Source organism: Paenibacillus sp. cl130, from assembly GCF_900116035.1.
GTDB classification, from domain to species: Bacteria; Bacillota; Bacilli; order Paenibacillales; family Paenibacillaceae; genus Paenibacillus; species Paenibacillus polymyxa_B.
On the sequence record NZ_FOYG01000002.1, the window covers coordinates 115,344 to 173,014 of the forward strand.

Here is a 57,671-nt window from a genome sequence, read left to right on the forward strand (position 1 = left end):
ATTAACGGCCTATACCACGGGGCATCCATAATCACAAATGGATCATCCCATAAATAGTTAGCCAAAAATGGTGAGAAGCCTACACCAAACACCATAAGTACCCCGATAATACTCAAAAATCCTTTCATCCTCCAAAACCCCTTTTTCAATCATCTGTTCAAATTATATGTCAGCAAGAAAGGTGAAACGACCTGCTCATTTACACTGTCACCAGACCCATATAAATCAGCTCCGATGGATTTACCGGATTGCTCCCCAGACCCACCGTATCTCCAGGTCGCGGAATTTGCAGCTTGGATACGAGCGTTTCCAACGTTTTTGGATATCGATTACCGTTTACTTCTGTCACATCTAGCATTAGCACCACAATCGGATCAAAATTCACGAGCTTCCCGGTATCTGTTACCGAAATAACAACCGCAGTCGCTGCCATCGCCAAACCACCGTTAGCCGCCGATTGAGCTTGTCTTGCCGAGTTTAGGCTTTGGTTAATCTGTTCCCGATGCTCTTTGGGTACCAAACCTTTCATAAATAATCCTGACAGGCCTTTATTCATCAGTTGATCTGCTTGTTCTATCGCATCCTGCTGTTTTTTCTTTTTCCCGAATAAGTTCATCATGTGGTTGCACCTCGTATTTTGTATTGTCGTTCCTTATGAATTCAGTATAAAAGAGGGTATATGGCATCACAATACGTTTTGGCGCATACAAAAAAACCGAAAAAACAGGAGCTTTAACCTGTACTTTTCCGGTTTATTTTGAACTCTGGGACGGTTTACACAAAATTTTGCACACTTTGGAGTATTCTTTCGCACGATCATCCGATAGTTTTGTGAAAAACGAGTGAATTCAGGCTATTTTTTACGCAAAAGATAGACCAATTTGCGATAATACGCCGATGATTCTTTATAACGACGACTGTCCTCGGACACAACTGCCAGCGTTTCATATAACTGTTCAAGCCGCGCTGGATGCTGGAGAGCTTCAAAATAAGGCAAGCATTGCAAGGCATGCATCCAAAAGGCGTCCTGATTCCCTTGGGCAAGCGCCAGTTGGCTTTCATAAAAATCAAGCCCCATTTGCTGATCTGTTGTCAGATTTGTTTTACGCAGTTGATCCAAATGCTGTGAGAGAAGCCCCCAATTTTTTCGCGCAAACGCAATCTCACAGCGATAAATTAGCGTAACGGGCAGCATCATCTGCTGCATTTCCTCCCGCTCCCGGCTCACCAGCGCTTCAAAACGCGCTACTTCCTCCAAAGCCTTATCCAGCTCGCCAATCGATGTCAGCATAATAATCCGGTTGTTCAGAATGGTCGTGAGCATATCTGCCGCATTTTCTAAATAGACCAAATTGGCCTCAGCCATAGAGAGCGTTAACAGTGCTTCCTGCACAGAACCCATGGCAAAACAATATCCGCTGTAAGCCACATACAGACCCGTCAAACGGTGAAAAAGCCGATCATCATACACCCTGCGCATCGTCTGCTCGAATACCTGCTTCGCCTGATCAAATTGCTTGACCTGAATACAGGCCTCCATCATAATGTTTTGCGCATTCAGCCAGTTTTCCGTCCCCTCTTCCACTAGACGGCTTAGCTGCGTAACGTTATTCAGCACATCATAATAATGATTTTTCGAGCGAAAATACTGGATTTTATAAAATAAAATTGCTTTTTTTAGCGGTGCGGGCAGCTCCACCTCATCCGAACGACCAAACTTCTCCAAATAAAAATTCAAATAGGTTTGATGTAAATATTCATAGGCCGTTGGGTCATTTAATTGCTGATAATAAACGGCCTTCATCAAATAAGTCGTCATTTCCACCACAAGCGAATCGTTGCGATCCTCCAGTAGATCCACATAGCTTTCCGTGGCAGGATTAGCCAGCTTGGACAGCTCTGTGAAAATCTTATCCGCTGTAGCCAGCGTCTCCTCATCCTCTGCCGCTGCACGCAAGAGGTAGGATGGGTTTACACCTAAACGCCCAGCAATTTGCTCGGCCAAATCCTCTGCCAACGGATAACGGTCAGCCAGTATATTTGCGAAATGTGCTGGTGTCACCAGCCCGTCTACCAGCTCTTTACGGGACAGATTTTTCTTTTTACACAAAAATTCAATGCGTTCCTTAAGCATGGAGTATTCCTTTCTACACTGATTATCGGTCATACAGTGAGGGACGCCGATCTTCAAACACCGGAATACGACCACGTACGTCCTGCACTAAGGCAGACTCAATCGTTCCTGTGATGATCCCCTCCTGCTCTCCGCCCTCAGCAATGATTTCTCCCCATGGATCAATAATAAGCGAATGCCCGAAGAAATCAGTATCTTCACTGCGACCTACCCGGTTACAAGCAATAACATACATTTGATTTTCTATAGCACGTGCGGTTAGCAAGGTACGCCAGTGATGAAGCCGGGGATGAGGCCATTCTGCGGGTACGATCAGCAAATTTGCGCCCGACAGGGCCAAACTACGGGCTAGTTCAGGAAAACGAATATCATAGCAGATCGACGCACCTGCCCGAATCCCGCCATCCAGTGCGAATAAAACCTTTTCTTCGCCAGGCTGCAAATATTTTTCTTCATCCATAAGTCGGAATAGATGAATCTTGGAATACGAAGCAACCTCTCTGCCTGTTCGGTCAAAAACGAGCATCGTATTATACACATGACCGTCGCTTTTTTTCTCTGCGATCGACCCAGCTACTACGTTCACTTCATGGGTGGCAGCGAATGCTGCTATCCATGCCCGAGTCTCCGTCCCTTCCTTGTCCGCCAGCTCATGAATGCGATCTAAGGCATAGCCTGTGTTCCACATTTCCGGCAGGACAATCAGATCCGGCTTCAGTTCGACTTTCATCGCTTGTTCCATTAAAGCTCGGATATGACTGCGGTTTTCCGGGGGATTTCCTATCTCTATGTGAGCTTGTATGAGTGCAACACTGAACGGCTGAGCTTCCTGATACGTCAAAATCCTTCATCCTCCTTGTGAGCCAGAGCTTCCCGCGACCCATTGTCCGGTATTTTCTCCCATCATAGCCCGATCAGTCTGGATTACGCAACCATGCAAGCTTAATTCCTCCTATACAACTCGGTAAAATCGTGATAGATTATTTCTTAAACTATTCCAAAAGGTCGTGTGAATTGATGACTCATTTTTCTATTCCCTCCGCTGACGTCATGAAACAGTTACCCACTCAATTTTTTGCCACACTTGTACAAAATGTAAACCGTGAAATCGCGGCGGGGCATGATGTCATTAATCTTGGACAGGGGAACCCCGACACTCCCACTCCTTCTCATATTGTAAAAGCTTTGCAGGAATCAGCGGATAATCCGCTATATCATAAATATTCGCCATTTCGTGGTTACAGCTTTCTCAAGGAAGCCGTTGCCCAGCGCTATCAGGAGGATTACGGTGTGACGCTCAACCCTGAAACCGAGGTCGCCATCCTGTTTGGCGGAAAAACGGGTTTGGTTCAGCTGCCGCAAGTCTTACTCAATCCCGGGGATGTGTGTCTCGTCCCTGATCCCGGCTACCCGGACTACTGGTCTGGTGTAGCCTTGGCTAAAGCGGAAATGTCTTTTCTCCCATTAAAAGAAGAGAACCGTTTTCTGCCCGATTATGAAGCCATTTCCGAAGAAGACCGCCGCCGCGCCAAGTTAATGTTCCTTAACTATCCGAATAATCCAACCTCGGCAACGGCTCCACTTTCCTTTTACGAGGATACAGTTGAATTCGCGCAACGTAACGGTATTGTAGTTGCCAGTGATTTCGCCTATGGCGCTATTGGATTTGATGGCGAACGTCCGGTAAGCTTCCTACAGGCTGAGGGTGCTAAAGAGGTGGGGATTGAGTTCTATACCTTGTCCAAAACGTACAATATGGCGGGCTGGCGTGTTGGTTTCGCGCTCGGTAATGCCGAAATCATCTCGATGATTAATCTGCTGCAGGATCATATTTATGTAAGCTTGTTTGGCGGCATTCAGGCAGCGGCGGCGACAGCCTTGACGGCCTCGCAAAACTGCGTAGGCGAGCTGGTAGCCCGCTATGAATCACGCCGTAACGCTTTTTATGATGCACTTGGGCAAATAGGCTGGAAGGCGACGCGCCCAAGCGGCTCCTTTTTCAGTTGGTTGCCTGTGCCGCAGGGCTATACTTCCACTTCTTTTGCCGGTCTGTTGTTGCGGGAAGCCAAGGTGGCTGTCGCTCCAGGGATTGGCTTCGGGAGTGGCGGCGAAGGATATGTGCGAGCGGGACTACTGAGCTCAGAAGCTCGACTGACCGAGGCGGCTGATCGAATTGGCAAGCTAAACCTGTTTGGTTAAGCCGTATTTTCCAGCTACAACTTCTTTGCCAAACCTGGTCTTTTCGTGGTATTCTGTATCCAATATCATTTAGCGCGTTGAAGGGACTATTAAGAGAGACTCGGTCCTGTTCAGAGAGTAAATTCCGATAGGCTGCAAGAATTTACCTGGACTCTCTCCCAACTCCTATCCCCGAGCGCCCTGCGCAATCAGGCGGTCCCTGCCGTTAACAGGTTTCAAGTGGGATGATCATGAATCATCAATGAAGGTGGTACCGCGGAAGCACAAACTTTCGTCCTTTGCATACAAAGGATGGAAGTTTTTTTGCATTAAAAAGAGTAAAATTAAGGAAGTGGACGTCTTGTCAACACGAATCGTCATAAAAATCGGAAGCAGCTCTCTAACTGGAGTGGAAGGTGGCTTGAATCGGGAAGCCATCGCTTATTTTGCCCGGGAAATCAGCTTGCTACGTGCAAAAGGTCATGAAGTGCTGCTGGTTACATCAGGTGCAGTAGCCGCCGGATTCAGAGAGATTGGGTACCCGTTTCGCCCTAAGCTACTGCATGAAAAGCAAGCGGCAGCGGCTGTTGGCCAAGCTCTTCTCATGCAGGCCTATGAGCAGGCTTTTAAAGATTTTGACCTAGTGATCGCGCAGGTTCTACTGACCCGTAGTGACTTTTTGAGCCGCAAACGGATGAATAATGCCGGAATGACCGTAGAAGAATTGCTGCGCCAGCAGGTTATCCCGATCTTTAACGAAAATGATACTGTATCGATTGACGAATTGAAATTCGGCGATAATGATATGCTGTCCGCGCTGGTTGCCAATCTGGTCAAAGCTCAGCATCTGATTATCATTACGGACACCGATGGCGTATATACGGCAGATCCGCGCAAGCATCCGAATGCCGTACGTTTTGAACGTATCGAAGAAATTACAGAGGAGATTTATGCATTAGCTGGAGGTTCTGGATCGTCTGTAGGTACTGGCGGCATGCGATCCAAGATCGAAGCTGCCAAAGTCGCTACACGCGGCGGTGTGCCTGTATATGTGGGACGTGTAAGCGCGAATGGCGATCTAAACGCAGCCGTCGAAGGACACGGACCGGGAACTTATTTTGACACTCACCTCTCTTCACTTCCGATGAAAAAACAGTGGCTTGGATTTATGTCCACCCCTCTGGGCGCGGTGCATGTAGACGAAGGGGCCGAGGAAGCGTTGGTTCACGGAGGACACAGTCTACTTCCGGTTGGCGTACGACGTGTCGAAGGCAGCTTTCATGCCGGAGATGTCGTTGAGGTGCTCGGACCGGAAAATAAAGTTTTAGGACGCGGCATCGTCAATTATGACGATGAACAGCTACGAATTGTACAAGGATTATCCAGCGGCGAGGTTGTGGGCAAAATCGGTCCCATTCACCGGCTTGAGGTGATCCACAGGGATGAATGGATTACATTATGTATGTAGGGAGGCCGTAACATGAGTGATTTAACGACTAACACAGCTACAACCGAGGAGAATCAGTTTAGCGAAGTACGAACCAAAGCCAATCTTGCCAAAAAAAGTGCCGGGGTCATGAACCGCCTGACTACAGCACAGAAAAACGAAGCATTGCTTGCTATGGCTGAAGCTCTAGTAAATCATACTGAAGAGCTGATTGCAGCAAACCATAATGACCTGAAACATGGACGGGAACAGGGAACATCCGAGTCGCTGCTCGACCGCCTCAAGCTGACCGAGGACCGAATCGGAGCTATTGCCGAAGGATTACGCCAAATTGTGGCACTGCCTGACCCGGTCGGCGACACCCTTGAGCAAATTGAACGTCCAAACGGTCTGAGAATTGAGAAGATACGTGTGCCGCTGGGTGTCATCGGCATCATATACGAAGCGCGTCCAAATGTAACCGTGGATGCCGCGGGCCTGTGCTTGAAAACAGGCAATCCGGTTGTGCTACGCGGTGGTTCAGCCGCCCTCTTCTCCAACCGCAAGATTATCGAAGTACTCCAGCAGGCACTAGACGCAACAGCTGTGCCACGCGAGGCGCTTCAACTTATTGAAGATTCAGACCGTGCCTCGGTCAACGAAATGCTCACCTTGAACGGCTTGCTGGATGTAATTATTCCACGCGGCGGGCGTTCACTCATTCAAAATGTTGTTCAGAACGCTACCGTACCTGTCATCGAAACCGGAGCTGGTGTATGCCATACCTTTTTGGACGCTACAGCGGATGCAGCAATGGCCGAAGCGATTACACTGAATGCCAAGGTGCAAAGACCGTCCGTGTGTAACTCGATGGAAACATTGCTCGTACACTCGGATTATGCAAAAGCACACTTAACAGGATTGGCAGAACGCTTTCGTGATGCGGGGGTTGAGCTACGCGGCTGTGCACGCACACGAGAATTGGCCCCTTGGGCTATTCCTGTTACAGAAGAGGATTACGGCACCGAGTATAATGATTACATTATGAACATCAAGGTCGTAAACAATTTGGACGAAGTACTGGAGCATATTGCCCGTTACGGTACGATGCATTCTGAGTGTATTGTCACCGAGGACAAAGCCCATGTCGAGCGTTTTCTGCAAGAAGTGGACGCGGCAGCCGTGTATCACAATGCATCCACTCGCTTCACGGATGGCTTCGAGTTTGGGTTTGGTGCCGAGATCGGAATCAGCACACAAAAATTACATGCCCGCGGCCCAATGGGATTGCCTGCCTTGACTTCAACCAAATATCGCGTGTACGGTACTGGACAAATCAGGGAATAATAACATAAATCAATCTGTATCCTTGGAGGTTATGAATCTATGTGTGAATCACAAACAAAGGTTTTAATTAATGAGCAAATTACATTTTTCGGGGCAGGATCAATGGCAGAGGCTATTATTCGCGGAATGACGGCTCGTTCTGTCGTCAAACCTAGTGGTATTACCGTCATCAACCGCAGTAATCAGGCTCGCCTTGAGGAACTTCAAAAGCAATATGGAGTCTTGTTCCAAACTGAGGATGCCGCCAAAACCGAGCTTCTGCGTCGTTCTCCGGTCATTGTGCTTGCCATGAAGCCCAAGGATGCTGCACAAGCACTTGGGCAGCTCGGCCCACTTCTGTCTGATGAGCAGCTGATTATTTCGGTAATCGCAGGATTGTCCATTCGTACGATGCAAACGTTGCTGGGTCGCAAGCAGCCGATCGCACGGACGATGCCCAATACATCCAGCTCAATTGGGCTGGGAGCCACAGGCATTAGCTTTTCCAAGGAGATCAGCGAAAACCAGCGTAAAAACGTGCTTACGATGTTCGAATCTGTAGGTACGGTAACGGTTATAGAAGAAGAGAAAATGGATGTTTTGACCGGGATATCTGGAAGCGGCCCTGCTTATGTCTACTACCTGATGGAAGCCATGATTGCCGGGGGAATCCGTGGTGGCTTGACCCCTGAGCAAGCGCACGAACTAACGGTGCAAACCGCGCTTGGAGCGGCACGCATGGTGCAGCAAACCGGAGAGGAGCCTTCTGCCCTTCGCCACAAAATCATGTCTCCTAATGGCTCTACGGTAGCTGCATTGGAAATGCTGGACAAAGGTGACTTCTACGAAACGGTGATTGCGGCGGTGCAGCGGTGCGCTGAACGATCCCGCGAGATGGGAGCTGTACTTAAGGAGGGAATTGAATGAGCTATTGCTTGGCGACCTACCGGGTATACGATGACAAAGCCGATTTTAACCAAAAGGCCCAATCTATTGCCATCGGCATGACGGTGGGCAGCTGGACTGAGCTCCCGCAAGCCAAACGGGACGCGATGCAAAAGCATCTTGGCTCGGTTCATTCTGTGGATATTTACGATGGAGGTCCCGGTGAACGGTACGCGGACCTGACCATCGCTTACCCGGATGTCAACTTCAGCCAAGACATTCCCGCTCTGCTGGTCACAGTCTTCGGCAAAATTTCGATGGACGGCCGAATTAAGCTAACGAAGCTGGGTTTCTCGGAAGCATTCCGCTCTGCTTTTCCAGGACCGAAATTCGGTATCAGCGGCTTGCGCGAACAGCTTGGCGTGTATGATCGTCCCCTGCTCATGAGCATTTTCAAATCTGTAATTGGCCTCAATTTGGACGAACTTCGTGAACAGTTTACCCGGCAGGCTCTCGGTGGCGTTGATCTGATCAAGGACGACGAGATCTTGTTTGAAAACGCGCTGACGCCGATTGAAAAACGTGTCGAAGCCTGCATCAAAGCCGCCGAAGCGGCTGAGCGTGAAACCGGTAAAAAGCTGCTGTATGCCGCTAATTTAACGGGGCCGACCTCGCAGCTTAAGACGCAAGCTCTCAAGGCCATTGATGCGGGTGCCAACGCGTTACTGTTTAACGTGTTGGCCTACGGTTACGATGTGCTACATGAACTTAGTAGCGATCCTGCCGTCTCGGTGCCGATTGCAGCCCATCCTTCGTTGGCGGGAGCTGCTTATCCATCGCCGCATTATGGTATTTCGGCGTCCGTCCTACTCGGTCAGCTTATGCGGCTGGCTGGCGCTGACCTCGTCCTCTTCCCTTCTCCCTACGGCTCAGTGACGATGCCGCGTGAGGAAAACATGGCGATCCGCGATGAGCTGATCACCCCTGATCTACCGCTGAAGGCCAGTATGCCGGTCCCTTCCGCAGGGATTCACCCGGGCCTCGTGCCGTTAATTGTACGTGACTTTGGTACTGACGTTGTTGTCAACGCTGGGGGCGGGATTCACGGTCATCCGCTGGGTACAGAAGCTGGTGGGCGCGCCTTTGTGCAGGCGATTGAAGCGGTACAGCAAAATGTCCCTCTGGCAGAATACGCCCGTACTCACCCCGAGCTGCAATCTGCGCTCGACACATGGGGAGGTGAACGATGAGCACAGCGAAGAAGCCTGTCATTTTTTGCGATTTTGACGGGACAATTACGAACAGCGACAATATTGTCGCCATTATGAAGCATTTTCAACCTACAGGCTGTGAGCCCATCATGCATCAGATCGTAAATGGGCATACATCCATTCGTGAAGGCGTAGGTGCGATGTTTGCCCTCATGCCTTCGGAGCAAAAGGACGAAATTATCTCATATGTACTTGGACAAGCTGGTATACGCGAGGGCTTTGCACGCTTTTTGGGCTATGTACGAGAGCAGCAGATTCAATTTTTCGTCACCAGTGGCGGCATTGATTTTTTTATTGATCCATTGCTAAAACCCTTCGATATTCCACACGACCACGTCTATTGCAACGGAGCGGATTTTTCCGGGGATCGCATCCAGATTACTTGGCCGCATCCATGTGAGGAACCGTGTACAAATGATTGTGGCATGTGTAAAACGACTGTGATTCGTCAATACCCTTCCGAACAATACGAACGGATTTTGATCGGCGACAGCCTGACCGATTTTGAAGGAGCTAAAATTGCCGATCTTGTGTACTCCCGTTCGCATCTGACTTTAAAGTGTCAAGAGCTTGGCGTACCACATGTACCCTTTGAAACATTTGATGACATTATCGAGGATTTAAAGCAAAAACAGGAGCAAGGGGTGCTGTAAATGAGTTTTAACTTGGCAGACATTTCATTGGAAGAAAAACGCCGCGCACTGGAAGAACTCGCTGATGTCAAAAAACTATTCGCATCTCGCAACTGGTTCCCAGGCACGAGCGGTAATTTGTCGATCCAAATTGGTGACTTTCATCCCGAACAATTTTATTTTGCAGTCACCGCCAGCGGCAAGGATAAAACCAAGCGTACTCCGGAAGATTTTCTATTCGTAGACCAGTACGGAAAAGCGGCAGAAGCGACAAACCTCAAGCCAAGCGCAGAGACGCTTATACATTGTGAAATTTACCGCCTAACAGGCTGCGGAGCCGTTTTTCATGTGCATACCGTGTTTAACAATCTGATTTCCGAATATTACGGTGAGCAAGGCGCTGTACCTATCCAAGGTATTGAGCTGATCAAGGCTTTTAACATTTGGGAAGAAAATGCTGCCATTGATATTCCTGTGCTGCCTAATTACGCGGATATTGCCTCGATTGCCAAGCTGGTACCTGGTGTGCTGAATGATCAGGTGCCTGGAATTTTATTGCGTAACCACGGCATTTATGCGTGGGGCCGTGATGTATTTGAGGCTAAAAAGCATTTGGAGGCGTTTGAATTTTTGTTTGAAACGACCTATCGCTCCCTGCTGCTGAAAACTTTGAAGTAAATAAACTCATAAATATCAAAGATGCGTATCCTTATTTGTAAAAGTGGTCATTGAATATCGAGAACGGAGCCTAAGCGATAGCACAGGAACGTTCTCTTTTTTTATAATAAGGGTATTTCTATTCTACTAGCGACATAAAAGGAAATATGATGAATAAGAATCCTCCTGATATAATTTGGATATGCTGTAAAAAAACGCCCCCTATTGGGGACGCTCCAGCGTGAATTGCTCTCCTAGCTTCGCATAGTTGTTCCCAGCCAAACGACTTACTGGACGCAACTCCTTAGCAATCACATACGTATTTTGATACGCTTCCTCGGACAAATGATACTGCACTACGCGTCCGATTAACAGATCACAGGCAGGTGTGTCCTCCTGACCTCCCAACGGTATAACCTGTTCCAGAATACATTCCATACGTATTTTCGCTTCTGCCACACCGGGAACTTCGATTTTTGTACTTTTGACCGGGGTAAGGCCTGCCAGTGTAACCTCACTCTCCTGCGGCAACAGACGGGAAGCCGTCACATTCACCGCTCCCACATTGTCCTCGTCTGTGATATGTACGACAAAAGCCTTATGCTCCATCGCATTACGTGCTGTATCTTTGGGTACTCCATCAACACGTTGTACGGATACAGACAGCAGTGGCGGTTCAGAAGCTACGATGGAAAAATAACTGAACGGCGCACCATTCAGCACCCCTTCGCTGCTCAAAGTCGTTACAAAGGCTACCGGCCTTGGGATGATACTTCCGGTCAACAGCTTATAATTTTCACGCCCTGTAAGCGTGTCAGGATTCAACGAAATCATTTTTCTCCCTCATTTCCGATTACAATCGCTATTCGACTGCACATCATCAAGTTTCGCCTGATAAGCAAATGCACCATTAGTTAGCGACATGGATGACATCTCAGGCTTCCCTTTCAGTATCGCGTGAATGATACGAAATGTAAAGTTGGAGCCGGAAGATCTCCCTATTTTTCAATTATATTTCCTCGGCTATCGCGCACAGTAACCGTAATTCCCTCAGGTACAGCAATCGTAACATCAAGCTGCTGCTGAGTCTGCATAAACCGTGTCGGAATTTGACCCAGTAATACATACAAGGTATCGCCGATTTGCTTGGTCTGATATAAATCTTGCCCCTTTATTTCGTCCTCTTTGCCTGTGTATACATAACTCCCGAACACATGCACCTCCGGTGAGGTGGTTGCATCAATTTTGACCGCATAAGGATCTTCTCCCTGTACAATCACCTTGGTCACTCCGGCAGGCAGTTTTTCATGCCAGTCTGGGAGAAGCCTTGTTTCCTGAACCGAACTCATTATTTCTCTGACTTGCGGAGTGATCCCCAATGAACTGACCAAGGCAAATCCGATACAGCAAAAAACCAATACCGCCGTAATAAACATACTGAATAAATCATAACGAATGCGCTCACGCGTCCCTTTCCAAGCAGTATACATTAAAATTTCCAACCCCAGCAAAACAAAAACGACAGGCCACCAGGTCAAAGCCTGGTCCAGTATGCCCGCTCCCCAAAACTTGGAGGCAAACGTTATGCCCCCCAGCAGGACGAGGAAAAGTCCCATTGACAGCCTTCCGACTTTCCACACCCCTGCCGGAGCGTTTGACGCTTTAGAGGAACTATTTTTGTTAGACGATGTACCAAATATACCTGTGGAGCCTCCTCCATCGCCATGAGGATGATGGGCTCCCTTAAAGGGAGCCTCACTCTTTGAAAACTCAGTATCCATTCTATTGCTTCTCCTTTACTCGTTTAGATTTGGAATTCCCGATCATCATCCAAATACCACCGCCAATCAACAATAAGGATACGATAATCGTCCGTAGATACATGTCAACCAAATTATAAATCTCTCCATTCGGAAACAGACGATCCAGAGTAGGAACTAGTACGTTGATTAAGATGTAATAGGCGCCCAGCAATAGCAACCCCAAGCCCACCCAGCGGTGATATTGTGCAAACATACCGATCACAGGCTTGTCGATCAGCGGCTCCCGTCCATAACGGCTTACTTGCTGCAACGCATCAAAAAAGCTGTAAAACCAAACCACCGGAATCAGGAACAAAAAGAGTGAAAGATGTAGCACGTCCAGTACATAGATGCCTCCTAAAAACAGAAGCATAAGCTGGAGTCCACGCTTTTGCAAACCGATATACATATGTCCAGCACCGGGAAATACCGATAAAATGGTAGCCAGCATTTTACTCCGCCGTCCCTCGACTCTTCCATGCTCCAGTTCCTCAAACAAAGTCCGGTCCTGAAGCATTTCTCCCGCTTGTTTGCGATGTACATGCTGCACCGCATCAAACATGCAATACAGCCAAATGATCGGCAGCACGCCCGCAAACGCCAAAAATCCGGATTCGTTTGTAATGCTGGTAATAAAAACGAGGATCGCTCCAAAGCCAAAGAAAGATAGCAGAAAAGACAAACCACGCTGCATCAGCCCCAAATGAAGGTGTCCCAATCCAGGAATGAACGACAGCAAAATCGTAAAAAAGCGTTCATTCTCCGATCCTTTTTGAAAAGCAGGTGATCCTGCCATACCATAGTGTCCTTGTTGATAATGGTTATAGCCCGGGCCATATCCCATTCCTGCTCCCGGTGCATCCGCGTCTGTTGCCCCCTCCGGTACCTCTCCCGTTGAACCTGCATGTCCATAAGGCCCACTTTGCGAGTAATAACCATATGGATTGGGTCCTGCATGTGGGGGATATGGAACAGCAGCTGCACGAGAATCATAACGCAACAAGCTAATAATGATATGCAGCATACTCAGCCCCCAAAAAAGAGCGGCAACAAACATACTGGCCAATAAAGGTAATTCGTCTCTTGAAACCACTGAAAAAAATAATCCTCCCGCCAGACATCCGAAAAACAAAATGGTGTATACAAACGCATTGGCTTTTCTGGTCCAGTAATAGTGACCCACACCGGGAATGATGTTCAATAGAAATGCCAAGAGCTTGCTTCTTTCCGTATAAGGCATCGCTACACTTCCTTTCTATTTATGGGATTTAATAAAGTCCCCATTTGAAGGTTGTTGTTTGAGTTTTTTCATCTCAGCCTTTATCCGATGATTTAGGGCTTTAATTTATCGAGCCAGGTTGTTGTAGCTCGCATGACCTCTTCACTGTAAGAAACGCGTTCTTTTGGAGGAATCGGCTTTCCATCTGTTTGCGGCATCATTTTGTCAAAGGCTCCACTGGACAACAAGATCAACGTTAGGCTTGCGGCGACAACGTAGTGAAACACAGGTTTTTCAAACCAGCGGCGTTTTTTAAACAGAACTTGATTCGGTTCAGCTTCTATCTCGGGAAGAACGGCCATTACCTGATCTGTGAAGCGCTCCGTATCCATCCAGGCAGAATAATCTTTCATAGTTGACTCCAGTTGCTCCAGTGCGACAAGATATAGCATCAGCGCCTGTTCGTCTTCCAGCAGGAGCTTTTCCAGCCGGGCAGACTCCTCTATCGTGCAAGTTCCTGCAATGTAAGCATGCCAGTCATTCGATTTCCCTTCAATCCACGGTTTATCCTGTTGGTCAGTCATTGCCATTCCTCCTCCTTCCAGTGGTTTCGAATCCATAGACGCGCCCGATAGAGCCTCGACTCTACTGTTTTTAAAGCTACCTGCGTCTCTTCTGCAATTTGGTCGTAGGTTTTGCCCTGCATATAATAGGCTTGAATAATATCCCGATGTTGCTGGGGCAACTGGGCGATTTTTTGCGATAGTTCTTCAATTTGCTCCTCGCGAATGAGACGAGCCAGCACATCCTCATCCCGGGAAGGGAGCTGTACAAGGGATTGTGCGACGTCTATAAGCTCTGCGGGTCGTCTGTCCTGTTTGCGCTTAATATCCAGCGCTTTGTGGAGCGCAATTCGGCTCAACCACGTTTTAAATCCTTCGTTCCGGTACTGGGGGAGAGACTTGTACACCTGAACGAATGCCTCCTGCGCGGCATCTTCTGCTTCCTTGCTGTCATGCAGTACCGAATAGGCGACATGAAATACATGCTTGCTGTACAGCTCTACGATCTCACGGAACGCCTGCCGGTCACCGGACCGTATTCGTTCAATGATTCTCTCTATATCAATGACGCTCTCCCCCTTCCCAATACTATAGACGCCAGGAAATTTCCTTCCCCTGCATATTTCGAAAAAAATATTTAAAAAGGACACACCCTCCTGACGGAATGGTGTGTCCTCTATCATTAAAGCCTATTACTCGCTTTCATTTCGGCTTAGTTCACGCGCACAGGCGATATTCCAGATTGTTCTCATTGCACATTAGCCAATTTGCAGTGACAACCTCGATACATAAGTCTACTGCTTAGCCTAAAAGGCTTAGACCGATATATCAATTGCGTCCGCCACCACGGAATCGCTGGGCGTATTCTTTGGCATCCTGTGCATTACGAACACGGTTTCGGCTCCACTCCAGCAAAATACGGTCTATATACCGGAAATGAACCTTCCCTGCAAATACCGCTTCCTTCAAAGCCAGCAAAATCAGCTCCTCGGGATACCGATCCTGATCCACCCAGCTGGTGATCGTCTCGTATTCCATCGGTGATAATGGCCGCCCGAATTCTTTCTCAAAAATCGTAAACAAATTCCGTTCTTCTGTAAGCGGGGATTCTGATATTCCATTCAGTAAATCCGGCTTTCCGGCAAACAAAATGTCATCTTCATCATGCTGCTCGTTACGCTCGGCGATCATACATTCTGCCAACTTACGATACAGCCCCGTCAAATTGTAACGTTCGAATTGTACGGATGAACTGCGGTCTTCTACGGAATCGATTCTCAAAAATCCTTCTTTCATGAGCTTACTGAAATAGAGTGCGATTTCGTTCGCAGTACATCCGATACGGGTCTGCAATTGTTCCCATGTCGGAAATTCATTACGTTCCGCTTGTTTAAAGGCAAGCAACTGCATCAGTAGCAGCATTTCACCATCTGTCAGCCGAAGTGTCCGATAATGCTTGAGCAGGGCATAGGGAATCTGGACCATTCCGGCTTCCATAGCAAAGGCTACTCCCTCCGCCCATTCTGCCGCTGATGTCTTGTCGAATGATCCGGTCATCGGTTACGGATACAAACGATACAGCATACGTGGGAACGGAATCGTTTCACGTACATGATCGAGTCCACAAATCCATGCTACTGTACGCTCCAGGCCCAGTCCAAAGCCGGAATGCGGAACGGTACCATAGGTGCGTAGATCCATATACCATTGGTAGGCTTCACGAGCCAAGTTATGCTCGTTAAAACGTTCTTCCATCAATGCTGGATCATCAATCCGTTGGGAACCCCCGATAATTTCGCCATAGCCTTCAGGAGCGATCATATCGGCACACAGAACAACCTCTGGACGGGTTGGGTCTGGTTTCATATAGAATGCCTTAATGTGAGTTGGCCAATGTGTAATGAACACAGGTTTGTTATATCTTTCAGCAATCGCCGTTTCATGAGGAGCACCAAAGTCTTCGCCCCATGGGATATCGAAACCTTCACCTTGAAGGAAGGCAATCGCCTCATCATACGTAATACGTGGAAATTCGCCTTGAATTTGCTCCAGCTTCGAAACATCGCGTCCGATTGTTTCAAGCTCCTTCGCACAGTTTTTCAGGACAGATTGCACGATATGGCTTACAAACTGCTCCTGAACGCGCAAGGATTCTTCATGATCCACAAAAGCCATCTCAGGCTCGATCATCCAGAACTCAATCAGGTGACGACGTGTTTTGGACTTTTCCGCACGGAAAGTTGGACCAAAGGAATACACTTTGCCCAGCGCCATTGCCGCGGCTTCCATATACAACTGTCCGCTTTGTGTCAAATACGCATCTTCATCAAAATATTTAATGTGGAACAACTCTGTTGTACCTTCTGCAGAGGAAGGAGTCAAAATAGGTGGGTCCACCTTCGTAAAGCCGTTGCCGTTAAAGAATTCCTGTACAGCACGGATAATTTCCGCCCGTACGATCAGAACAGCACGTTGCTTGGCGGAACGCAGCCACAAGTGACGATGATCCATCAGGAAATCTACACCATGCTCTTTGGGTGTAATCGGGTAGTTTTCGGTCAAATGAATAATTTCAATGCCTGTAACCGTTAATTCAAAGCCCGATTGGCTACGCGGTTCTTCACGCACCACTCCAGTAACGTAAAGGGAGCTCTCTTGAGTCAAGGATTTGGCGTCATTCCAAATATCCTCGGACACTTCGCTTTTCACGATAACCCCTTGAATATACCCGCTACCATCGCGCAGTTGCAGGAACTGAATTTTACCACTAGATCGTTTATTGTTTACCCAAGCGCCGATTGTAACCGTTTCCCCTACATGGCGGCCCACTTGGGCAATCGTACTTTTATTCGTCATGACCGTCTCTCTCCTCTTAACCGAAAATCAAACAGCCCTTCCCCCTGGGTCAGGCTGTTTGCTCTCGCTGTTTGGTGCATGCGGAACTCAAACAATAGTCCGCATGCATAAAGTTTACACTTTCGAACCGAACTACTGAACCAAACGGAACGTGTCGCGGGCAATAACCAGTTCTTCGTTCGTTGGAATGATCAGTACTTCTACCTTTGAATTTGCAGTTGTAATCCGACGAGGCTCGCCAGAACGAATAGCATTCAACGATTCATCCAGCTCGATACCGAGGAATGTCAATTGCTCCAACACTCTCTTACGCAGAACGATGGAGTTCTCGCCTACACCTGCTGTAAATGCAATTACGTCTACCCCGTTCATTGCGGCAGCATACGATCCAATGTATTTGCGCAGACGGTATTCATACATTTCGAATGCCAATGTAGAATTAGCTTCGCCTTTTTCCATACCTTCTGTGATTTCCCGCATGTCACTGCTGATACCAGAGATAGCTAAAAGTCCACTATGCTTGTTCAACATGGAATTGACTTCATTGACAGTCAATTCTTCTTTGTTCATGACATAAGGTACGATTGCTGGGTCCAAATCACCACTACGAGTACCCATCATAAGACCTTCCAATGGAGTCATACCCATGGAAGTATCAACAGACAAACCGCCTTGAACTGCTGTTACACTACCACCATTACCGATATGACAAGTGATAATCTTCAGGTCTTCCAAAGGACGACCAAGGAATTTGGCGGCTTCCTTACTTACAAAATCATGGGAAGTGCCGTGGGCACCGTAACGACGAACCTTATACTTATTGTACAACACTCTTGGAATGGCGTACATATAAGCTTTTTCAGGCATAGTTTGATGGAACGAGGTATCAAATACCACAACCTGTGGTACATCTGGCATATTCAATTCAGCCGCTTTAATCCCCATCATGGAAGCAGGGTTATGCAGTGGCGCCAGGTCAAACAAGCGACGGATTTCACTCTTCGCTTCAGGCGTTACAACTGCTGACTGTTTGAAGATTTCGCCTCCATGAACCACACGATGGCCCACAGCCTGAATTTCACTAGTACTGGAGATTACACCATGTTCAGCATCTGTGAGTACGTTCAGCACTTTACGGATGGCTGTAGTATGTTCCAAAATCTCGCTAACTTCAGTGTATTCTTCTTTATTGGTTGGCTTATGCGTCAGAATGGAGGAATCCATACCGATGCGCTCTACCAATCCTTTTGCCAGAACGGACTCGTCCGTCATATCATACAATTGGTATTTCAGGGAAGAACTCCCTGCATTGATTACGAGAATTTTCATATCCGGTCACCATCCTTGTCGTACTTAAAGAAGCCTTCGCCCGATTTCACGCCCAGATTACCTGCACGCACCATTTTCTTCAGTACGATGGACGGACGATATTTCAATTCGCCGAATTCACGGAACATACGCTCCAGAGCAGCCAAAACGGAATCCAGACCAAAGCGGTCAGCCATTTCCAAAGGGCCGCTTTGGAAGTTATATCCGATTCGCATAGCGTCATCGATATCATCAGCGGAAGCCACGCCTTCTTGAAGTACATGGGCCGCTTCGTTAATCAGCAGACAGATAATCCGGCTTGTTACGAATCCAGGAGATTCATAAATCATGACTCCTTTTTTCTCCACTATCTCTTCCACGAACATTTTAGTGTTTTCAAATGTATCGTCCGAAGTTTTCAAACCACGAATAATTTCTACAAGATCAATACGGGATACTGGATAAATAAAGTGCATACCAATAACACGCTCAGGATACTTGGTCGAGCTAGCAAGCTCGGTCAGGCTCAGCGTGGATGTATTACTTGCAAGAATAATATTGCTTGGACACACATGGTCTAGCTCTTGGAACACTGCTTTCTTCTCGTCCAGATTCTCTGTAATAGTCTCAATGACCATATCACAGCTGCCGAGCTCCGCCAAATGAATTACTTTTTGAATACGGGATAAGATCAATTTTTTCTCAGCTTGAGTAATTGCCCACTTTTCCAGTTGTTTGTCCAGACTCGTTTCAATCATATTGTAGGCGTAGTCTAGTTTCTCTGGTGTCTGCTCTACCAGCAGCACATCGATTCCTTTGGACGCGAGCATTTCAGAAATCCCCTGTCCCATGGTGCCGCCGCCGATGACGCCGATTTTTTTAAATTGCATGATTCTTTACTCCACCCTTTCCTGGTCACTCTCATATATTGTATCCTTCTTTGTCGAAAAATACATGTTTATGTCCCAATAGATAATAATATCTTAGCACGGACTAAAAGTAAAAAAAAATAACCAGCATAAAAAATTATGCTGGTAATAAAGCATTTTCACTAAATTGACATCTAAATTGGTCTCCAGACAGAGTTTCTTCCTTCATCAGGATGTCAAGTGAGTTGTCGAACACAGGACGATGCTTTTCCAGCAGCTCCGAAGTTCGGGTATGCAGGTCAGCCATTATCTCGCCATTTTCCCGCATGAGTTCTTCTTTGGTTACCATTTCCATGTTAATAATGCCAAGTGAAGTCAAACCGGAAGTCATCATCGTATGGACGATGTTCAGCGCCTGCTCAAAATCATTACTTGAGCCGGTACTGCGACCGCCATAGTACATTTCTTCCGCCGTAGCCCCTGCGAGCGAGATCATAATTTGCTCCTCCAGGAACTGCTTGGTGTATAAATAATGCTCTTGCTGTGGATTGTGGCGCACATAGCCAAGCGCTTTCCCACGAGGGCTAAGTGCTACCTGGCTTACGCTACCGGGACGAACAATTTCGGCCATAATAGCATGTCCTAGTTCATGAATCGCTACACGTTTTTTCTCTTCCAAGGTCGATTCTCGGTCTGTCTTTTCACCCATCATCACTTTGTCAATCGCCATCGACAGATGCTTCTGCGCAATCATTTTCTGATCCTGTCTCATCGCATAGATTGCCGCTTCATTCATCACGCTCTCCAGCTGTGCGCCGGAAAACCCGTAAGATTCCTCAGCAATTTTGTCCAGATTTGCATCTTCCTGAATCGGTTTGTTTTTGGCATGAATTTTTAGAATATGAAGACGGCCCTTCTTGTCAGGCAGATCCACTTGAATATGACGATCAAAACGCCCTGGACGCGTTAAGGCGCTGTCCAGCATTTCTTTACGGTTTGTTGCCGCAATGATCAAAATCCGCGGTGTATCTGCGGAATAAATACCATCCATTTCTGTCAGTAACTGATTCAAAGTCTGATCATATTCTCGTTGCTGTCCACCCTCACGTTTACCACCAATTACATCGATTTCGTCAATAAAAATAATTGCATTTTCCTTCTTTTCCTTGGCTGCACGAGTACGCGCCTCCCGAAACAACTCACGGACACGACCCGCTCCAACACCAACGTACATTTCAACAAATTCACTACCTGAGGCTGCAACAAATACAGAATTAGTGTAGTGTGCCGCTGCCTTCGCCATCAGCGTTTTTCCTGTTCCCGGAGGACCAGTGAGCAAAACGCCTTTTAATGGACGGATACCAAACTTGGAAATTTCATCATGTCGATTCAAAAAATCCAGGGCCTCGCGCAGTTCCTGCTTAGCGCTTTCTTGCCCACCGATTTCCTCAAAAGTCAGCTTGTCCGGACCATTTTTTTTACGTTTACGCTCTTGCCCAGCACCTACGGCCAAACCGCCACGCGCATGCATAAGCATTAACAAGCCGCTGAGCATCACGCCAGCAACCAGAAGAGGGATAATATTTACCCCAATAAAAACGAGAAATATAATGGTTACCGGCACAATGCCGATTAATATTTCCTTAATCCATCTAGGCATTAGGCCATACCCCCATTTGCTGAGATTGACGTGGCAAAACGATAAACTTGGTCGCTTTACCTTCGCTGAGTCGGATATAGACATTGTTCGAATCCATGTCGGTATCAGCTTTGATACCCGTCTTTTTCTTTTTCATCTGCTCAACTGTAGATGAAATTTGAGTATACTTTTTATTTTCCATCGCTTCGGCCACAGGAAACATAGCCTCAGACCACCATTGATTCAGTGCTGAATTGGAACGATCTGCGATATCCAACTTAATGGTGCGGCTGCCAATGATGGATTGTCCTTTTTGCTTAACCACATCGACCAATCTGGCCACATCCGCCTGCGGTTTGAGATCTAGTTTCAATACAACCTGATCCTGTTTAATATCTATTTGAGCGCTTGTCACGCCTGGATATTGAGATACCAGTTTTTCCAGAGGACTTTGCATTGTAACCTGACGGTAAATGAACCATCCCCCAAATAGCAGCAAAGCTGCCAAAACTGCCGCCACAACGATAGGAACTGCACGCAATTTCAAACAACATCCTCCTCTCAAAATGTAAAACCCAGAAGAAACGGGACGAATGTCAACAAACAACCAAATTGCATGATCTTATAGTGATCAGCAATTCTTTTTTCTATCATTTTTGTCTATCACTTATAAAATATAGTATATCATAACGTATATCTAATATCGAAGGCAATGTGTGGAGGAGTTGTGATGAGGCAAAATCTTTGGTTATGGTGGAGGCGAGACGCTGCGTGTAGGATTTGATCTTACGATCACTGTTGCCCGCCACAAAGATGAATTTGACCTAGGAGAGAAGATGGATAGGTAAAGATGCTTCACTGGCTTTCAGCCAGCTTTACGGCATAGCAAAACTAAAAGACGTAAATACGAATTTTTTCGTATTTACGTCTTTTTCTTGAGCTTTTAATCATTTACTAGTCATTCATTCCACATTTGCCAATCCTCACACCAGCTCAGTTATTGGGCAAAGTATATTTCACACCCGTCGCTACCCCATCTGAGAAACGATAAAAGGTGTAGTAATGATGACTTCCATCATCGTAAAACAACTGCCACACATATTCGCCATTGAACACACTCGGCTGAAGCCTTACAATTTTTGCACCTGGAAGCTGCTGCTGAATTATTGCCGTCATTTTTTGCTCATCGACTCCGTTCTTCAGCAACTCGGTGTGAACACCGCTATTATCTGCGGCAGGTACGTTAGGTTTTCCTTCCACTTTTTGAAAAGGAACCCACACCATTATATTTTCATTCTGTGCATTTTTCCCTTGAACCACCCAATATACCTGATCCCACACAGACTTCCATGTTTGAGTCGTGCTAACCAGACCACCTGATTGCTTGGCCTTAATGATAGCGGCATTTTCCTCAGCCACCTGGTCTTGAGTAACATAGGAATAATACCAGAAAATGCTGATCAGGATCAGTATCACGGCCAAAATGGCGACCGCTATCCACTTTTTCTTATTTTTCAAACCCGTGCTTCCTCTCTAAGGGGATGTGACACCTAAATTAGCGCGACAGCAGCCCTTCAAAGGCGGCTTGTGCCTCATGTTTGATACGTTCCTCGTCCATAGTCAGGCATTCGCCGTTTTTCACAACCTGGCGACCGTCTACCCACACATGAGCCACGTCCTTGGCGCTTGCAGAGTATACCGCATGGGAAATAAGATCTGTACGCGGCAAGAAATGTGCCTGATTCAGATCCAACGCGATAAAGTCAGCCTTGTTGCCCGCTGCCAACGCTCCTACTTCTTTTAAACCAATCGACTTTGCACCGTATTCTGTTGCAAGACGCAGCGCTTCACTTGCAGGAACTGCCGTAGGGTCACCGGATACACCCTTGTGAATAAGTGCCGCCAGACGCATTTCCTCGAACATATCCAGGTTATTATTGCTGGCAGGACCATCCGTTCCGAGAGAAACAGTAACCCCTGCACGCAGCAATTCAGGCACTCTGGCCACACCACTTGCCAGCTTCAAGTTGCTACCAGGATTATGCGAAACCGCTACACCACGTTCAGCCAGTAAAGCTATTTCTTCGTCGTTCAAATGAACGCCATGGGCAACAAGCGAAGGACGGGAGAAAAAGCCAAGCTTATCTAAGTGTGCAACTGGACGCAAACCGTAGTCGCGTACGTTTTGCTCCACTTCGGCGATCGTCTCAGACATGTGCGTATGCAGTGGCAAGTCCAGATCATGCGCAGCTTGTACGAATTTTTCAATAAACGCAGGTGGACATGTGTATGGCGCGTGCGGAGACATCATCGTTGTAATACGCCCGTCTGCTTTACCATGCCAGTTACGCGCAAAAGTCACGGCCTCAGCCAGCTTGATTCGCTGTTCTTCTTCCGAGCATAGTCCAATTGCTCCACGCATCAGACTTGCACGAATACCTGACTCTTCAGCTACACGAGCCACCTCATCCATATGATCGTACATATCCAGGAAGGTCGTTGTTCCACCTTTCAGCATTTCCAGCACAGACAAGGACGTACCCCAGTACACGTCCGTAGATGTAAACTTGGCTTCCATAGGCCACATTTTCTCCTGAAGCCATACTTGAAGTGCCAAGTCATCTCCATGCCCACGCAGCAGAGACATCGCCGCATGACCATGAGTATTAATCAGACCAGGTAAAAACAATAGCCCCTTACCATCGATCGCTTCCGTCTCTTCCTCACCCGCAGGCAAAGTTTCGCCAATATAAGTAATACGGCTATCCTCCACAATCATAAAACCATGGACTACCCCAGCTTCTGATCCATTTACGGCAAAAGAGCCGTTTTTAATCATCCATTTATTCACTGTCATATTGTGTTTCTTCCTTTCCGTCCTCCAAATAATAAGCGAGGCTAAGCAAATCAGTTGTAAAGTCTGTGGCATGAATCCGAATGTTGGCCGGTGCCTTGAGAGTAGTCGGTGCAAAGTTCAGAATCGCTCCAATTCCGCTCTCAATAAGCCTGTCAGCCACGTGCTGTGCTTCAAAATCAGGTACGGTAATAATCCCGATTCGAATGTTTTTTTCTCTCACAGTGGCTTCCAGTTCATCCATCGGTTGAACGACCAATGTATTGATCTTGGTCCCTACCTTATCTGGAAACGCATCAAATACTGCTACAATCTTCATATTGTCTTTTAAATAAGCGTTATAATTCGAAAGGGCTTGCCCCAGATTACCCGCACCGACCAATACGACATTAATTTGCTGGTCGATTTTCAGGATATGGCGTATTTTCTCAATTAAATAAGAAACATCATAACCGATACCCTTCCGACCAAAATCTCCAAAATAGGCGAGATCTTTACGGATTTGGGCCGGGTTCAAATCTAGCCTCTGTCCCAACTCTTGAGAAGAGACCGTAGCCACCTCCCGTTTGTGAAGTGCATTCAGATAACGTAAATATACGGGTAACCTCCGTACGACAGCCTCTGAAATTTTATCTGATTTCATACTTGCTCCCCCTAATTGTAACGAACATACTTAGTGTCCGTCCGTTATGCCTCTGTCTCCGGGGCGGATTGGAGCCATTCGGCGATGCGGGGCACCATTTGCTCCGATGGCATATGCTCCATTTTTGGTCCCGGTAACGAGTACAAAAAGTGCTTTCCGTAATAGGATTCGATCACACGCGTATCGTAAACGATAACGACCCCGTGGTCGCTCGCTGTACGTACTAACCGACCAAATCCCTGTTTGAAGCGAATGACCGCTTGTGGTACAGACAGCTTCATAAATGGATTCTTCTTCTGCTGCTGAAGCAGCTCGCTTTTTGCCTCCAGCAACGGGTGATTCGGCGGTTGAAACGGCAAGCGAACAATGGCCAGACAAGTCAGAGCCTTTCCTGGAATATCGACGCCTTCCCAGAAGCTGCTGGTTCCCAGCAATACAGAAGCTTTGGCTTCCTGAAAACGGCGGGTTAGCTTGCTGCGACTCCCACTGTCCACACCTTGTCCCAGCACAGTAATTTCGCTGGATGCTAAGGCCTCTTTGAGCGGCTCATACACTTGCCGGAGCATCCGATAGGAAGTAAACAGAACGAGCATTCTCCCCCGCGTCGCCTGAGCAGTCGCTCCTAGAGAGCTAACGAGCATATCTACAAAGTGTGCATCTCCTACACTGCCCTTCACGCTTGGGAAATCCCGTGGAATGACCAGCAACACCTGATCCCTGTAATTAAAGGGTGACGGGAGCTGCGAAGTCATCAGCCGCTCTTGATCTGCGGCCTCCTGCAAGCCGAGCTGATCGATCATGTACTGAAACGACTTATCTACCGATAAGGTAGCAGACGTCAGAATAATGCTTCTTTTTTTGTCAAAAAACATTTCTTTCAACTGGCGGCTCACATCGACGGGCACCGCATAAAATTGCAATGATTTACTACGGAATTGCCCACTCGCTTCGAGCCAGTATACGGTTGTTTCATCATCGAGTCGGATAAAAAAGCGCAAATTTTCTCGGATTCCCGCCAAATCCTTGAGCAGACCCGTGATATCTGTAATAAGGCTATCTGCCGCATAATCGTCATGTTCTTCCTTGACGTCCAGCATCAGCTTGTCGCCCTTGCGCAAAATTTCGCTCATCGTTACATATAGCTGATTTTCCAAAGCACCCGCCTGATCCCACTTTGCAGGCTTGGCCGAAGGTTTGAGACGGGAAGAAAACTGTCCTGTTTCACCCGGTGTCGCATCGCTTCGCTCTGGCAACATGCCAAACAGCTTGTCGCTTAGCAGGTCCCAAGTTTCCTTAACCTCTAACACGAGCGGATACATCTGGTCGATGGTTGAAGCCCAATCCGCCGACTTCTCGTGCCCCGATTTTGCCAACTGTTGACGAAGTGAAGGCAGTTGTCCATTCTTGCTGTCTTTGAACAGTCGCGTCAGTGTATGCACGAGTGTGAAATATTTCATATGCATACCTAGGTGCTTACCAGCTACTTCCTCCAGGTGATGGGCTTCATCAATCACCAGATGTTCATAGCTCGGCAACAGCTGGTGACTGGCTTTGACGTCTGTGAACAACTTAGAGTGATTCGTAATAACGACATCCGCTATTCCTGCTTCATGGCGTGCACGATGATAATAGCATTTGCGGAACCATGGACAAGAACGACCAAGACAGGACTCTGAATCACTCGCCACCGTTTCCCAGAAATCCCCTCCACGGTTGCTCAGATTCAGTTCTTCATCATCACCGGTTTCTGTTAGCGTCAACCAGACGATCATTTGAGCCGCTGTAATTAAATCTTCCTTCGGTGTCGCGAAGTCTCTTCTGTTTATTTTATGTTCAAACTTACGCAGACACAAATAATGTCCCCGACCCTTGAAAATAGCAGCCCGGAACGGAAACGGAATCACCTTGGTCAGCATAGGAATGTCACGCTCGCGTAATTGCTCCTGCAGGTTGATCGTATGTGTACTTACCATAACGCGCTGTCCTTTTTTTACACTGTGATACAGCGATGGGAGCAAATAACCGAGGGACTTTCCTGTTCCTGTACCTGCTTCGATCAGCAGATGCTTGTCTTCACTCAGTGCCTGATTTACACCCTCAATCATCTGTATCTGCGCCTCGCGCTCCTCATATTGGCTCAAGGATGAACGCAAATTGTCCCGCACATCATCCATGTACTCCTCAAAGGAAACACCTGAAAGTGGATTCGGGTCGTCTTCTCTACGCGGTGCAGCTAGCTCCGTCCAATCTTCCACTTTTAGCGCAAGCTGACGAAAAAACTGATGTCCCTCCAAATCCTGAATAGGATCAAGCTCTTTCTCTTCACGCACCCCATCAAGAAACCATCCGAGGTCACTGTCTTCCTCTGCGAACAAATCGCTAAGCCGCTGTATCGTTATCAGAGGTAATGCTTGAAGCTCACCCAGACACTTTAAAAACACCTCAGCCGTAGCCAACGCGTCGCTGTCTGCTTGGTGAGGGCGATCATGCGCCAGCCCGAACTCAGAAGACACAAAACCCAACTGATACGAAGAAAGCGATGGAAACATAATTTTCAGAAAATCCATTGTATCCAAGATTCTTCCGCTAAACGGTAAATATCCGCACCGATCCAGAGCGTTTTGCAAAAAATTAAAATCAAACGCCACATTATGACCGACCAGCACAACATCGTCCAGCATAGGCACGAGCTCCATCATCATTTCTTCAAGTGCAGGAGCATCCTTGACGTCATCGTCTGTAATTCCGGTCAATCCAGTGATAAAAGGTGGAATAGGTCTGCCAGGGTTCACATAAGAGCCGTAAACACGGGAAATGCTGTTATCATGATCTATAATTGCAAGTCCGACTTGAATGATGTCATCCGCGGACTGGGTGCCTGTCGTTTCAAAATCCAATACCGCAAATTTCATTCGGGCTTAATCCTTTCTTATGACACTTACAAAAATAATAACTCTGTATATTAGCATAGCAGAAGATCGCCTGTTTGGAAATTAAGACAGCCAAAAAAGACGATGCACACGCCGCCTGAGGAGGTGGGCATGCATCGTCTTACTCGGTGTCTGACAACTACATCCAGGTCATCATGGAGCTGTCGTATCGAAGCATTTCGGTACCGGACAAACAGGCTTCCATATTGTGCAGCGGCTCGGGTAACGCAGGATCGAACTGATGTGCGAGAGCAAAACATTTTTGTGCCTCCTCTACGTCAGCCTGCTTTGCCAACAGACAGCCTAGCGCATTATAGATGACCGCCTTTAGTCCTGCCTGCTCAGTCAGGTCCAGCACCTTCTGAAAATGGCATACAGCCTCTGCTGGATCATCTAGTTGAAAATAGGACATTCCCATGTACATACGACTCTGCCAGCTGTTCGGAAAATGCTGTAGTACCTGCTCAAATTGTTGGATCGCCTCAGGGTACATAAGTAATCGATAATACCCTTGCCCCCGATTAAAAGCTGGTAGCTCTTTTTCAGGCAGCTCAGTGTCAGACATATCGGTCTCTGCGGAAAACCCGGCCGCACGCAAGCAAACCATTTTTTCCTCAAAGGCCAGCCACTCATCCATAATTCCGTCACTCATTCTCCGCAGCAGACTCCAGTGCTGTAGCAGCTCCTGCCTGCGGGAGCCCTGGGCTGATGGGTAATGCTTCACGATATCATCTAACATGCTGTTCATTTCTGCGAATACATGCTGGAACATGTGCATCCCGCCCTTATGAAAGATGGATTAATACACTCACATTTTTCGCTTAAAAGACGGGTTTCATCCGCACTCCCATTCATTACATGATCGTCGCGTGTACTTCTTTGTTCATCGTTTGGGCTGGTTTATTATGTTCATCAACAAATACCACTGTTGGTTTGTATGTTTTGGCCTCTTCATTCGACATGGAAGCATAGGAAATAATAATGACTGTATCACCAGGCTGCACCAAACGGGCTGCCGCACCGTTGAGACAGATCACTCCGCTCCCACGCGGTCCGGGGATAACATAGGTTTCCAGTCGAGCTCCATTGTTATTGTTTACAATTTGAACCTTTTCATTCTCCAACAGATCCGATGTCTCCATGAGATCTTCATCTATAGTGATACTCCCCACATAGTTCAGGTTAGCTTCCGTAACGGTAGCGCGGTGAATTTTGGATTTCATCATGGTTCTAAACATGGGAAAGCACCTCCGCCTTCTGTATTCTTATATTGTCAATCAGTCGGGTATTGCCAAATTTCACAGCCAGCGCTACGATGACGTCTTCCTGAACATCACATAGCCGTTGCTCGGGAAGAAGGGGCTCCAGACCGGGAAAAGTTAATATTTCAATGTAATCAATGTCTGCTAAAGGAGAGGAAGTAATGGTGGACTCCACCATTTGATGTAGCTGACGAATCGTAATTGTGTTTGTTACAATATCTTCGCTCACTTCTTGCACCTTACGCAATGACTGGGACAGCACCAACGCCTGCTCGCGCTGTTCTGCACTTAAATACACATTACGGGAGCTGAGGGCCAAACCATCCGCCTCTCTGACGATGGGACAAGGTACGATAGTCACGTTCATATTGAGATCAGTCACCATCTGCTGGAGCACAGCAACCTGCTGCGCGTCCTTCATTCCAAAAAAGGCCAAATCAGGACCTATCATGTTAAAAAGCTTGGCTACCACCGTAGTCACACCATCAAAATGGCCGGGACGGGAGGCACCGCACAAGCGATCTGTCAAAGCGGATACACGAATTTTGGTTTGGGTTGGTTGTGGATACATTTCTGCTACAGTTGGCAAAAATACAATATCCACGCCCTCGCGCCGTGCTACCTCCAAATCACGAGCTTCATCGCGGGGGTAGCTTTCCAGATCTTCATTCGGTCCAAATTGAATCGGATTTACGAAAATGCTAAGCACCACCGTATCTGCCATTTCACGCGCCTTGTGCATCAAGCTCGCATGTCCTTCATGCAGGTATCCCATTGTTGGTACAAAGCCGACTTTATGTTGCTGTAAAGAAGCAGAATCGTTTATTGTTTTTGCTCCGTTTGTCCCAAGCTGCCGACGTTCAGCAATAATCTTGCGCAGCTGAGCCACTTCTCTTACGATGATCATGACCGAGATTCCACCTTTTCCTTAGCTTGTTCCTGTGTCTGTCCTTTTGCCTTACCGTATAGGGATTCCACAACGCGGTCATCCGCGCTGAACACATGCTCTGCGGCCGGAAATGCCCGCCCTTTCACATCACTCACATACTGCTCAATGCTGCTGCGGATCAAGCCGCCTACATCGGCATAGGTTTTAACAAAGCGTTTGCTGAAATAAGGCGATGCGTACTGAATCAGATCGTGATAAACAAGTACCTGACCGTCACATCCACGTCCAGCACCAATTCCAATGGTTGGAATGGAAAGCTCTTTAGAAATCGCTGTTGCCACTTCCTCAGTTACCAATTCCAGTACAACGCCAAAAGCACCCGCCTGCTCCAGCGCCTTGGCGTCCGCCATCAACCGGCGTGCGTCCGCTTCGTCCTTGCCTTGAATGCGATAGCCGCCAATTTGATTAACCGATTGCGGAGTAAGCCCGATATGTCCCAATACAGGCACACCTGCCTGAACAGTTGCTTTTACGATGTCGGCAATTTCAGCTCCGCCCTCCAATTTAACAGCATGCACATGTCCTTCCTGCATCAGACGGCGGATGCCCTGAAGACTTTCTGATACGCTGCTGTGATATGTCATAAAAGGCATGTCCGCTACGATAAATGTATGTTCCGCGCCTCTTGCGACTGCCCGGGAATGGTACACGATATCATCCAAGGTTACAGGGATGGTTGAATCGTAACCAAGAACTACGTTACCCAGCGAGTCACCTACGAGAATCATGTCAATTCCCGCCTCCTCGGCTATTTTAGCCGATGGATAATCATAGGCGGTCAGCATACTGAGCGGAATGCCCTCTTGCTTCATTTTTTTCATTTTCACAATATTCAGTGCTTGTTTTCCTGCCATTGCGAATGGCTCCCTTCCATCTTTTTTTGGCACAAAAAATAACCTTTTATGAACGCCTGTACATCTGCGTCATCAAAAGGTCCGAACAGCCAAAAAAGACACTCATTTTGAGATCGTCCCTTCTGTCTCGGTCCTGTTCGGCTCAGAGCAGAATCCAACGTAACCTTCAAATGAAGTTATGATGGTCTTACAAACTTGCTAAAGTAGAGCATGTGCCCCTGGAGTGCAGCTCGGACCGTCCGATGCCGCCTCCTGCACAGTATAACAAAAAACATCAGCTTTTTCACGTGAAGTTTTGCACAGGGAATAGAACGATTTCGGTCGTTTTCATAGCTAAGGTCGCTTCTATAATTGTATATCCCCTGAAATGACCTGAATTCGCTCTCCCTGATCCGTTTCTATCACGAGTGCCCCGGAAGGGTCCAAGCCAACAGCTGTACCTTCTACAGTTATCCCTTGTCCGGTATGTGCCCGTACACTACGGTTCATAGTCACGGACAAAGCCTCCCACAGCATGGCTATAGGCTGGAACCCCTGCTCGGCATACAACTTACTTAGCTGTTCCATCTCTTCCAGCACTGAGGCAATCAGCACAGTACGGTCAATTTCACGCCCTGCTTCTATTTTCAATGACGTTCCCACCTGCGATAACTCTTCCGGGTAATCTTCTTTATTCAAATTTACGTCAATGCCGATCCCTGCAATACAATAGCGAACCCGTTGATCCTCTGTTGCAGATTCCAACAGAATACCGGATACTTTGCGACCATGAATCAGCAGATCGTTTGGCCATTTGATACCAGCCTCCACACCCGTCAGCCGACGAATGGCTCTACACACTGCTACACCTGTAAGTAGCGTTAGCTGGGGGGTAAAAGCCAAAGGCTGGGTAGGGCGCAACACAATGCTCAACCAGACTCCTTTGCCACGAGGTGAATACCACTTCCGCCCCAGACGTCCCCGACCTGCCGTTTGTTCCTCTGCAAGCACTACTGTCCCCTCTGGCGCGCCCTCTTCTGCCAAACGCATGGCATCCTGCTGAGTGGATACCGTCGAATCCAGTACAACGATACGCTGGCCAAACGATTGGGTATTTAATATATCGGCCAATTTGGAGACTTCTAGCCGATCCGGTCGGGATATCAACCGATAGCCCCGACGCGAGGAGGCATCAATATTGTAGCCCAACTCACGCAGTTTGTTGATCTGCTTCCATACTGCTGTTCGGCTAACCGAGAGCCGTCGGCTGATTTCCTCCCCTGATACGTAATCGGATGTACCTTCCTCCAGTATGCCTAACAATCTTTCATGATTATTCACTACTCATCACCCGTTTCGCTTCCTGAAGCAATGTTTCTGTTTCATTCGGAATATCTCCACAGGCAACAGCTTGTAAAAGCTGTTCCATCATCTGACCCAGCCAAGGTCCGCCTGGTCGATTCATCTCCTGAACCAGTTCATTTCCTGTAATATTTAAATCTTTGATACGAACGACTACAGCCTGCTTTGTCCACAAGCTTGCCAGTTCGGCTGTTTTCGCCACATGCTTTTCTACCCATGGCGGTAATCCGCGGAATGTAGCAGGCAGTGTATTGTAAAGATCAAGCCAGTCTGAAGCTGTATCCTTTCCCAGTCTAATTAGCAGTCGAATCCAGCTACGACGCAGTGCCTCATCGTTGATAATGTCAGACTCCTCCGTAACGGAGTCGCCAGCTATGACACTAGTACTGTAGATTAATTCGGTCTCCCATTCCAGCAAATGAACCAGCCGAAGTCGTACCGCGTTGGAGAAGGTCCAAGCTCTTAGTAGCTCGTCAGCTACCTCTGAGGTAAGTCTACAAGACATTAAGAGCAGGCCCCACCGCAGTTCTTCTTGCAGTTGAACGATCCCCTTGAGCGCTTGTGCTTCACATTGCTCCCAGGGAACCGGAACCTTCGTACAGCCGAGCAATCCGCTACGCCCCAGCATCTCCAACCCACGTAAAGGGTCAGGGCCCGCCAGCATCTTTTCCAGCTCGACCCGCACACGTTCCATGGCTATGTAACGAAGTCCCTCTCTGCGCCGAATCATACCTTTCCAGGTGTTGAATGCAACGCGGAACCGAAATACAGAGGCAAAACGGATGCAACGCAGCATCCGCAACCCGTCCTCCTCAAAGCGTTCCTCGGCTCGGCCTACACAACGAACGAGAGCAGCTCGTAAATCGGCTTCTCCCCCAAACGGGTCCACCCGCTCTCCGTGTTCTGCCATCGCAATCGCATTCATAGTAAAATCCCGTCGCATCAGATCCTCACGGATATCCTTCACGAAGGCAACTTCCGTTGGGCGGCGGTGATCGGCATAACCGCTTTCCGTACGAAAAGTGGTCACCTCGAACGCATGACCACCCTGCATGACCGTAACCGTCCCATGCTGAATCCCTGTCGGAATGACGTGAGGGAATAGCGCTATGACCTGTTCAGGCTCAGCCGAAGTGGTCAAATCCATATCATGAATAGCTCGTCCTAATAGCTCATCCCGCACACAACCACCGACCCAGTAAGCTTCGTGTCCTGCTGCTGTTAGTGTATGTATGACCTCTCTACCATGAAGAGCCATCTCTTGGTCAGCATATTGCCAAGTATTTGTATTCACAGGGTTTCCCCCTTTGCAAGTATTCAATATAAAAAACGGACGCGAGTCCGCCCCCTTAAACGCTGATCGGTTTAAGATCCGGCACCTCGCGTCCCAACACACGGTAATATATTTCTTCATATTGACGGGTAATCAGCTTATCACAGAAAACGGTACGGGCGCGTGTCAGACACGCTTCACGGAAACGTTCCGCCATCGCTTCATCGGACAACAGCTCTACTGCATAATCAGCCATTGCCTCCGTATTACCGATTTCAGCAAGATACCCTGTAGTTCCATGCACAACGAGTTCAGGTACTCCCCCTGCCTGAGAACCGATTGTCGGCACTCCACAGGCCATTGCTTCCAGCGCAACCAGACCAAAACTTTCTTTTTCCGAGGGAAGCAGCAGTACATCCGCCATAGAAATCACTTCTGCGATCTGATCCTGCTTACCTAAAAAGAAGACCTTATCTTGCAGACCTAAAGTCTCGATTTTGCAACGGATTTTTGGAAGATCCGGTCCTTCCCCCACCAACAGAAGCTTCGCAGGTACTTTACGTTGCACTCTTTCAAATATATCCAACACATCTCCCACCCTTTTGACAGGACGGAAATTGGAAATATGCATCATTATTTTTTCATGCGGTTGGGCAAAATCACTTCTAAGCGCAGCGGCATCTCGTGGATAATATACCCGTTTATCTACAAAATTGTAGGTTAAATCAATAGGCCGTGTAATTTCCAACGCATCTATCGTCTCCCGAATCAAATCCTTGGAAACCGCTGTCACAGCGTCACTTTTGTTAATAGCCAGCCGAATCAGGTCCTTCAACGACTCATCCTGTGCCAACACGGTAATGTCCGTACCATGCAAGGTGGTTACCACCTTCAGATGATCACCCACCATTTCCTTCGCCAAGTAAGCGCATACTGCATGTGGTACCGCATAATGAACATGGAGTACGTCCAAATTCTTCATTTGTGCGACTTGGGCCATTTTGGTCGCCAGTGACAAATCATATGGCGGATATCTAAACACGTAATAATCGTTAACTTCAACCTCATGATAAAAAATATTTTTCTGAAACGCCCCGCCTAATCTGAACGGAATGCTATTGGCAATAAAATGAACCTCGTGCCCTTTTTCTGCCAGCAACTTGCCCAGCTCAGTAGCCACTACGCCGGAGCCACCCAGCGACGGATAACAGGTAATTCCAATTTTCAGTTTGTCATTCAAGCTAAGCTGCCTCCTTCCGCCCATCAGTGATAACTTTTCTGCCGATTTATTTTAACATTCTGCAAAATGCTCAAGTATAGAATTCTTATGTCAGGATTTTGCTAAATTCGATTCCAATCGCTCCGAAGTACAAGATATAGACAAACTAAACCATTTCGATCTATATCTTATCATTGGAAGTCGCCTATTGGATTTTTGCAAAATCCTTATGTGAATAGCTTAACCAGGTATGGCGTTTTGGACGCAAAGCCTTCTGCATACGAAATCAGTTTGCGCTGACCCAACAACGAGTCGCGAGCTTTTACGCGTTCTACATATCCCTGATTTAATGGTGTGGATACTGTATCCTTTCCAGGCGTTGCCTGAAATTGCGAAGCATAACTCAACAACGACTGTTCCTTAGCTTCATAATGCTCGGTAATATCCACAATCAAATCCGTTCTGCCAATATCATTAATAAAATAAAAATATAATTGCTCTACCTGTACCGCAGGATTTTCTGGCATAAAGCGTCGCAACTTGGCGTTAAATACCGCTTCCTCCACCAACTTGCTGCACATGACATGGTCTGGATGCCGATCCTCCCAATAAGGAGCGAATACAACTTTCGGTGCATGGCGTCGAATTTCTGCTGTAACTGCAGCTACATGTTCAGGAGTCACATTTAATCCACGATCAGGCAGACCCAAATTCGTACGCACAGCAAGCCCGAGCACTTTCGAAGCATGTTCAGCTTCTGACATACGAGTATCCACATCACCATTGGATGACATTTCAGCCCGCGTCAAATCGCACACGCCCACCTTTAAACCAGCGGCTGTATGCTTGGCAATCGTGCCACCCATTCCTATTTCTGCATCGTCGGCATGGGCTCCGAAAATCAGGATGTCCAACGTCATTTTACATCACCCTGCTGGTCGATGCCCGGTTTATATTTATGTACCAGCTCACGCCAAGCAAAATCGCCACGGTCTAGTGCTTTGACCAGTATTTCAGCAGTTGCAACGTTAGTTGCCAAAGGGATCCCCTGCACGTCACACAAACGTAACAAGGCGCTAATGTCCGGCTCATGCGGTTGTGCCATGAGCGGATCACGCAAGAATATAATCAAGTCCATGTCATTTTGCGCAACCATAGCCCCGATTTGCTGATCTCCTCCAAGCGGCCCGGACATGAAACGGTGAATTTGAAGCTTGGTTTGCTCCATAATGCGCAGACCTGTTGTACCTGTTGAAAATAATTGGTGATCTGTAAAAACATGCTCATAGGCCGTTATGAAATTCACCATTTCATCCTTTTTTCGGTCATGCGCTATAAATGCAATCTTTAACATTCAAAGTTCCTCCTGCCTCATTCTATAATTTCATTCGTCAAATCATTCGCGTATTCTTAATCGATGTAATGCTCAAATCCATATACAAGCCCTGGCTGCTCCATGACCTTCTGAATTCCGATTTTAACACCAGGCATATAGCCCGCCCGTTCATAAGAATCCTGACGAATTTTCAGAGATTGTCCAAATCCTCCGAATATAACTTCTTGCTGTGCGAACACACCGGGAAGACGGACACTGTGGACACGGAACCCTTGATAGTAACCCCCCCGTGATCCTTCTAACGTTTCTTCCTCTTCCGGGTTACCCTGTCGTAGCTCTTCACGCTGTTCGGCGATCAGCTCTGCGGTCTTAATGGCTGTGCCCGATGGCGCGTCCAATTTTTGGTCACCATGATATTCGATGATTTCCAGATGTGGGAAGTATTTCGCTGCCTGAGCCGCAAAACGCATCATCAAAATGACCCCAATCGAAAAGTTTGGCGCGATCAGACCACCAATTTGCTGCTCACGACACTGCTTGTCCAGTTCATCAATCTGTTCGGGGGTAAACCCTGTCGTTCCGATAACCGGACGAACTCCATGCTTGATAGCAAGCGCTGTATGTGCGTACGCAAAACGCGGCCCCGTAAAATCGACCATGACATCCGCACGACTCTCCAGTAAAGCCTGCTCCACATCCTCCACAATAGCGATACCCGCTTCCGGTAGTCCGACGAGAAGGCCGGCATCACTGCCGGCATGTGTTCTGTTCACTGCGGCCACAAGCTGTAGTTCCTCATCCTGAAGAACCAATTTGATAACTTCACGGCCCATACGCCCTGCTGCTCCTACAACAGCCACTTTTATTGGTTCTGACATATCCCTACAACTCCTTATGCATCCATTTGTGTTAGATCTGTTCATTCATCTGCTGGCATAACTTCTTCATGAGGTTGGCAAGCTGCACATTGTGAGGAAACAGTGCAGCCGCCTCACGAGCAGCCTGCACAGCCAGCTTATACTCATTCAATTCGTCATAAATCAATGCAAGCAGCAAAAAAGCATCCCCACATAACGGATCGAGGGCTATTGCTCGTTCCAGTAGTAAAATCGCATCCTGACGCACCTGTGGCGTAGCTCTGTCAACATCCAGCATTTTTCTGGCCTTCTCCGTATGCTGCCTGGCTTCCTGCGCATGCAGATGGAGAACATATTCATCCTGCTGTGGAGCAAGACGAACCGCATGCTCTGCATATGCGAGAGCCTGCTCCAAACGACCACTGCGAGCATAGGTAACCGAGCACCGGAAATAATGCTCCGCATGATCAGGCTGGGCTGAAATTGCTTTTTCAAACCATTCCACGGCCTGCTCAAAATCGTTCTGCAAAATGCACTGATAAGCTTTCTGAACGTATTCCTCCGCCTTCATGACACTGCACCTCCGGGTAACCGGTTTGGTACAGCATATGTACAAAACGCCTAATCGGTGTCCTTTTTAGTCCAGCGATTCGCGTCACGCGTGTTAAATTTTTGCATGACCTTATCATGAGCCTCGGTCAAATTTATACCTAGTGAGTTCGCAAAGCAAACTGTGATGAACAAAATGTCCCCCAGCTCTAGCTCAATGGAATTGTCCGCCTCATCCGTTTTTTTCGGTTTCTCGCCAAAGGAGTGATTGACTTCCCTCGCCAGTTCCCCGACTTCCTCAGACATCCGGGCCAACATCGCCAAAGGGCTAAAATACCCTTCCTTAAATTGAGATATATACTGGTCTACCTCACGTTGAATTTCATCTAATGATTTTTCCATGAAACACGCAATCCCCCCATGTGCAGGTTTATTCATATGTTATCGTAAAGCACATTTTAAAACAAATTTTTTTTAATTGTGTACTTATGATCCCAACTTACAGTCATCAGTCTTTTAAAGCTAGCGTAAAAAGGTATACTACATATAAGGAGCTGCGATTTAGCAAAATCAGCATGAAGTCGTTCTTCCTTAAACTGCTACTGCGAGGGATTATATGAAGATATCCAAGTCCATGGAACAGCTTAAAATGATTTTATCCATTGTGCTCGGGACCGCCATCTATGCATTCGGTCTGCTTTATTTTATTATACCCAGTAAACTGATGGAAGGTGGTATTACAGGGATCACCCTGCTGCTTAATTATGCTTTTTCGATTTCACCCTCTCTCTCCACATTACTTCTGAACATTCCTTTATTTTTAATTGGTTGGAAAATGCTTGGGGGCAAGCAAATTCTATATACAGGGGTAGGTATCGGGTCGCTCACTTTTTTTCTGTGGTTATTTGAAAAAATGATTCATTTCGGATGGATGGGAACGTTTCAGACTGAACACGATTTTATACTTTCTTCATTATATGCAGGGGTTACGCTTGGGGCCGGGTTAGGTATTGTGTTCCGCTTTGGCGGCACTACGGGCGGCTCGGATATTATCGCTCGTATTCTAAACCGGAAGTTTGGCTGGAGTATGGGAAGGATTCTGCTGGTCATTGATATTGTCATTATCGGTGCTTCACTACTTTACATACCAAAAGAAAAAATTCTATATACATTAGTCGCCGTGTTCATCGCGTCCAAGATTATTGATTTTATACAAGAAGGGGCCTATTCCGCCAGAGCCTTTATGATTATCAGCGACCACACGATGGACATTGCGGATATTATTATTAGGGACATGGATCGCGGAGTTACTATTATTCCGGCTGTAGGTGCATTTTCCAAGCAGGCCAAGCATGTTGCCTATTGTGTCGTGCCTCGTCAGGAAATACGACGTTTGCACCAAATTGTTAAATCGGTTGATCCACGGGCGTTTATTATCATACAGGATGTGCATGATGTACATGGAGAGGGGTTCAAAGAGGAATAGCCCGGAAATCCGGGCGATGGGCTAACCTATATGGATGGCTCAGCAGCCAACGACGCGAATGTTTGAATTTTGCATCGTTATCCAGAGAGACCAGCTCGATATTTACGATAACCTGCATAGACCAGCGCCAGCAGAACAATCATGCCGATTGCCAATTCTGCCCGGCGCTCACTTTCACGCGGGATAAATGGCGCCAGGGCAGTGGCGTCTTTTTCACGTCCAAACAAGGCATTAAACGTCGGATTCCCCTGATCCAACGCCCCTCTAATCGCTGAGGCATCTGCATTTTGCTGATCCCCCAAACCTTTGACGTAGGAAATCCATGAATCAGCCCGGACAACTTCACTTGTTCTGCCATGAATCAATGCTGCTGTACGGATCGTCTCATAGTGGTCCTCCAGCACTGCGGCTCCAGCTTTGAAACCCTTCATGTTACCTTTAGCAAACTGGCTGTTCAAGCCACTAACATCTTCTTTTAAAATCTTATAATACTGCTGCCATAAAGGCTGACGCGGATGTGCAAGCGCATCGGTCGCAAGTCGTAAATTGGCCGCAGCCTTCACCCACTCATCCGGTGATGCTTGGACGGACTGTGTAGCTTGCTGCACCTCAAGGATGCTGCCGGACAAAGCATGAATGGCCTCTACAGATAACGCTGCCTGCACCTGTCCGGTGCCAAACCATCGACTCACCTCGGCTACATCCGCGCGCGCTTTTTCAATGTTCCCGTCCATGACATCCCGGTACAGTATCGCAGCTGCATGATCTAGTTCCTCAATTTCTTTTGTATTTCCTATGGGTTTTGACTGATCACGCGCTTCTGCCACACCTGGAGGGACGCAGACAGACAGCAGCAGGACCATAGATAAAACAACACTCGAAACAATACGTATCATAATTTGAAACGCCTGACCCCTAAACATGGGACATCCCTCCTCACCTTACTGTATGGCAAGGTTACCGGGACTAGAACTTGCTTTAGGACGAATCGTTTGAAGCCGGGTTATGCCCGGGACAAAATAGGAAACATTCGTTGGTTTTCTTTACATGTGTTTTGATCTTTAGTTTTATAAAATAGCGTCGTATCTTCCTGTTTCAACAGAGAAATATTGCAGCCTTCCTGTTCTCTTGGTGTAAAGCCAAAAACAACCTTCTTCGTTTCTTGTTTCGTTACCGCTGACAGTATGATATCCATAGGAATTTCGCCCGTTCCATAAATATCGTAACAATTCATCGTATCCCCTTCAAAATCTGCAACCACAATCGTATCGTATTGAGGTATATACCAAAATTTATCATTAAAAAACGAGATGGCATAGAATAAGACCAGCCATTCACTACTTTTCGCAGCAAAAAGTGAATACGGATTTAATCTAGCACTTTTATTTTTCAGTAAATTTAAATCCGACTGCTCTTCCATGTTCAATTTCTCAACTTTAATGTCTACGTTGTTTGCGGTTACTTTCCGGTTTAATTGATATTCTTGTACCGAAACAAACCCGAATTTAGGGTAAAAATTCTTCACACTATCATTTGCGAACAAATACATAGCATCACAGTTGCCCTGCCAATCTTCTAATACACGTTCTATTAAAAACCGGCTCAACCCTTGATTTCTATAGTTGGTATCCGTCATTACAGTTCCGATTTGGATATACTTTCTTATTTCACCCGACAAACAAAAATCCATCAGACTTATAGATACATTAGCCACAACAGCCTCCCCATCTAAAAGTACGTAAGGGATATATTTATCATTCCAAAAGCCCAATTGATACCAAGCCTCAAAATCAAAACCAAAGCTTTGTTTGGCTAATTGATTAAAGCTCTTTCTTATTTTAAGATCATCACGGATTCCTTTTTTAAATATATATTCTTTTTGGCTTATAACAATATTCATCTCTATTTCTCCACTTCTACTCCCATTCGATTGCGCCCAAACATGGCAAGCCATGTCGCTATGATACTGACAAGGGTCAGCATATAGGTAAAAGCACGCACTTGCGGTACATCATCCGTTAGCGTCTTCGGAAGATACGGATATATGCCAAATGTATAATCCATCGTATCATTTAACAATGTCCAGAGTGCAGCTAGGCATAAAGCAGTCCATTTGCAGGTGAAAAAACGCACGAACAGTAACACTTCGACCGCCATTGCCGTGTGAGATGCCACCAGCATCCAATCCTGCCATATCATGTGTCCCCCCTGCGCGACTCCCCAAAAAATAATAGCCGAAGCCCAGATGCCATATTTTACACTCGTGACAACAGCCAACGCCTCCATGATCTGGCGAATGACCTTTAAGCTCTTGAGATGCGGAGAATAGAGCAAAAATGCTATAGAGATCGTAAAAAACAGACTCGCCGTCGGACTATCAGGCACAAATACAATCTGCCACAACGGGTGATAATTTAGTGTATATTCCAACTGCCCCCCATACCATATGTACCCATACACTGTTCCCACAAAATTACACCAGAACAGCAGCCACAAAAAAGGCCGGCTCGTCAAGAACGACCGGCTCCACAAATAAGATAACGACACGTCCTTCATCCTCCGTTCATACGACAGTTACCTTGTACAGGCTCCATCCTACAAAGACTATATCATATCCAAGCGTATCAAAAAAACCTGACCGCCGCTACAGTCAGGTTTGATGATTATAATCTCGAACTAACGATTTGTCTGAAATCCAACTTAGGGTTCCTAAAATTGTTCTAACTCATTGCTTTCAGCTCATCCGTAAGATGACGAAAAGCTACTTCATCTCCGGAGGCTAGCGCCTCATCAATATCCTTGTAGAGTTTTTCACTCCGGTGTTTACGTAATGCCTCGTCCAAAACCATCTCAGCAGACAGGCCCAACATTACTTCATAAGTAACCTTCATTTTATCCATAGGATGCACCTCCAACATGAGTTTAAGAGATCCTATATTCTTTTCCTTTCGCCACATAGCTGAGTGCCGTTCGTGACATCCGCTGCAAATCTGCATCTGTCAATTCGCGCACCACTTTGGCAGGTGTACCGAGAGAAAGAGTATAGGGTGGTATTTTGGTATTTTCCGTAACGACCGACCCTGCTCCTATTAAAGCATATTCACCAAGCTCCGCTCCGTTGAGTACAATGGCCCCCATACCGATTAAAGTGCCTTTGCCTACCGTACAACCGTGGATTATTGCAGCATGACCTACCGAAATGTCATCCGCCAGCAACAGGGGCTGATCCGTGTTCACATGTCCCACGACACCGTCCTGAATATTGCAGCGTTCACCGATGATGATAGGCGCCATATCTCCGCGCAGTACGGCATTAAACCATACAGAGGAATCTTGACCGATCGTTACTTTTCCGACAATTTTTGCTCCTTCTGCCATATAGACAGATGAATGGAGCTGTGGCATGTTTCCGTTATAGTGAATCAGCATCAACTTCACCCTCTCATTTTGGGTGAAATTCTATCAACATGTGTGCTGCTTGTCAATGGAGCCGTATACCCGAGTCGTTCCGCCCAATGCGGCACTCTCCCGCCAACTTCAGCCCCCAGGCCGTCATCTGTACAGATGGTCCTGTCGAATGATCACCCTGACGAAGCATACCCAAGTGAAGCATCATTCGTATAATCCTCTGATCAAAGACCGAACGGGGCGTATCATAGTAAAACGGTCGAATCAGTGGGCCGATATGTACAAAAAGCGACTCTGAGGACGTCCAAGGCCTGGCACATTCTCCAATCCAGTAGACTAGAGAGAGCAAATTAGGAACGGCTCCTTTATACAATCTTAACCAAAACCTGAATAGCTGTATCATTTCCTGCTCAATTGTATGCTCCTGATGCGCTTCTCCCTTTGCCGTCAGCACAACTTGGTCCCCTTTCTCCTCAATGTACTTGGAGTGACGGGCATAATCATACAGTAGTGCCATTCGGTCTGGATAAAACTTAAAAGAGGAGCCATACCCGAAACGCCATCCTCCCTTACCCAAAAGCGGCTCCGCAATGTGCAAATGCTCCATCAGCTGCTGCTGATTGCGACGATACCAAGCTCCCTCGGGATTTAGCGGAACCTCATGCTGCCCCATGTATTGAAGGAAAAGCCGTAAATCCTCTGCCAGCAGATGCCCTTCATCCCGGTACGACGACGGTTCGCTCACCCGTGTCATTCCGCTTTGGAAGTCATGTACCATAACACGTCGAAAACGCTCCTTCATATCCAACGGAATTTGGAACAAATACCTCGTATTGTGCGTCGAACCATTGAACAACCAGCCACTAGAACGCAGACGGGTCACAATATCCCTTGGCCGCTCACCAGGACTTTCGTCCTCCTCAACAGACTGTTTGGCTATTGCAACCAATTCCTCCATGCTGAAATACGGTCGGTCATCGAACAGCAGCGCGTTCAAAAACCTTACCTCTGACAACCTCAGCTCCTTGACCTGCGTCTCAAAAAAACTACTGCTGCCGAGCTTCGTCAAAATCCCCTGGATCAACTCATGCTTGGAATTAGGTTTACAGTCACAATCGTAATACACCGCGATTCTGTTCAAATGCACAATATCCGCAAATGTCAGCATATCCGCCAGATTCATTGTTCCATCGCCTCGTCACTGGACTGTCATCCGGAATTGATTCTTACCTGTTGTACCCACAGCTTTGACGGATTGTTCAGACTCTAAACCTCTTTTTTGCAAAGGTATAATTAAAAAACAAAAAAGACCACGACTTCTACGATAAGTAGAAGCCTTGGTCTTTTACTAACTTTTTGAGTTACAGTCACTTTTCTCTTGCAAATGCTTCGTGCAATTATACAAAAGTGGTGCCCAATCCATATCCTCACGCTGGAGTACGCTAAGTGACAAATTGCCGATTCGTTCCGTGAATTTTTCCTGATACAGAGCCTTATACAAATTAGCCAAAAAACCGCCGTGGGAAACGACCAGCAGATTCTTGTCCCGATTTTCCGTCCAAATGGCCTCCATAAAAGCTAGCCCACGAAGCTGAAGATCTGCATCGCTTTCCTGCCCGAGATCCAGCAGATGCCAGTCGACTCCCCACTTCTCTTCACGCTCGGCCTGCGTCATGCCCTCGACCTGACCATAAGCACGTTCTCTTAGTCGATCATCAGACTCTAACAACGGGAGATGCAGAGCAGAAGCAATAATCTCCCCGGTCTCTTTCGCTCTGGAGAGACTACTTGTAATAAGCCCGTCCCAATGATAAGGCTCTTCCTTTAATCGTTCTGCTAGCAAGCGTGCCTGTCGGCGCCCTTCCTCATTCAACGGAATATCACTGTGGCCCTGGATTTTCCCTACCGCATTCCAATCCGTCAATCCATGTCTGATCAAGCCAATAAGCATCGTGTCGTTTCCTCCGCTGTTTTGTTATTCAGTCATTGTTATGAATTCATATTGGACCAGCTGTCCTGCTAATTTCTGACCCTTCTCGCCCGATGGATCCAGCCCAGAGAAAATAAAGCAAGCGCAAGTGCCAATACAGACAACAGCATCCAGTATTGCGGATAAGTAGGAACAATGCTAGCAACCAGCGGGTCCATAATGCCACTATTCACATCTTTAATGTGGTATTGATATTGTGGAGATGTACTTGTAGTTTCCAACAGGCCTGTCGGTAAAATACCAGTGTCCATGACAGGAGCTGCTTGAGGGGGATTTTCCTGAGAGGAGCTTCCATTCCAGTTCAAAAACAAAAAGCTGCATAAAAATACGGCCAAGAAGCCGGCGATCCATACAGACATATACTTACGGGCTGCTGGGTTCACACGCGCACGTCGATGCTCGCCCGGAACAAGCCACGGTGATTCTTCATAAATTCGATCCATGACCCTGCGATTCATTGCCTCTAGCTTATCATCTGTTATTTCAAAGGAAATATCACGAATGGCGGATCGATTTTCTTTTGACAAATCCCACTCTTTTTCTTCCGAACCATGCTCCCACCCAGCAGACGAGCTTTTGGCCCGTCTGCGCTCCGAGTCTTGTTTCGATACATTTTTGCCTGTAGCGAACAAATCCTCAGTGTCCCTGGATTTCATTGGCTGCTCATCCCTTCGTTTTCCTCATAGAGAGGCTCAAAAAAATAAGGCTCCAACTGCGTCTTCACACTGGTTCTTGCCCGGAAAAGCAATGACTTCACCGCACTGACCGTCTGTCCTAAAATAGTCGCAATCTCCTGATAATCTAATTGCTCATATTCACGCAAAATCAGCGCAGATCGCTGCTTCTCAGGCAATCTATTGATCGCTTCACGAACCATCTCTACCTTCTCACCGCGAAGGACGGCCTGCTCCGGAATTACATCCGATGGAGCTACCGGTACATAACCGCTCTCCTCCAATGGAACCTGACCGCTACGGTGCTTGCGAAGCTCACTTAGCACCGTATTGCGTGCAATTGTATATAACCAAGTGGAGAACGATGCGTCTACCTCGCGAAAAGAGTGCAGGCTCCGATACGCTTTATAAAACGTCTCTGAGCATAAGTCCTCAGCAATCATTTCCAGGTTCGAACTTTTCAGCATATGATAAACAAAAGCTAAAATTTTACGTTGGTGCCGCCTCATTAATTCTGAATAAACCTCAACATTACCTTGTTTGATTTCCTGAATCATCTGGGAATCTGTCATCATCCGAGTGAGACCCTCCTCGCCCATACATGTGCTGTTTTCCCGTTCGATTCTGTCTATATATACCGAACAGGTCAAAAAAAGTTGCGCCCTCTGCGCAAATGGATGAAACAGCATCATGGAACATTTGTTATTTTCTTACCCTATGTAGTGCCAACATTAACGGTGCTATCCCCAACAATATTCAACATCCAAAATGGACTTACCCATTGTACCACAAAATGACCGCCAGTAAAAAAGTCCAAAATCCCCACGATTTCCATCAATGCCTCCCTAACGCTGGCAACTAATTCATTTATACAGCTTTTCAATGGATTTTAAATTTTTTCAAGATTAAATGACTAACCGATTGAAAGTGTTCTATTCAAATGCACCAATAAGGATAAATACACAAAAAGAAAACGCTTTAAAAAAATATTGACAAAATGAAAACGTATACATATAATAAAAGTACAGTATGGTTTCTCTCCACTCCTATCCTACTCAGCTACTTCACTAAAAGTAGCTACCACCCGGGGCTTTACCCGGGTGGTCTTTTTTTATTCAAAAAAAGGAGCTTTAAAAAAAGCGGACGAAGAAACCTTCGTCCGCTCTAAATCTTTTCTACTACTTCACTCCCAGAAAGTGCGTGTTGCTTTTAAGGCGGTCAGTAGCGCAGAGGTTCATTTGAATCTGGAGAAGCGGAGCGTTCGCCTTTGCCACCGGATTTTCCCATTAAAGAATCTGATCGAAAAAAATCCGGCGGCAACAGCGATCGTAAGATTAAATGAATCGCGAAGCGGCCTCCTTAACGAACATCTCACTTTCCTTCCTATACCACCACTTTATAGCCCATCGAATCCAGCAGAGTCTTAGCACGCTCCCAATCCTGCTCTTGACGGAAGGAAAGCCGCATGATGCCTGGGACATCCTCCCGGCTTTCAATGATTTGCATATTGCTCAGATTAATGCTGTGATTACCGAGTTCCATAGCAATTCGCCCGATAATCCCTGGGGTATCCGGTACATCAATATACAGATCAAACGTGGAGACGATGACTCCTTTGCGACGCTCTGGCAGTTCACTGCGGAAGTGCCCAGCTGTCAAAAACTCGTCAGCTATTCCCTCACCGTCTTGTATTCTCAGTAAATGGGTAAAACGCTCAATCTGTCCGTTCCATTCTTCCAACAGACCTAGTAAAACTTCACGATTGCTCAGTAAGATGTCACGCCACACAACCGGATCACTAGAGGCTATCCGTGTAATATCACGGAACCCACCGGCAGCCAATGTACGGTACAACGGATTTTCATCATTGTGCTTTCGCACCTGATTCACCAGCGCCGCTGCAATAATGTGCGGAAGATGGCTAATCGCGCCGACAATGTCATCGTGCATATCAGGTTGGACACGCACAACATGAGCACTAGTATATTTTAACAAACGTTCCAGTGAACTGTATGCTTCCTCTGGCACATCCTCTGCCGGGGAAAGCACATAATATGCGTTTTCAAACAGCAACGCGGAAGCAGCCTTTACACCGGAACGCTCTGAACCGGCCATTGGATGACCACCGATAAAGTAAGCGTTGCGCAAAGAAATTTCTGATGCTTTCTTGGCAATTGCCGATTTCGTGCTGCCTACATCAGTGATAATACAACCCGCTTTAAGCGGTAACTTGCTTAACAGTTCGAGATAATGCTCCAGTAAGCCCACAGGTACGCATAAAAAAATAAAATCGGCATCCGCTGCCGCTTCTTCAACCGAGAGAGTCGCGGTGTCCACGACACCACGGCTTAACATCGGTTCCATCAGTTCAGGGAGATGAGCATGGCCGGCAACAGTAATATCTGGCTTCCCTTTAAAACAAAGTGCGAGGGACCCACCAATCAGTCCCACGCCGAAAATGGCAATCTTCATCAATTATCAAATCCCATCTGCGGAAATTATAGGCGTACTTTCGCCGCTTCCGCCCCCAGGACCTGTTCCAGCGCACGAATAAACAACTCATTTTGCGGCTGTGATCCAACCGACACCCTAATATATGTCGGATATTTGTGATGACCTGCGCGAATAATCACACCTTTACGAAGCAACTCCTGGAATACTTCACCGGATGGACGACGTACATCCAGCATAATAAAATTACCATGTGCCGGGAAAGACTCCAGTCCCAGACGCTTCAGCTCATTTTGCAAATAAGCTCTGCCCTCTGCATTACGATCCCGGCATTCTTGAACAAATTCCTGATCTTCCAAGGCAGCAATGGCCGCAGCCTGTGCTACCCGTGATGTATTAAACGGTTCACGAACCTGATTTATCAAGCGAATGATTGACTCAGCTCCCATACCATAACCAATGCGCAGCGAAGCAAGCCCATAGATTTTGGAGAAGGTGCGTAGTACAACCAGGTTTTCATACGCTGGCAACAAACGAATGCCGTCGGGATACGAGCGATCCGTCACAAACTCGGCGTAGGCTTCATCCAGTACAACCATGATATGCTTTGGTACTTGGTCCAAAAACGCAATCAGCTCTGCTTCGGGTACAATCGTGCCCGTCGGGTTATTTGGATTACAGATCCAAATAATTTTCGTACGGTCATTGATGTGGGACAGCATAGCATCCAGATCATGTACACCGTCACGCAAAGGCACCTCAACTGCAACCGCTCCCTCAATTTCTACGTTACTTTTGTATACGGAAAATGTCTGATCGGCCATAATGCTTTCTTCCCCGGGAAGGAGAAAAGCACGCGTAATCAACGCAATTATTTCGTCAGATCCGCAGCCATAGATAAACTGTTCCTCTTTTAAACCCGTCCGTTTAGCTAGTGCCTGTGTCAAAGCTACGGCACTTCCGTCAGGATATACACTAATGTTAGCAAACTCCTGCTGAATGGCCTGCAACACTTTGGGAGAGCTACCATACGGATTCTCGTTCGAGGCGAGCTTGATGACTTCATCGAGTCCCAGCTCACGTTTTACGTCTTCAATCGGTTTACCGGGCTGATATACTGGCAAATGTACAATATGCGGTTTAGGTTGCATGCCCCTACCTCCTCTATCCAATCAGAACATATTTATTACTTTCTATTTTGACAGCCATTACTGCTTTAATTGTGCCACAAAATTATGAATTTGCAAAAGACCTTCTTGCCTGCGCGCAGAATCATTCAGCAATGGAATGGCTTCTTCCACCTGACGTACAATAGCACTGCCGACCACAACTCCATCGCAAATGTTTGAAAACCGGGCTACCTGCTCTTGAGTAGAGATCCCAAAGCCGACCGCTACCGGAATATCCGTATGCCGTTTGACCTGCGCGATAAAGCCCTCTATACCTTCAAAAAAGGAAGCTCTTTCCCCGGTTACACCCAGCGAGGATACACAGTATACAAATCCTCGGGCCTGACGGACAATTCGCTCGATCCGCTGTTCAGAAGTTGGAGCCACCAGAGGAATCAGATGCACACCCACCTCTGCTGCCCGTCCTCCCAGCTCCTCCGCTTCCTCAAGCGGAAGGTCCGGAATAATCAGACCGCTGATACCGTGCTCCTGCAAGCCTGCGAAGAAAGCATCCATACCCATCTGTAATACAGGGTTATAATACGTGAACAGAATAAAAGGCAGGCTTGAACCTGCCGCCCTAGCCAGAGAAGCTGTCTCCATGCACGTGCGGATGGAAATTTGCCGTTTCAGTGCACGCTCAGACGCGCGCTGAATTACAGGACCGTCAGCCAGCGGGTCGGAATAGGGTACACCCAGTTCCAATATGTCAGCTCCGGCCGACTCTAACTGCCGAATGATCTCTATTGTAGTATCCACATCCGGGTCACCTACCGTCAGAAAAGGAATTAATGCCGTTTTGCCTTCATTTTTAAGGCGACCAAACGCCTGATCAATTAAATTCATGACGGATTTCCTCCCAAATACTTGATAATGGAGTCCACATCTTTATCCCCGCGTCCAGACAAACAAATGACGATAATATCATCTGCCGTCAACGTAGGTGCCAGCTTGACGACCTGTGCAACTGCATGTGCCGACTCTAATGCAGGAAGTATTCCTTCGGTACGGCAGAGAAGCTGAAGCGCATCCAGCGCTTCCTGATCGGTAATCGGAACATACTTGGCCCGCTCAATATCTTTCAGGTATGAATGCTCCGGTCCAACACCTGGATAATCCAGTCCAGCCGAGATGGAATGCGCAGGCTGCACTTGTCCGTACTCATCCTGAAGCAGATAACTCATAGAGCCTTGGAAGACCCCTTGTGTTCCCTTGGTCATCGTAGCTGCATGGAATTCCGTTTCGACACCTTTTCCAGCGGCCTCCACGCCAATCAAAGCGACACCCTGATCCTCAATAAAAGGATAAAACATGCCGATGGCATTGCTTCCGCCACCGATCGCTGCCACGATGACATCCGGAAGTCTGCCTTCCTTCTCTAGGATCTGGCGACGTGTTTCATCACCAATCACACGTTGGAAGTCCCGCACCATCATCGGATACGGATGCGGGCCGACAGCTGAACCTAAAATATAGAACGTATCATGGACATGGCTGACCCAGTAACGCAAAGCTTCATTCCCGGCATCCTTAAGTGTACGTGTACCCGATGTCACCGGAATGACCTCTGCACCCAAAAGCTGCATCCGAAAGACGTTCAGCTGCTGGCGCACAGTATCCTCTTCGCCCATAAACACCTTGCATTCCAATCCGAGCAACGCAGCCACAGTCGCTGTCGCGACACCATGCTGTCCTGCGCCTGTCTCAGCAATGACCTTCTGTTTACCCATACGCTTCGCCAACAAACCCTGAGCTAATGCATTATTGATTTTGTGGGCACCGGTATGATTTAAATCTTCGCGCTTCAAGTAAATTTTAGTCCCGCCCAAATGCTGACTCAGACGCTCCGCATGATAAAGTGGCGTTTCCCGACCAGAATAGTCCTTTAGGAGCCCGTTCAACTCTGCTTTAAACTCGGGATCATCCGCGTACTTACGGTAGGATTCCTCCAATTCAATCAGTGCGTTCATCAACGTTTCCGGTACAAAACGTCCTCCAAATGTTCCAAAACGTCCGTTGTTATCAGGTAATTGTGTCATGCCTGCTTCACCCTTTCTACGAATGCTGTGATTTTTGCAATGTCCTTGACTCCGTTCGTCTCTACACCGCTGGATACATCCAGCCCATCGGGATGATACTCATGAACTAGCTTTTCCGCATTATCGGCAGTCAGCCCGCCGGCTACAAACAAAGGAATTCCATGTTGATGAGTCCAAGCCTGATAGGCAGGAATTCGATCCCACGCAAACGTTTTTCCGGAGCCGCCACCATACAGGGGATCGTATGTATCCAGCAGTAAAGCGTCAATTGTCCCGACATAGGCATCCAATTCGTCCGCCGAGCGTTCTAGCTGCCCTTGACTGTCCACAGACCATGCCTTGAATACCTGTATACCAAAACGCTCCCTGATCTCCCGACAGCGCTGCGGACTTTCCTGCCCATGCAGCTGTATGACATCCAAGGGTGCTTTCTCCATCACATCATTTAACAGTGCATCACCAGGGTTCACAAATACACCCACGCTGCGCGGTCTGCTGCCTGAGGTCCATTCATCCAATACGCGAAGCAGCTCTCCAGCCTGTACGCCGTCAATCCGGCGCTTGCTGTCGGCAAACACAAAACCTATATAATCGACCGGTAAGTTTACCATAGATTTTAGCACTTCAACGCTTTGAAGTCCACAAATTTTTATGCCCGTTTTGTTCATGCTTTAACCCCGTCCATCAATTCGGCTACAGCCTGTCCTACATCTTCCTTGCGCATCAGATGCTCCCCGACCAGGATACCGTGTGCACCTACCGAATACAGATACTTAACATCTTCCGGTCCCGCAATTCCGCTCTCACTGATGAACGTAATCCCTTTAGGAATTAGTGAGATCAGCTCCTCTGTCGTCTGGAGACGAGTCTCGAATGTCCGCAGATTTCGGTTATTTACACCAATCAAGGTTGCTGTCCCCAGCTCCAGCACCGCTTTAAGCTCCTCGCTGTCATGCACCTCTACCAATGCGTCCAGCCCGAGGTCCTTGGCGATCTGTAAAAAGGACCCTAATACACGCGGTTCCAGGATAGCGGCAATCAACAGCACCGCATCCGCTCCCAGCAGACGAGCTTCATATATTTGCCGTTCATCAATGATAAAATCCTTTCGCAGCAGCGGAATCTTCACCTGATCGCGAATTTGCTGTAAATATTTAGGGCTCCCCTGAAAATACGTCACATCTGTCAGTACAGAAATGCAATCCGCTCCTGCTCCCTCATATGCACGTGCAATGTCCACAGGATGGAAATCCGGTCGAATCAACCCTTTGGATGGGGAAGCCTTCTTCACCTCAGCAATCAGTCCGAGCGGACGGTTGCGTCCGCTCGCGATCGCATTTTCGAATCCTCTCGTCGCAGGTAAATCAGCAATTAATCGTTCAGCTTCACTTATTTGAAAATGCTTCTTAAGCTGCTCCACTTCTTGTCGCTTCGTCACCACAATTTTATCAAGATACATATTGATATTCCCCCGTTGCCTGTATTAATTGATCCAGCTTGGAGAGTGCCAGTCCCGAGTCAATGGCTTCTGCCGCTCGTGCTACTCCGTCCGTCAAGGTGTCTGCTGCCCCTGATACATAAATGCACGCTCCTGCATTCGCTAGCACAACATCCCGATAAGCTCCATGCTCTCCGTTCAAAATTCGTCGTATGATATCTGCGTTAACCTGTGCGTCGCCACCCAGCACCTGATCGAGAGAATGCGTCTGCAAGCCCAGATCCGACGGATGAAGCTCGAACGTGTGAACCTTGCCGTCCTTCAACTCGGATACTCGTGTCGCAGCTGAAATACTAATTTCATCTAGCCCATCCAGACTACTGACAACCATGGCCCGTTTGGAGCCAAGCTGGTTCAATACCTCGGCAATGACTTCCGTTTTGTTGGCGTCATAAATGCCCAACAGCTGCCGATCCGCACCAGCCGGATTCGTCAATGGACCAAGCATATTAAATACCGTCCGTACACCCAGCTCGCGACGCGGCGCGGCGGCATGCTTCATAGACGGATGATACAGCTGCGCGAATAAAAAGCAGATGCCGATTCGGTCCAGACATGACCTAGCCTGATCACTCGTCAAATGAATGTTGACTCCCAATGCCTCCAGGACATCAGCGCTCCCAGCACGGCCACTTGCAGAACGATTGCCATGCTTTGCTACCCGCACTGACACCGAAGCTGCGATGATCGCGGATATCGTGGAAATATTAAACTTGTGAATACCCGAACCTCCAGTGCCACATGTGTCCAGCAAACGACCACTACCTTCTTCAGCTTGCACTGGACTAGCGTAGCTACGCATAGCCTCGGCAAAACCAGTGATTTCATCTACCGTTTCCCCTTTGAGGCGAAGAGCCGTCAGCAGCCCGCCAATTTGCGCCTGTGTAGCACTTCCACTCATAATCTGTTCCATTACGCTACGGGCCTCCGTACGCGAAAGATGCTGTCCCTCAATGATCCGGCTTAACCCCACTTGCATCATGTCATGTCGTTCCATTGTCGTCTCCTCCTCAAAATCAGATTTTTGTGTGTTACGGAGTATACAAATAATCCTGGTTGATGACGCTGTTATAGGGCTGTGTCGTTGCCGGGAACATCACTTCTGCCGTGCGGATTGCCTTCAGCAATGCCTTTGCTTTGTTTACCGTCTCCTGATACTCGCTTTCCGGAACCGAGTCCCACACAATTCCAGCGCCTGCCTGGACATAGGCCCGGTTCTTTTTAAACACAATCGTGCGAATCGTAATGCAAGCGTCCATATTGCCCGAGAAGCCCAAATATCCAATCGCCCCTGCATAGGGTCCGCGTGCTTCCCGCTCCAACTCAGCAATAATCTCCATGGCCCGTAGCTTCGGAGCCCCCGATACAGTGCCAGCTGGCAGACAAGACAGGAAGGCATCGAAGAAATCTTTGTCCTCACGTAGCTCACCTGACACATTGGAAACAATGTGCATGACATGGGAATAGCGTTCAATTTCCATAAACGTATCGCATTTGACTGTGCCAAACTGTGATACACGGCCCAAATCATTTCTTCCCAAATCGACCAGCATCAGATGTTCTGCACGCTCTTTTTCATCGTTTAACAGTTCTTCAGCAAGTGCCGCATCTTCTGTCTCCGTTACCCCACGCGGTCTCGTTCCTGCAATAGGACGGGTTTCTACCCGGCCGTTTTCCACCTTGACGAGTGCCTCAGGCGAGGTGCCTACGATGATCTCGTCATCCATTTTCAAATAATACATATATGGCGACGGGTTCATCGTGCGCAGCACGCGGTATACCTGTAAAGGAGAGGCCTCTGTATCAATGTGAAAACGCTGGGATAGTACAACCTGAAAAATATCACCGGAGCGGATATACTCCTTCGCCTGCTCTACGTTTGATATAAATTGTTCCTTCGTCATATTGGATTGGATCTCACCTAGTTCCACATCATCAGGAATGGAAGCCGATCCTAATCGCTCAGGCGGGGTCTGCTTGCGCAGATACTGCGCCGTTTCCTCCAACCTGCGTTCCACATCAGCATAAGCAGCACGAATGTCCTCATCGCGAAACCCTTCGCCTATATGAACATTGCCGACCAGCAAAATTTGCTGTTTCACATGATCAAAGACAATTACTTGATCGCAGAACATAAAACGAATATCATCCATATTCAAATCATCTACCGAATGCTCTGGCAGCTTTTCATAGTATTGAAGCAAGTCATATCCAAAAAATCCAATAGCCCCGCCTGTAAATGGAGGCATTTCTTTCAGTTTCGGACTACGGTATTTACGAAGCAATGCTTTGAGCGCTTCAATCGGCTTGTCGTTTAATATTTGCCGCTTACCGTGTTGCTCCAATATCAAACGTCCTTTTTTACCCGAGACCATTAGGAACGGGTCTGTACCGATGAATGAATGTCGCGCCCACTGTTCGCCTCCCTCTACACTCTCTAGCAGAAAGGCACGGTCCCGCTCGGCATACCGACGGAAAATCCGAATCGGCGTCTCCATATCAGCCAGCACTTTTTTGTACACAGGAATCAGGTTAAATTCACTCGCCATCGTTATCACTTGCTCCACATGCGGCGTTAACATGAGATCACTTCCTTTCCAAATTGGCGCAGAACCAAAGGAGAGAATATAAAAAAGCCTCTACCGATAAGGTAGAGGCTGTCAGTTATCGAAATTATAAGAATGCTCCATATGTAAAATGACTACAGCAAATAGATAAGTATACACTCATCCCTTTTGTATAACCGCACAGGTTGCCTCAAATAAGCTTCTCTTTAGAAGAATATCTCTTCATAGACAAAAGCTTACCCGCTACCGCCGATCTCTGTAATCTCATATGGAATTGGCTAAGGCTGCACTCTTCTCATCTCAACTCTGTCTCTGGCTAACTCTACTCTACTTAACTCTGCTACACACACTATATCTCATGGGATGTTACTTTGGCAACCATCAACTTTAAAAACGGGCACTTATTTCCCTTGGGAAGCCAGATCCGGTCTTAACGCCTGTGCTCCGTTCAAATATACATGTTTAATTTCACGCTGGGATTTATCGGTGTTTACCTGTACCATCAAACGAATGCACTTGGGTAAACTGCCTGCCACAGGAATTTCTAATGCACACATGAGCGGAACCATATCCCAGCCATCAAGCTGACGAATGGCCTTGGCTGGAAAGGCAGTATCCAGGTCATGGGTCACCGTAATCCATACGTTACTAATATCCTCCGGCTGAATTTCATTGTAGGATACAATTTCCTCCAGTAGTTGGCATGTTGCTTCCAAAATTTCGTTTTCTTCATTATTCACTACGGTCGTCGCGCCACGAATTCCACGATTGTACATCGTTACGCCCCCTCTTTTAACTGTTCAATAACTCGTCGGATGTAAGAGACGGAAATATCCTTCACAACCTCCACGTGCCCGATGCTACGTGGGACGACAAAAGTAATGCTGCCTTCTTTGAACTTTTTGTCATGCATCATCGCGTCCAGCAGCCGATCTGTATCGAGATGTGACGGAAGGGAGGTCGGTAGCCGTAGCGAAGACAACATATCCTTCGTTTCATCTACCAAAGAAGGATCTGCCCCCAGCTTCACGCCCAAAAGTGCGGAGCCGACCATACCAATAGAAATGGCTTCCCCGTGTAAAAACTCACCATATCCCGCAATGGCTTCAATCGCATGACCAATCGTATGACCTAGGTTTAGAATAGCGCGTAAATCATTTTCTCGTTCATCGCGCGACACCACTTCGGCTTTTACGGAACATCCCTTTTCCAGACCGTACTCCAGAGCTGTCGCATCCAGCGCAAGCAAATCAGTCGCATGGTCACGGCACCACTGGGCGAAATCAGCATCCCAGATCAAACCATGCTTGATCATTTCAGCAAGCCCCGCAGATACCTCACGAGGAGGCAAGGTGGACAACGTATCTACGTCATATAACACAAGTTCCGGTTGATGGAAGGCTCCTATCATATTCTTCGCCAAAGGATGGTTGATGCCGACCTTACCGCCCACGCTACTATCATGGGCAAGGATCGTAGTGGGGATCTGTACAAACTTGACACCTCTCATATAAGAAGCTGCCACAAATCCAGCCAAATCACCCACCACACCACCACCAAGTGCAATAACGGCTGAATTGCGATCCAAACCGCCCTCAATGGCTGCTGTTATGACCTGCTCAAATACAGCGAGCGACTTGGAGGTTTCACCTGGCTTAACGACAAAGGACACTGTCTTGTAGCCAGATGCCTGAAGATTGCTCTCCAATGTTGCCAAGTAGAATCCCGCTACATTTTCGTCAGAAACAATCAACAACGGGCTTTTTTGCGCAATTCCTCGTTCCTTCAACAACTCTCCGGCTCGATGTAACAGCCCTCGTCCGATATGAATAGGATAAGAACGTTCGCCAAGTTGTACCGTCAGCGTACTCATCTTAGTACCGCCCCAGTTGTTCTTCGTAGGATGCAATATTCGCGCGAATCTCTTCAATCGAATCCCCACCGAATTTTTCTAGCAAAGCTTTCGCAATCTCCCAAGCTACGACATGTTCCATGACTACGCTTGCCGCTGGCACTGCACATGCATCCGAACGCTCAACCTGTGCGGTGAACGCTTCCTTTGTATCAATGTCGACGCTTTGCAACGGCTTGTAGAGTGTGGGAATCGGCTTCATTACGCCACGAACCACAACTGGCATTCCATTCGTCATACCACCCTCAAAACCACCCAAACGATTGGTACGACGGTGATATCCACGTTCCTCATCATATAGAATCTCGTCATGCACCTGTGAACCGCGCAATTCCCCTGCTTCAAAGCCGATGCCAATTTCCACGCCTTTAAATGCATTAATCGACATGACGCCTTGTGCGATACGTGCATCCAGTTTCCGATCATACTGTACATGACTGCCCAGACCAATCGGAACACCTTCTACAATACACTCCACTACCCCACCGACTGAATCACCTTCTTGCTTGATCAGATCAATGTATGCTTCCATTTTCTTTTCGGTTTCTGGATCGGTTACTCTCACCGAGGAGGCTTCTGTCACGGCAATCAGCTCATCAATCGGCAAATCACGGTAAGGAGCTTCGATTTCCCCAATACGGATGACCTGACCTGCCACCTTGATTCCGAACTCAGCCAGCAATTGACGGGCCAAACCGCCGCATGCCACACGAATTGCTGTTTCACGTGCACTGGAGCGCTCCAGCACGTTACGAAGGTCCTTCAGGTTGTATTTCATTCCGCCATTCAAATCCGCATGACCCGGACGTGGCCGGTGAACCCGACGCTTGTCTTCATCACTGCCTTCAATAGGCTCAATATTCATAATGTTCTGCCAGTGCTTCCAATCGTTATTTTCCACAACCAGCGCAATCGGTGCACCTGTGGTATAGCCGTGACGTACGCCTCCGGCAATCTTCGCCGTATCTTTTTCAATCTGCATACGCCGACCCCGTCCATACCCTTTCTGACGACGGTGCAGCTGAAAATTCAATTCCTCAAAATCCAATTTTAAATTGCTCGGCATACCCTCTACAATGGCAGTTAGCTGGGGACCATGCGTTTCCCCCGCGGTTAAATAACGTAAACTCATGACGCGTTCCCCCTTTAAACTGTTAAACTGTGCATCGCTAAAATCTTTAACTGTGCTTCATTATAGTATACGCACCTTTCTTTGACAAGAAAAGCCACGTGTATGCAGATAAACAAAAACACGCCTCTTAGCCAAAGGGGCTAAAGGACGTGCTTTGCTGATAAGCCAACCATCAATTACTCAAGGATATAAATAAGTTCCTACAAACTTTGGATGATATATGCAGGCTTATGCTTTTTTGCGATAAAAAAAGGTTTCCGTCGATTCCAGACCATATTGGTTAGGAGAAAAGATTTGCTCTGTACTACCGACAAATAACACACCGCCGGGACGAAGACTGGCTGCAAACTTTTGATACAACGTATGTTTTGCCTCTTCTGTAAAATAAATCATTACATTTCGACAGATAATGAGATCATAACCATCCTCAAACCGATCCAGCAGCAAGTTTTGCTTTTGAAATTTCACGGCTTGTTTCAAACGGTCATCAATTCGATACATCGCACCATCCGG

At 47.4% G+C, this 57,671-nt stretch carries 60 protein-coding genes (2 of these 60 cut by a window edge); 8 read left to right on the forward strand and 52 right to left on the reverse strand.

Annotated elements, in window-relative coordinates; translation table 11 throughout:
- From BM358_RS06845 to BM358_RS06860, 4 genes are all read right to left on the reverse strand, one after another.
- On the reverse strand, positions 1-128 hold the start of the coding sequence (locus BM358_RS06845; protein WP_028540667.1) for a hypothetical protein. 673 nt of this gene lie to the left of the window's left edge; only the first 128 of its 801 coding nucleotides appear in the window; its start codon is at positions 126-128; its stop codon lies off the left edge, out of view.
- Positions 129-199: 71 nt separating this feature from the next.
- A complete protein-coding gene (locus BM358_RS06850; RefSeq protein WP_028540666.1) occupies positions 200-619 on the reverse strand; it encodes a hypothetical protein in 420 nt (139 codons plus the stop codon).
- A gap of 234 nt (positions 620-853) precedes the next feature.
- A complete protein-coding gene (locus tag BM358_RS06855; protein WP_028540665.1) occupies positions 854-2,134 on the reverse strand; it encodes a helix-turn-helix domain-containing protein in 1,281 nt (426 codons plus the stop codon).
- Between the two features lie 22 nt (positions 2,135-2,156).
- Complete coding sequence (locus BM358_RS06860; RefSeq protein ID WP_028540664.1) at positions 2,157-2,975, reverse strand: carbon-nitrogen family hydrolase; 819 nt, start codon at positions 2,973-2,975, stop codon at positions 2,157-2,159.
- Positions 2,976-3,151: 176 nt separating this feature from the next.
- Between BM358_RS06860 and BM358_RS06865 the strand changes: the two genes are divergently transcribed.
- The 7 genes from BM358_RS06865 to BM358_RS06895 all read left to right on the forward strand — a co-directional run bounded on the left by BM358_RS06865 (position 3,152) and on the right by BM358_RS06895 (position 10,530).
- Positions 3,152-4,333, forward strand: coding sequence for a pyridoxal phosphate-dependent aminotransferase (locus BM358_RS06865; protein WP_028540663.1), 1,182 nt, complete (start codon positions 3,152-3,154; stop codon positions 4,331-4,333).
- 241 nt (positions 4,334-4,574) lie between these two features.
- The gene (proB, locus tag BM358_RS06870; protein WP_028540662.1) at positions 4,575-5,780 is read left to right on the forward strand and encodes a glutamate 5-kinase; all 1,206 of its coding nucleotides are present in this window, start codon (positions 4,575-4,577) and stop codon (positions 5,778-5,780) included.
- A 12-nt stretch (positions 5,781-5,792) separates the two neighbouring features.
- Positions 5,793-7,085, forward strand: a complete 1,293-nt coding sequence (locus BM358_RS06875; RefSeq protein ID WP_028540661.1) for a glutamate-5-semialdehyde dehydrogenase — start codon at positions 5,793-5,795, stop codon at positions 7,083-7,085.
- A 39-nt stretch (positions 7,086-7,124) separates the two neighbouring features.
- The gene (gene proC / locus BM358_RS06880; protein ID WP_028540660.1) at positions 7,125-7,991 is read left to right on the forward strand and encodes a pyrroline-5-carboxylate reductase; all 867 of its coding nucleotides are present in this window, start codon (positions 7,125-7,127) and stop codon (positions 7,989-7,991) included.
- Entirely contained in the window at positions 7,988-9,199 is a 1,212-nt protein-coding gene (locus tag BM358_RS06885; RefSeq protein WP_028540659.1) for a 2,3-diketo-5-methylthiopentyl-1-phosphate enolase, read from the forward strand. The genes proC and BM358_RS06885 overlap by 4 nt, the downstream gene beginning before the upstream one ends.
- The gene (locus BM358_RS06890; RefSeq protein ID WP_028540658.1) at positions 9,196-9,873 is read left to right on the forward strand and encodes a 2-hydroxy-3-keto-5-methylthiopentenyl-1-phosphate phosphatase; all 678 of its coding nucleotides are present in this window, start codon (positions 9,196-9,198) and stop codon (positions 9,871-9,873) included. The genes BM358_RS06885 and BM358_RS06890 overlap by 4 nt, the downstream gene beginning before the upstream one ends.
- Positions 9,874-10,530: a methylthioribulose 1-phosphate dehydratase gene (locus BM358_RS06895; protein WP_028540657.1), complete on the forward strand. Its 657-nt coding sequence runs from the start codon at positions 9,874-9,876 to the stop codon at positions 10,528-10,530.
- Between the two features lie 201 nt (positions 10,531-10,731).
- On the opposite strand, the gene BM358_RS06900 is transcribed toward BM358_RS06895, so the two are convergent.
- The 27 genes from BM358_RS06900 to BM358_RS07030 form a co-directional block, all read right to left on the reverse strand.
- Positions 10,732-11,343, reverse strand: coding sequence for a flavin reductase family protein (locus BM358_RS06900; RefSeq protein ID WP_028540656.1), 612 nt, complete (start codon positions 11,341-11,343; stop codon positions 10,732-10,734).
- Between the two features lie 164 nt (positions 11,344-11,507).
- A complete protein-coding gene (locus BM358_RS06905; RefSeq protein WP_028540655.1) occupies positions 11,508-12,290 on the reverse strand; it encodes a hypothetical protein in 783 nt (260 codons plus the stop codon).
- Position 12,291: 1 nt separating this feature from the next.
- Entirely contained in the window at positions 12,292-13,551 is a 1,260-nt protein-coding gene (locus tag BM358_RS06910) for a hypothetical protein (RefSeq protein WP_028540654.1), read from the reverse strand.
- A gap of 92 nt (positions 13,552-13,643) precedes the next feature.
- Complete coding sequence (locus tag BM358_RS06915; RefSeq protein ID WP_023989126.1) at positions 13,644-14,114, reverse strand: hypothetical protein; 471 nt, start codon at positions 14,112-14,114, stop codon at positions 13,644-13,646.
- Positions 14,111-14,776: an RNA polymerase sigma factor gene (locus BM358_RS06920; RefSeq protein ID WP_025723108.1), complete on the reverse strand. Its 666-nt coding sequence runs from the start codon at positions 14,774-14,776 to the stop codon at positions 14,111-14,113. The genes BM358_RS06915 and BM358_RS06920 overlap by 4 nt, the downstream gene beginning before the upstream one ends.
- Before the next feature lie 145 nt (positions 14,777-14,921).
- Entirely contained in the window at positions 14,922-15,650 is a 729-nt protein-coding gene (locus BM358_RS06925; RefSeq protein ID WP_049828339.1) for a DnaD domain-containing protein, read from the reverse strand.
- 3 nt (positions 15,651-15,653) lie between these two features.
- Positions 15,654-16,949, reverse strand: coding sequence for an asparagine--tRNA ligase (gene asnS, locus BM358_RS06930; RefSeq protein ID WP_013310674.1), 1,296 nt, complete (start codon positions 16,947-16,949; stop codon positions 15,654-15,656).
- Positions 16,950-17,081: 132 nt separating this feature from the next.
- Positions 17,082-18,278 (reverse strand): acetate/propionate family kinase, encoded by a 1,197-nt coding sequence (locus tag BM358_RS06935; RefSeq protein WP_023989129.1) that lies wholly within the window; start codon positions 18,276-18,278, stop codon positions 17,082-17,084.
- Positions 18,275-19,147, reverse strand: coding sequence for a 3-hydroxyacyl-CoA dehydrogenase family protein (locus BM358_RS06940; RefSeq protein WP_023989130.1), 873 nt, complete (start codon positions 19,145-19,147; stop codon positions 18,275-18,277). The genes BM358_RS06935 and BM358_RS06940 overlap by 4 nt, the downstream gene beginning before the upstream one ends.
- 136 nt (positions 19,148-19,283) lie before the next feature.
- Positions 19,284-20,786 (reverse strand): AAA family ATPase, encoded by a 1,503-nt coding sequence (locus BM358_RS06945; RefSeq protein ID WP_023989131.1) that lies wholly within the window; start codon positions 20,784-20,786, stop codon positions 19,284-19,286.
- Positions 20,779-21,312 (reverse strand): hypothetical protein, encoded by a 534-nt coding sequence (locus BM358_RS06950; protein WP_023989132.1) that lies wholly within the window; start codon positions 21,310-21,312, stop codon positions 20,779-20,781. The genes BM358_RS06945 and BM358_RS06950 overlap by 8 nt, the downstream gene beginning before the upstream one ends.
- 446 nt (positions 21,313-21,758) lie before the next feature.
- Positions 21,759-22,283, reverse strand: a complete 525-nt coding sequence (locus BM358_RS06955) for a cell wall elongation regulator TseB-like domain-containing protein (RefSeq protein ID WP_028540652.1) — start codon at positions 22,281-22,283, stop codon at positions 21,759-21,761.
- 37 nt (positions 22,284-22,320) lie between these two features.
- Positions 22,321-23,622 carry an amidohydrolase gene (locus BM358_RS06960; protein WP_023989134.1) on the reverse strand — a complete coding sequence of 434 codons (1,302 nt, stop codon included), beginning with the start codon at positions 23,620-23,622 and terminating at the stop codon, positions 22,321-22,323.
- On the reverse strand, positions 23,609-24,262 hold the full coding sequence (locus tag BM358_RS06965; RefSeq protein ID WP_023989135.1) for a redox-sensing transcriptional repressor Rex: 654 nt from the start codon (positions 24,260-24,262) through the stop codon (positions 23,609-23,611). The genes BM358_RS06960 and BM358_RS06965 overlap by 14 nt, the downstream gene beginning before the upstream one ends.
- A gap of 44 nt (positions 24,263-24,306) precedes the next feature.
- On the reverse strand, positions 24,307-27,174 hold the full coding sequence (gene dinG, locus BM358_RS06970) for an ATP-dependent DNA helicase DinG (RefSeq protein WP_028540651.1): 2,868 nt from the start codon (positions 27,172-27,174) through the stop codon (positions 24,307-24,309).
- Positions 27,175-27,331: 157 nt separating this feature from the next.
- Entirely contained in the window at positions 27,332-27,964 is a 633-nt protein-coding gene (locus BM358_RS06975; RefSeq protein WP_025723100.1) for a tetratricopeptide repeat protein, read from the reverse strand.
- Positions 27,965-28,046: 82 nt separating this feature from the next.
- Positions 28,047-28,430: an aspartate 1-decarboxylase gene (gene panD, locus BM358_RS06980; protein ID WP_013371641.1), complete on the reverse strand. Its 384-nt coding sequence runs from the start codon at positions 28,428-28,430 to the stop codon at positions 28,047-28,049.
- A complete protein-coding gene (panC, locus tag BM358_RS06985; protein ID WP_023989138.1) occupies positions 28,423-29,361 on the reverse strand; it encodes a pantoate--beta-alanine ligase in 939 nt (312 codons plus the stop codon). Before panC ends, panD begins: the two co-directional genes overlap by 8 nt.
- Positions 29,358-30,257 carry a 3-methyl-2-oxobutanoate hydroxymethyltransferase gene (gene panB, locus BM358_RS06990; RefSeq protein ID WP_028540650.1) on the reverse strand — a complete coding sequence of 300 codons (900 nt, stop codon included), beginning with the start codon at positions 30,255-30,257 and terminating at the stop codon, positions 29,358-29,360. The genes panC and panB overlap by 4 nt, the downstream gene beginning before the upstream one ends.
- Before the next feature lie 345 nt (positions 30,258-30,602).
- Complete coding sequence (locus BM358_RS06995; protein ID WP_028540649.1) at positions 30,603-31,577, reverse strand: biotin--[acetyl-CoA-carboxylase] ligase; 975 nt, start codon at positions 31,575-31,577, stop codon at positions 30,603-30,605.
- Positions 31,570-32,892, reverse strand: a complete 1,323-nt coding sequence (locus tag BM358_RS07000; protein ID WP_028540648.1) for a CCA tRNA nucleotidyltransferase — start codon at positions 32,890-32,892, stop codon at positions 31,570-31,572. Before BM358_RS07000 ends, BM358_RS06995 begins: the two co-directional genes overlap by 8 nt.
- Before the next feature lie 55 nt (positions 32,893-32,947).
- Entirely contained in the window at positions 32,948-34,111 is a 1,164-nt protein-coding gene (gene bshA, locus BM358_RS07005; protein WP_023989143.1) for an N-acetyl-alpha-D-glucosaminyl L-malate synthase BshA, read from the reverse strand.
- Positions 34,112-34,317: 206 nt separating this feature from the next.
- On the reverse strand, positions 34,318-35,010 hold the full coding sequence (gene bshB1 / locus BM358_RS07010) for a bacillithiol biosynthesis deacetylase BshB1 (protein ID WP_023989144.1): 693 nt from the start codon (positions 35,008-35,010) through the stop codon (positions 34,318-34,320).
- Positions 35,007-35,444 (reverse strand): methylglyoxal synthase, encoded by a 438-nt coding sequence (gene mgsA / locus BM358_RS07015; protein ID WP_023989145.1) that lies wholly within the window; start codon positions 35,442-35,444, stop codon positions 35,007-35,009. The genes bshB1 and mgsA overlap by 4 nt, the downstream gene beginning before the upstream one ends.
- A gap of 56 nt (positions 35,445-35,500) precedes the next feature.
- Positions 35,501-36,304 carry a 4-hydroxy-tetrahydrodipicolinate reductase gene (gene dapB / locus BM358_RS07020; protein WP_023989146.1) on the reverse strand — a complete coding sequence of 268 codons (804 nt, stop codon included), beginning with the start codon at positions 36,302-36,304 and terminating at the stop codon, positions 35,501-35,503.
- A gap of 31 nt (positions 36,305-36,335) precedes the next feature.
- Entirely contained in the window at positions 36,336-36,854 is a 519-nt protein-coding gene (locus tag BM358_RS07025) for a tetratricopeptide repeat protein (RefSeq protein ID WP_013310696.1), read from the reverse strand.
- Positions 36,855-36,904: 50 nt separating this feature from the next.
- Positions 36,905-37,234, reverse strand: coding sequence for a nucleotide pyrophosphohydrolase (locus BM358_RS07030; protein WP_023989148.1), 330 nt, complete (start codon positions 37,232-37,234; stop codon positions 36,905-36,907).
- A gap of 214 nt (positions 37,235-37,448) precedes the next feature.
- On the opposite strand from BM358_RS07030, the gene BM358_RS07035 reads away from it, so the two are divergent.
- A complete protein-coding gene (locus tag BM358_RS07035; protein WP_023989149.1) occupies positions 37,449-38,318 on the forward strand; it encodes a YitT family protein in 870 nt (289 codons plus the stop codon).
- Positions 38,319-38,395: 77 nt separating this feature from the next.
- On the opposite strand, the gene BM358_RS07040 is transcribed toward BM358_RS07035, so the two are convergent.
- The 21 genes from BM358_RS07040 to BM358_RS07140 form a co-directional block, all read right to left on the reverse strand.
- On the reverse strand, positions 38,396-39,241 hold the full coding sequence (locus BM358_RS07040; RefSeq protein ID WP_023989150.1) for a sporulation protein YpjB: 846 nt from the start codon (positions 39,239-39,241) through the stop codon (positions 38,396-38,398).
- Between the two features lie 80 nt (positions 39,242-39,321).
- The gene (locus tag BM358_RS07045; RefSeq protein ID WP_028540647.1) at positions 39,322-40,218 is read right to left on the reverse strand and encodes a GNAT family N-acetyltransferase; all 897 of its coding nucleotides are present in this window, start codon (positions 40,216-40,218) and stop codon (positions 39,322-39,324) included.
- Positions 40,219-40,220: 2 nt separating this feature from the next.
- Complete coding sequence (locus BM358_RS07050) at positions 40,221-40,865, reverse strand: DUF1405 domain-containing protein (RefSeq protein ID WP_028540646.1); 645 nt, start codon at positions 40,863-40,865, stop codon at positions 40,221-40,223.
- A 173-nt stretch (positions 40,866-41,038) separates the two neighbouring features.
- Positions 41,039-41,218, reverse strand: coding sequence for an IDEAL domain-containing protein (locus BM358_RS07055; RefSeq protein WP_013371655.1), 180 nt, complete (start codon positions 41,216-41,218; stop codon positions 41,039-41,041).
- A 22-nt stretch (positions 41,219-41,240) separates the two neighbouring features.
- Positions 41,241-41,747 carry a gamma carbonic anhydrase family protein gene (locus BM358_RS07060; RefSeq protein ID WP_023989153.1) on the reverse strand — a complete coding sequence of 169 codons (507 nt, stop codon included), beginning with the start codon at positions 41,745-41,747 and terminating at the stop codon, positions 41,241-41,243.
- Between the two features lie 52 nt (positions 41,748-41,799).
- Positions 41,800-42,909 (reverse strand): hypothetical protein, encoded by a 1,110-nt coding sequence (locus BM358_RS07065; protein WP_023989154.1) that lies wholly within the window; start codon positions 42,907-42,909, stop codon positions 41,800-41,802.
- 165 nt (positions 42,910-43,074) lie between these two features.
- The gene (locus tag BM358_RS07070) at positions 43,075-43,677 is read right to left on the reverse strand and encodes a histidine phosphatase family protein (protein WP_028540645.1); all 603 of its coding nucleotides are present in this window, start codon (positions 43,675-43,677) and stop codon (positions 43,075-43,077) included.
- A gap of 68 nt (positions 43,678-43,745) precedes the next feature.
- The gene (locus BM358_RS07075) at positions 43,746-44,372 is read right to left on the reverse strand and encodes a hypothetical protein (RefSeq protein WP_025723085.1); all 627 of its coding nucleotides are present in this window, start codon (positions 44,370-44,372) and stop codon (positions 43,746-43,748) included.
- The gene (locus BM358_RS07080; protein ID WP_013310707.1) at positions 44,369-44,965 is read right to left on the reverse strand and encodes an RNA polymerase sigma factor; all 597 of its coding nucleotides are present in this window, start codon (positions 44,963-44,965) and stop codon (positions 44,369-44,371) included. The genes BM358_RS07075 and BM358_RS07080 overlap by 4 nt, the downstream gene beginning before the upstream one ends.
- An 808-nt stretch (positions 44,966-45,773) precedes the next feature.
- On the reverse strand, positions 45,774-46,862 hold the full coding sequence (locus BM358_RS07085) for a prephenate dehydrogenase (RefSeq protein ID WP_028540644.1): 1,089 nt from the start codon (positions 46,860-46,862) through the stop codon (positions 45,774-45,776).
- Between the two features lie 26 nt (positions 46,863-46,888).
- The gene (hisC, locus tag BM358_RS07090) at positions 46,889-47,992 is read right to left on the reverse strand and encodes a histidinol-phosphate transaminase (RefSeq protein ID WP_023989160.1); all 1,104 of its coding nucleotides are present in this window, start codon (positions 47,990-47,992) and stop codon (positions 46,889-46,891) included.
- A gap of 57 nt (positions 47,993-48,049) precedes the next feature.
- Positions 48,050-48,856 (reverse strand): tryptophan synthase subunit alpha, encoded by an 807-nt coding sequence (gene trpA / locus BM358_RS07095; protein ID WP_023989161.1) that lies wholly within the window; start codon positions 48,854-48,856, stop codon positions 48,050-48,052.
- Positions 48,853-50,049, reverse strand: a complete 1,197-nt coding sequence (gene trpB / locus BM358_RS07100; protein ID WP_028540643.1) for a tryptophan synthase subunit beta — start codon at positions 50,047-50,049, stop codon at positions 48,853-48,855. Before trpB ends, trpA begins: the two co-directional genes overlap by 4 nt.
- A complete protein-coding gene (locus BM358_RS07105; RefSeq protein ID WP_028540642.1) occupies positions 50,046-50,717 on the reverse strand; it encodes a phosphoribosylanthranilate isomerase in 672 nt (223 codons plus the stop codon). The genes trpB and BM358_RS07105 overlap by 4 nt, the downstream gene beginning before the upstream one ends.
- Entirely contained in the window at positions 50,714-51,508 is a 795-nt protein-coding gene (gene trpC, locus BM358_RS07110) for an indole-3-glycerol phosphate synthase TrpC (RefSeq protein WP_028540641.1), read from the reverse strand. Before trpC ends, BM358_RS07105 begins: the two co-directional genes overlap by 4 nt.
- Positions 51,498-52,544 (reverse strand): anthranilate phosphoribosyltransferase, encoded by a 1,047-nt coding sequence (gene trpD / locus BM358_RS07115; RefSeq protein WP_028540640.1) that lies wholly within the window; start codon positions 52,542-52,544, stop codon positions 51,498-51,500. The genes trpC and trpD overlap by 11 nt, the downstream gene beginning before the upstream one ends.
- 34 nt (positions 52,545-52,578) lie before the next feature.
- Positions 52,579-54,129, reverse strand: a complete 1,551-nt coding sequence (gene trpE, locus BM358_RS07120; RefSeq protein ID WP_028540639.1) for an anthranilate synthase component I — start codon at positions 54,127-54,129, stop codon at positions 52,579-52,581.
- A 386-nt stretch (positions 54,130-54,515) separates the two neighbouring features.
- Positions 54,516-54,890 carry a chorismate mutase gene (gene aroH, locus BM358_RS07125; protein ID WP_013310718.1) on the reverse strand — a complete coding sequence of 125 codons (375 nt, stop codon included), beginning with the start codon at positions 54,888-54,890 and terminating at the stop codon, positions 54,516-54,518.
- 2 nt (positions 54,891-54,892) lie between these two features.
- Entirely contained in the window at positions 54,893-55,987 is a 1,095-nt protein-coding gene (gene aroB, locus BM358_RS07130) for a 3-dehydroquinate synthase (protein WP_023989167.1), read from the reverse strand.
- A gap of 1 nt (position 55,988) precedes the next feature.
- Positions 55,989-57,158 carry a chorismate synthase gene (gene aroC / locus BM358_RS07135; RefSeq protein ID WP_028540638.1) on the reverse strand — a complete coding sequence of 390 codons (1,170 nt, stop codon included), beginning with the start codon at positions 57,156-57,158 and terminating at the stop codon, positions 55,989-55,991.
- A 228-nt stretch (positions 57,159-57,386) separates the two neighbouring features.
- Positions 57,387-57,671, reverse strand: partial view of a CheR family methyltransferase gene (locus BM358_RS07140; protein WP_023989169.1) — the end only. The gene runs 516 nt beyond the window's last position; the window shows 285 of its 801 coding nt (coding positions 517-801); the start codon falls outside the window, past its right edge; it ends in the stop codon at positions 57,387-57,389.

Bases quoted from the DNA above. Each gene is read 5' to 3' on its own strand.
- panC (WP_023989138.1), bottom strand. From the start codon at position 29,361: ATGATCATCGTAAGAGAAGTGGCTCAGCTGCGCAAGATTATTGCTGAA.
- BM358_RS06900 (WP_028540656.1), bottom strand. From the start codon at position 11,343: ATGATTTCGTTGAATCCTGACACGCTTACAGGGCGTGAAAATTATAAG.
- BM358_RS07040 (WP_023989150.1), bottom strand. From the start codon at position 39,241: ATGTTTAGGGGTCAGGCGTTTCAAATTATGATACGTATTGTTTCGAGT.
- proB (WP_028540662.1), top strand. From the start codon at position 4,575: ATGAAGGTGGTACCGCGGAAGCACAAACTTTCGTCCTTTGCATACAAA.
- BM358_RS07065 (WP_023989154.1), bottom strand. From the start codon at position 42,909: ATGAATCTGGCGGATATGCTGACATTTGCGGATATTGTGCATTTGAAC.
- BM358_RS07060 (WP_023989153.1), bottom strand. From the start codon at position 41,747: ATGCTGATTCACTATAACGGAAACATGCCACAGCTCCATTCATCTGTC.
- BM358_RS06925 (WP_049828339.1), bottom strand. From the start codon at position 15,650: ATGACCGGATCATTCGACAAGACATCAGCGGCAGAATGGGCGGAGGGA.
- BM358_RS07105 (WP_028540642.1), bottom strand. From the start codon at position 50,717: ATGAACAAAACGGGCATAAAAATTTGTGGACTTCAAAGCGTTGAAGTG.
- BM358_RS07085 (WP_028540644.1), bottom strand. From the start codon at position 46,862: ATGAAGATTGCCATTTTCGGCGTGGGACTGATTGGTGGGTCCCTCGCA.
- hisC (WP_023989160.1), bottom strand. From the start codon at position 47,992: ATGCAACCTAAACCGCATATTGTACATTTGCCAGTATATCAGCCCGGT.
- proC (WP_028540660.1), top strand. From the start codon at position 7,125: ATGTGTGAATCACAAACAAAGGTTTTAATTAATGAGCAAATTACATTT.
- BM358_RS07035 (WP_023989149.1), top strand. From the start codon at position 37,449: ATGAAGATATCCAAGTCCATGGAACAGCTTAAAATGATTTTATCCATT.
- panB (WP_028540650.1), bottom strand. From the start codon at position 30,257: ATGGCAGGAAAACAAGCACTGAATATTGTGAAAATGAAAAAAATGAAG.
- trpC (WP_028540641.1), bottom strand. From the start codon at position 51,508: ATGTATCTTGATAAAATTGTGGTGACGAAGCGACAAGAAGTGGAGCAG.
- BM358_RS07030 (WP_023989148.1), bottom strand. From the start codon at position 37,234: ATGGAAAAATCATTAGATGAAATTCAACGTGAGGTAGACCAGTATATA.
- aroB (WP_023989167.1), bottom strand. From the start codon at position 55,987: ATGAGTACGCTGACGGTACAACTTGGCGAACGTTCTTATCCTATTCAT.
- BM358_RS06935 (WP_023989129.1), bottom strand. From the start codon at position 18,278: ATGAAAATTCTCGTAATCAATGCAGGGAGTTCTTCCCTGAAATACCAA.
- BM358_RS06945 (WP_023989131.1), bottom strand. From the start codon at position 20,786: ATGCCTAGATGGATTAAGGAAATATTAATCGGCATTGTGCCGGTAACC.
- dinG (WP_028540651.1), bottom strand. From the start codon at position 27,174: ATGAAATTTGCGGTATTGGATTTTGAAACGACAGGCACCCAGTCCGCG.
- BM358_RS06975 (WP_025723100.1), bottom strand. From the start codon at position 27,964: ATGTTCCAGCATGTATTCGCAGAAATGAACAGCATGTTAGATGATATC.
- trpB (WP_028540643.1), bottom strand. From the start codon at position 50,049: ATGACACAATTACCTGATAACAACGGACGTTTTGGAACATTTGGAGGA.
- trpA (WP_023989161.1), bottom strand. From the start codon at position 48,856: ATGAATTTAATTGATCAGGCGTTTGGTCGCCTTAAAAATGAAGGCAAA.
- dapB (WP_023989146.1), bottom strand. From the start codon at position 36,304: ATGTCAGAACCAATAAAAGTGGCTGTTGTAGGAGCAGCAGGGCGTATG.
- BM358_RS07075 (WP_025723085.1), bottom strand. From the start codon at position 44,372: ATGAAATCCAGGGACACTGAGGATTTGTTCGCTACAGGCAAAAATGTA.
- mgsA (WP_023989145.1), bottom strand. From the start codon at position 35,444: ATGTTAAAGATTGCATTTATAGCGCATGACCGAAAAAAGGATGAAATG.
- asnS (WP_013310674.1), bottom strand. From the start codon at position 16,949: ATGACGAATAAAAGTACGATTGCCCAAGTGGGCCGCCATGTAGGGGAA.
- BM358_RS06920 (WP_025723108.1), bottom strand. From the start codon at position 14,776: ATGATAGAGGACACACCATTCCGTCAGGAGGGTGTGTCCTTTTTAAAT.
- BM358_RS06895 (WP_028540657.1), top strand. From the start codon at position 9,874: ATGAGTTTTAACTTGGCAGACATTTCATTGGAAGAAAAACGCCGCGCA.
- BM358_RS06905 (WP_028540655.1), bottom strand. From the start codon at position 12,290: ATGGATACTGAGTTTTCAAAGAGTGAGGCTCCCTTTAAGGGAGCCCAT.
- BM358_RS06890 (WP_028540658.1), top strand. From the start codon at position 9,196: ATGAGCACAGCGAAGAAGCCTGTCATTTTTTGCGATTTTGACGGGACA.
- BM358_RS07025 (WP_013310696.1), bottom strand. From the start codon at position 36,854: ATGAAGGCGGAGGAATACGTTCAGAAAGCTTATCAGTGCATTTTGCAG.
- BM358_RS06865 (WP_028540663.1), top strand. From the start codon at position 3,152: ATGACTCATTTTTCTATTCCCTCCGCTGACGTCATGAAACAGTTACCC.
- trpE (WP_028540639.1), bottom strand. From the start codon at position 54,129: ATGTTAACGCCGCATGTGGAGCAAGTGATAACGATGGCGAGTGAATTT.
- aroC (WP_028540638.1), bottom strand. From the start codon at position 57,158: ATGAGTTTACGTTATTTAACCGCGGGGGAAACGCATGGTCCCCAGCTA.
- BM358_RS06940 (WP_023989130.1), bottom strand. From the start codon at position 19,147: ATGCAATTTAAAAAAATCGGCGTCATCGGCGGCGGCACCATGGGACAG.
- BM358_RS06885 (WP_028540659.1), top strand. From the start codon at position 7,988: ATGAGCTATTGCTTGGCGACCTACCGGGTATACGATGACAAAGCCGAT.
- BM358_RS07055 (WP_013371655.1), bottom strand. From the start codon at position 41,218: ATGGATAAAATGAAGGTTACTTATGAAGTAATGTTGGGCCTGTCTGCT.
- bshB1 (WP_023989144.1), bottom strand. From the start codon at position 35,010: ATGACGTTGGACATCCTGATTTTCGGAGCCCATGCCGACGATGCAGAA.
- panD (WP_013371641.1), bottom strand. From the start codon at position 28,430: ATGTTTAGAACCATGATGAAATCCAAAATTCACCGCGCTACCGTTACG.
- BM358_RS07080 (WP_013310707.1), bottom strand. From the start codon at position 44,965: ATGATGACAGATTCCCAGATGATTCAGGAAATCAAACAAGGTAATGTT.
- trpD (WP_028540640.1), bottom strand. From the start codon at position 52,544: ATGGAACGACATGACATGATGCAAGTGGGGTTAAGCCGGATCATTGAG.
- aroH (WP_013310718.1), bottom strand. From the start codon at position 54,890: ATGTACAATCGTGGAATTCGTGGCGCGACGACCGTAGTGAATAATGAA.
- BM358_RS06965 (WP_023989135.1), bottom strand. From the start codon at position 24,262: ATGAAATCAGATAAAATTTCAGAGGCTGTCGTACGGAGGTTACCCGTA.
- BM358_RS07045 (WP_028540647.1), bottom strand. From the start codon at position 40,218: ATGAATATTGTTATAAGCCAAAAAGAATATATATTTAAAAAAGGAATC.
- BM358_RS06910 (WP_028540654.1), bottom strand. From the start codon at position 13,551: ATGCCTTATACGGAAAGAAGCAAGCTCTTGGCATTTCTATTGAACATC.
- BM358_RS06875 (WP_028540661.1), top strand. From the start codon at position 5,793: ATGAGTGATTTAACGACTAACACAGCTACAACCGAGGAGAATCAGTTT.
- BM358_RS07070 (WP_028540645.1), bottom strand. From the start codon at position 43,677: ATGCTTATTGGCTTGATCAGACATGGATTGACGGATTGGAATGCGGTA.
- BM358_RS06855 (WP_028540665.1), bottom strand. From the start codon at position 2,134: ATGCTTAAGGAACGCATTGAATTTTTGTGTAAAAAGAAAAATCTGTCC.
- BM358_RS06960 (WP_023989134.1), bottom strand. From the start codon at position 23,622: ATGACAGTGAATAAATGGATGATTAAAAACGGCTCTTTTGCCGTAAAT.
- BM358_RS06850 (WP_028540666.1), bottom strand. From the start codon at position 619: ATGATGAACTTATTCGGGAAAAAGAAAAAACAGCAGGATGCGATAGAA.
- BM358_RS06915 (WP_023989126.1), bottom strand. From the start codon at position 14,114: ATGACTGACCAACAGGATAAACCGTGGATTGAAGGGAAATCGAATGAC.